Source organism: Methanobrevibacter sp., assembly GCF_017468685.1.
Taxonomy (GTDB): Archaea; Methanobacteriota; Methanobacteria; order Methanobacteriales; family Methanobacteriaceae; genus Methanocatella.
Genome location: NZ_JAFUHT010000036.1, coordinates 1 through 52132 on the forward strand (window position 1 = coordinate 1; position 52132 = coordinate 52132).

85 protein-coding genes and 1 tRNA gene are annotated in these 52132 nt (G+C 32.6%); 85 read left to right on the top strand and 1 reads right to left on the bottom strand.

The genetic code is table 11. The annotated features are described in order from the left end of the window. The first annotated feature begins 263 nt into the window (after positions 1 to 263). The 21 genes from IJ258_RS05095 to IJ258_RS05195 all read left to right on the top strand — a co-directional run bounded on the left by IJ258_RS05095 (position 264) and on the right by IJ258_RS05195 (position 10228). Positions 264 to 339 (top strand) — tRNA-Thr (locus IJ258_RS05095). A gap of 48 nt (positions 340 to 387) precedes the next feature. Continuing rightward, complete coding sequence (locus IJ258_RS05100; RefSeq protein ID WP_292803904.1) at positions 388 to 624, top strand: hypothetical protein; 237 nt, start codon at positions 388 to 390, stop codon at positions 622 to 624. Positions 625 to 638: 14 nt separating this feature from the next. Further along, positions 639 to 794, top strand: coding sequence for a hypothetical protein (locus tag IJ258_RS05105; RefSeq protein ID WP_292803907.1), 156 nt, complete (start codon positions 639 to 641; stop codon positions 792 to 794). Then, entirely contained in the window at positions 787 to 1665 is an 879-nt protein-coding gene (locus IJ258_RS05110; protein ID WP_292803910.1) for a hypothetical protein, read from the top strand. The genes IJ258_RS05105 and IJ258_RS05110 overlap by 8 nt, the downstream gene beginning before the upstream one ends. 282 nt (positions 1666 to 1947) lie before the next feature. Further along, complete coding sequence (locus tag IJ258_RS05115) at positions 1948 to 2433, top strand: hypothetical protein (RefSeq protein WP_292803913.1); 486 nt, start codon at positions 1948 to 1950, stop codon at positions 2431 to 2433. A 253-nt stretch (positions 2434 to 2686) separates the two neighbouring features. Continuing rightward, the gene (locus IJ258_RS05120; protein WP_292803916.1) at positions 2687 to 2875 is read left to right on the top strand and encodes a hypothetical protein; all 189 of its coding nucleotides are present in this window, start codon (positions 2687 to 2689) and stop codon (positions 2873 to 2875) included. Positions 2876 to 2913: 38 nt separating this feature from the next. Next, positions 2914 to 3270 (top strand): hypothetical protein, encoded by a 357-nt coding sequence (locus IJ258_RS05125; protein WP_292803919.1) that lies wholly within the window; start codon positions 2914 to 2916, stop codon positions 3268 to 3270. A 2-nt stretch (positions 3271 to 3272) separates the two neighbouring features. Then, positions 3273 to 3668 carry a hypothetical protein gene (locus IJ258_RS05130; protein WP_292803922.1) on the top strand — a complete coding sequence of 132 codons (396 nt, stop codon included), beginning with the start codon at positions 3273 to 3275 and terminating at the stop codon, positions 3666 to 3668. Between the two features lie 16 nt (positions 3669 to 3684). Next, positions 3685 to 3969 carry a hypothetical protein gene (locus tag IJ258_RS05135; protein ID WP_292803925.1) on the top strand — a complete coding sequence of 95 codons (285 nt, stop codon included), beginning with the start codon at positions 3685 to 3687 and terminating at the stop codon, positions 3967 to 3969. Next, the gene (locus tag IJ258_RS05140; protein ID WP_292803928.1) at positions 3970 to 4458 is read left to right on the top strand and encodes a hypothetical protein; all 489 of its coding nucleotides are present in this window, start codon (positions 3970 to 3972) and stop codon (positions 4456 to 4458) included. Then, positions 4448 to 4801: a hypothetical protein gene (locus tag IJ258_RS05145; protein ID WP_292803931.1), complete on the top strand. Its 354-nt coding sequence runs from the start codon at positions 4448 to 4450 to the stop codon at positions 4799 to 4801. Before IJ258_RS05140 ends, IJ258_RS05145 begins: the two co-directional genes overlap by 11 nt. A 5-nt stretch (positions 4802 to 4806) precedes the next feature. Continuing rightward, a complete protein-coding gene (locus IJ258_RS05150; protein ID WP_292803933.1) occupies positions 4807 to 5370 on the top strand; it encodes a hypothetical protein in 564 nt (187 codons plus the stop codon). After that, positions 5363 to 5998, top strand: coding sequence for a hypothetical protein (locus IJ258_RS05155; protein ID WP_292803936.1), 636 nt, complete (start codon positions 5363 to 5365; stop codon positions 5996 to 5998). Before IJ258_RS05150 ends, IJ258_RS05155 begins: the two co-directional genes overlap by 8 nt. Next, positions 5995 to 6303 carry a hypothetical protein gene (locus IJ258_RS05160; RefSeq protein ID WP_292803939.1) on the top strand — a complete coding sequence of 103 codons (309 nt, stop codon included), beginning with the start codon at positions 5995 to 5997 and terminating at the stop codon, positions 6301 to 6303. The genes IJ258_RS05155 and IJ258_RS05160 overlap by 4 nt, the downstream gene beginning before the upstream one ends. Beyond that, a complete protein-coding gene (locus IJ258_RS05165) occupies positions 6300 to 6452 on the top strand; it encodes a hypothetical protein (protein ID WP_292803942.1) in 153 nt (50 codons plus the stop codon). Before IJ258_RS05160 ends, IJ258_RS05165 begins: the two co-directional genes overlap by 4 nt. Then, the gene (locus IJ258_RS05170; RefSeq protein ID WP_292803945.1) at positions 6453 to 6782 is read left to right on the top strand and encodes a hypothetical protein; all 330 of its coding nucleotides are present in this window, start codon (positions 6453 to 6455) and stop codon (positions 6780 to 6782) included. Further along, positions 6779 to 7159 carry a hypothetical protein gene (locus IJ258_RS05175; RefSeq protein ID WP_292803948.1) on the top strand — a complete coding sequence of 127 codons (381 nt, stop codon included), beginning with the start codon at positions 6779 to 6781 and terminating at the stop codon, positions 7157 to 7159. The genes IJ258_RS05170 and IJ258_RS05175 overlap by 4 nt, the downstream gene beginning before the upstream one ends. Continuing rightward, positions 7156 to 7734 carry a hypothetical protein gene (locus IJ258_RS05180; protein ID WP_292803951.1) on the top strand — a complete coding sequence of 193 codons (579 nt, stop codon included), beginning with the start codon at positions 7156 to 7158 and terminating at the stop codon, positions 7732 to 7734. The genes IJ258_RS05175 and IJ258_RS05180 overlap by 4 nt, the downstream gene beginning before the upstream one ends. Positions 7735 to 7740: 6 nt before the next feature. After that, positions 7741 to 8034 carry a hypothetical protein gene (locus IJ258_RS05185; protein ID WP_292803954.1) on the top strand — a complete coding sequence of 98 codons (294 nt, stop codon included), beginning with the start codon at positions 7741 to 7743 and terminating at the stop codon, positions 8032 to 8034. Beyond that, complete coding sequence (locus IJ258_RS05190; protein WP_292803957.1) at positions 8031 to 8453, top strand: ribbon-helix-helix domain-containing protein; 423 nt, start codon at positions 8031 to 8033, stop codon at positions 8451 to 8453. The genes IJ258_RS05185 and IJ258_RS05190 overlap by 4 nt, the downstream gene beginning before the upstream one ends. A 638-nt stretch (positions 8454 to 9091) precedes the next feature. Further along, positions 9092 to 10228, top strand: a complete 1137-nt coding sequence (locus IJ258_RS05195) for a tyrosine-type recombinase/integrase (RefSeq protein WP_292803960.1) — start codon at positions 9092 to 9094, stop codon at positions 10226 to 10228. A gap of 373 nt (positions 10229 to 10601) precedes the next feature. Here the strand turns inward: IJ258_RS05195 and IJ258_RS05200 are convergent, their stop codons facing one another. Then, the gene (locus IJ258_RS05200) at positions 10602 to 10748 is read right to left on the bottom strand and encodes a ribbon-helix-helix domain-containing protein (RefSeq protein ID WP_292803963.1); all 147 of its coding nucleotides are present in this window, start codon (positions 10746 to 10748) and stop codon (positions 10602 to 10604) included. Between the two features lie 216 nt (positions 10749 to 10964). Here IJ258_RS05200 and IJ258_RS05205 point away from each other — a divergent pair, with 216 nt between their 5' ends. The 64 genes from IJ258_RS05205 to IJ258_RS05520 all read left to right on the top strand — a co-directional run. Continuing rightward, positions 10965 to 11261 (top strand): hypothetical protein, encoded by a 297-nt coding sequence (locus IJ258_RS05205; protein WP_292803966.1) that lies wholly within the window; start codon positions 10965 to 10967, stop codon positions 11259 to 11261. Beyond that, positions 11227 to 11652 carry a hypothetical protein gene (locus IJ258_RS05210; RefSeq protein WP_292803969.1) on the top strand — a complete coding sequence of 142 codons (426 nt, stop codon included), beginning with the start codon at positions 11227 to 11229 and terminating at the stop codon, positions 11650 to 11652. Before IJ258_RS05205 ends, IJ258_RS05210 begins: the two co-directional genes overlap by 35 nt. 55 nt (positions 11653 to 11707) lie before the next feature. After that, complete coding sequence (locus IJ258_RS05215) at positions 11708 to 11938, top strand: hypothetical protein (RefSeq protein WP_292803972.1); 231 nt, start codon at positions 11708 to 11710, stop codon at positions 11936 to 11938. Further along, positions 11928 to 12101 (top strand): hypothetical protein, encoded by a 174-nt coding sequence (locus tag IJ258_RS05220; protein ID WP_292803975.1) that lies wholly within the window; start codon positions 11928 to 11930, stop codon positions 12099 to 12101. The genes IJ258_RS05215 and IJ258_RS05220 overlap by 11 nt, the downstream gene beginning before the upstream one ends. 4 nt (positions 12102 to 12105) lie before the next feature. Next, entirely contained in the window at positions 12106 to 12780 is a 675-nt protein-coding gene (locus IJ258_RS05225) for a hypothetical protein (protein WP_292803978.1), read from the top strand. Between the two features lie 80 nt (positions 12781 to 12860). Beyond that, positions 12861 to 13328 carry a hypothetical protein gene (locus IJ258_RS05230; RefSeq protein WP_292803980.1) on the top strand — a complete coding sequence of 156 codons (468 nt, stop codon included), beginning with the start codon at positions 12861 to 12863 and terminating at the stop codon, positions 13326 to 13328. Then, entirely contained in the window at positions 13325 to 13858 is a 534-nt protein-coding gene (locus tag IJ258_RS05235; RefSeq protein ID WP_292803982.1) for a hypothetical protein, read from the top strand. Before IJ258_RS05230 ends, IJ258_RS05235 begins: the two co-directional genes overlap by 4 nt. Positions 13859 to 13887: 29 nt before the next feature. Further along, positions 13888 to 15876 carry a minichromosome maintenance protein MCM gene (locus IJ258_RS05240; protein WP_292803984.1) on the top strand — a complete coding sequence of 663 codons (1989 nt, stop codon included), beginning with the start codon at positions 13888 to 13890 and terminating at the stop codon, positions 15874 to 15876. A 1-nt stretch (position 15877) separates the two neighbouring features. After that, a complete protein-coding gene (locus IJ258_RS05245; protein ID WP_292803986.1) occupies positions 15878 to 16336 on the top strand; it encodes a hypothetical protein in 459 nt (152 codons plus the stop codon). Between the two features lie 17 nt (positions 16337 to 16353). Further along, complete coding sequence (locus IJ258_RS05250) at positions 16354 to 17361, top strand: hypothetical protein (RefSeq protein WP_292803989.1); 1008 nt, start codon at positions 16354 to 16356, stop codon at positions 17359 to 17361. A gap of 1 nt (position 17362) precedes the next feature. Beyond that, positions 17363 to 17908: a hypothetical protein gene (locus IJ258_RS05255; RefSeq protein ID WP_292803992.1), complete on the top strand. Its 546-nt coding sequence runs from the start codon at positions 17363 to 17365 to the stop codon at positions 17906 to 17908. A gap of 136 nt (positions 17909 to 18044) precedes the next feature. Further along, the gene (locus IJ258_RS05260; RefSeq protein WP_292803995.1) at positions 18045 to 18179 is read left to right on the top strand and encodes a hypothetical protein; all 135 of its coding nucleotides are present in this window, start codon (positions 18045 to 18047) and stop codon (positions 18177 to 18179) included. Positions 18180 to 18666: 487 nt separating this feature from the next. Next, on the top strand, positions 18667 to 19041 hold the full coding sequence (locus tag IJ258_RS05265; protein ID WP_292803998.1) for a hypothetical protein: 375 nt from the start codon (positions 18667 to 18669) through the stop codon (positions 19039 to 19041). Continuing rightward, positions 19031 to 19270: a hypothetical protein gene (locus IJ258_RS05270; RefSeq protein ID WP_292804001.1), complete on the top strand. Its 240-nt coding sequence runs from the start codon at positions 19031 to 19033 to the stop codon at positions 19268 to 19270. The genes IJ258_RS05265 and IJ258_RS05270 overlap by 11 nt, the downstream gene beginning before the upstream one ends. Further along, entirely contained in the window at positions 19267 to 19476 is a 210-nt protein-coding gene (locus IJ258_RS05275; RefSeq protein ID WP_292804004.1) for a hypothetical protein, read from the top strand. Before IJ258_RS05270 ends, IJ258_RS05275 begins: the two co-directional genes overlap by 4 nt. Before the next feature lie 7 nt (positions 19477 to 19483). Next, on the top strand, positions 19484 to 19618 hold the full coding sequence (locus tag IJ258_RS05280; protein WP_292804007.1) for a hypothetical protein: 135 nt from the start codon (positions 19484 to 19486) through the stop codon (positions 19616 to 19618). Then, positions 19615 to 19881 (top strand): hypothetical protein, encoded by a 267-nt coding sequence (locus IJ258_RS05285; RefSeq protein ID WP_292804010.1) that lies wholly within the window; start codon positions 19615 to 19617, stop codon positions 19879 to 19881. Before IJ258_RS05280 ends, IJ258_RS05285 begins: the two co-directional genes overlap by 4 nt. 48 nt (positions 19882 to 19929) lie before the next feature. Further along, positions 19930 to 20259 carry a DUF4406 domain-containing protein gene (locus tag IJ258_RS05290; protein WP_292804013.1) on the top strand — a complete coding sequence of 110 codons (330 nt, stop codon included), beginning with the start codon at positions 19930 to 19932 and terminating at the stop codon, positions 20257 to 20259. Between the two features lie 3 nt (positions 20260 to 20262). Then, positions 20263 to 20442, top strand: coding sequence for a hypothetical protein (locus IJ258_RS05295; RefSeq protein WP_292804016.1), 180 nt, complete (start codon positions 20263 to 20265; stop codon positions 20440 to 20442). Continuing rightward, the gene (locus IJ258_RS05300) at positions 20439 to 20684 is read left to right on the top strand and encodes a hypothetical protein (protein ID WP_292804019.1); all 246 of its coding nucleotides are present in this window, start codon (positions 20439 to 20441) and stop codon (positions 20682 to 20684) included. Before IJ258_RS05295 ends, IJ258_RS05300 begins: the two co-directional genes overlap by 4 nt. A gap of 209 nt (positions 20685 to 20893) precedes the next feature. Then, positions 20894 to 21187 carry a hypothetical protein gene (locus tag IJ258_RS05305; RefSeq protein ID WP_292804022.1) on the top strand — a complete coding sequence of 98 codons (294 nt, stop codon included), beginning with the start codon at positions 20894 to 20896 and terminating at the stop codon, positions 21185 to 21187. Then, positions 21184 to 21522, top strand: coding sequence for a hypothetical protein (locus IJ258_RS05310; RefSeq protein ID WP_292804025.1), 339 nt, complete (start codon positions 21184 to 21186; stop codon positions 21520 to 21522). The genes IJ258_RS05305 and IJ258_RS05310 overlap by 4 nt, the downstream gene beginning before the upstream one ends. A gap of 22 nt (positions 21523 to 21544) precedes the next feature. After that, a complete protein-coding gene (locus IJ258_RS05315; protein ID WP_292804028.1) occupies positions 21545 to 21766 on the top strand; it encodes a hypothetical protein in 222 nt (73 codons plus the stop codon). Positions 21767 to 21785: 19 nt separating this feature from the next. Further along, on the top strand, positions 21786 to 21959 hold the full coding sequence (locus tag IJ258_RS05320) for a hypothetical protein (RefSeq protein WP_292804031.1): 174 nt from the start codon (positions 21786 to 21788) through the stop codon (positions 21957 to 21959). Then, positions 21956 to 22642 (top strand): helix-hairpin-helix domain-containing protein, encoded by a 687-nt coding sequence (locus tag IJ258_RS05325; RefSeq protein ID WP_292804034.1) that lies wholly within the window; start codon positions 21956 to 21958, stop codon positions 22640 to 22642. Before IJ258_RS05320 ends, IJ258_RS05325 begins: the two co-directional genes overlap by 4 nt. 230 nt (positions 22643 to 22872) lie before the next feature. Continuing rightward, positions 22873 to 23172 (top strand): hypothetical protein, encoded by a 300-nt coding sequence (locus IJ258_RS05330; protein ID WP_292804037.1) that lies wholly within the window; start codon positions 22873 to 22875, stop codon positions 23170 to 23172. Between the two features lie 30 nt (positions 23173 to 23202). Then, positions 23203 to 23430, top strand: a complete 228-nt coding sequence (locus IJ258_RS05335; protein WP_292804040.1) for a hypothetical protein — start codon at positions 23203 to 23205, stop codon at positions 23428 to 23430. 31 nt (positions 23431 to 23461) lie between these two features. Next, a complete protein-coding gene (locus IJ258_RS05340) occupies positions 23462 to 23674 on the top strand; it encodes a hypothetical protein (protein ID WP_292804043.1) in 213 nt (70 codons plus the stop codon). A gap of 343 nt (positions 23675 to 24017) precedes the next feature. Next, entirely contained in the window at positions 24018 to 24572 is a 555-nt protein-coding gene (dcd, locus tag IJ258_RS05345; RefSeq protein WP_292804046.1) for a dCTP deaminase, read from the top strand. 6 nt (positions 24573 to 24578) lie between these two features. Next, positions 24579 to 24791 carry a 4Fe-4S binding protein gene (locus IJ258_RS05350; protein WP_292804049.1) on the top strand — a complete coding sequence of 71 codons (213 nt, stop codon included), beginning with the start codon at positions 24579 to 24581 and terminating at the stop codon, positions 24789 to 24791. Between the two features lie 6 nt (positions 24792 to 24797). Next, on the top strand, positions 24798 to 25169 hold the full coding sequence (locus IJ258_RS05355) for a hypothetical protein (protein WP_292804052.1): 372 nt from the start codon (positions 24798 to 24800) through the stop codon (positions 25167 to 25169). After that, the gene (locus tag IJ258_RS05360; protein WP_292804055.1) at positions 25166 to 25975 is read left to right on the top strand and encodes a hypothetical protein; all 810 of its coding nucleotides are present in this window, start codon (positions 25166 to 25168) and stop codon (positions 25973 to 25975) included. The genes IJ258_RS05355 and IJ258_RS05360 overlap by 4 nt, the downstream gene beginning before the upstream one ends. Before the next feature lie 63 nt (positions 25976 to 26038). Continuing rightward, positions 26039 to 26287 (top strand): hypothetical protein, encoded by a 249-nt coding sequence (locus IJ258_RS05365; protein WP_292804058.1) that lies wholly within the window; start codon positions 26039 to 26041, stop codon positions 26285 to 26287. Further along, positions 26271 to 26645 (top strand): hypothetical protein, encoded by a 375-nt coding sequence (locus IJ258_RS05370; RefSeq protein ID WP_292804061.1) that lies wholly within the window; start codon positions 26271 to 26273, stop codon positions 26643 to 26645. Before IJ258_RS05365 ends, IJ258_RS05370 begins: the two co-directional genes overlap by 17 nt. Beyond that, positions 26617 to 26976, top strand: coding sequence for a hypothetical protein (locus IJ258_RS05375; protein WP_292804064.1), 360 nt, complete (start codon positions 26617 to 26619; stop codon positions 26974 to 26976). The genes IJ258_RS05370 and IJ258_RS05375 overlap by 29 nt, the downstream gene beginning before the upstream one ends. Positions 26977 to 27003: 27 nt before the next feature. Beyond that, entirely contained in the window at positions 27004 to 27273 is a 270-nt protein-coding gene (locus IJ258_RS05380) for a hypothetical protein (RefSeq protein ID WP_292804067.1), read from the top strand. Continuing rightward, entirely contained in the window at positions 27270 to 27536 is a 267-nt protein-coding gene (locus tag IJ258_RS05385; RefSeq protein ID WP_292804070.1) for a hypothetical protein, read from the top strand. The genes IJ258_RS05380 and IJ258_RS05385 overlap by 4 nt, the downstream gene beginning before the upstream one ends. A gap of 17 nt (positions 27537 to 27553) precedes the next feature. Continuing rightward, positions 27554 to 28024: a ParB N-terminal domain-containing protein gene (locus tag IJ258_RS05390; RefSeq protein ID WP_292804073.1), complete on the top strand. Its 471-nt coding sequence runs from the start codon at positions 27554 to 27556 to the stop codon at positions 28022 to 28024. Between the two features lie 89 nt (positions 28025 to 28113). After that, complete coding sequence (locus IJ258_RS05395) at positions 28114 to 29079, top strand: DNA cytosine methyltransferase (protein ID WP_292804076.1); 966 nt, start codon at positions 28114 to 28116, stop codon at positions 29077 to 29079. A 14-nt stretch (positions 29080 to 29093) separates the two neighbouring features. Beyond that, positions 29094 to 29723, top strand: a complete 630-nt coding sequence (locus tag IJ258_RS05400) for a hypothetical protein (protein ID WP_292804079.1) — start codon at positions 29094 to 29096, stop codon at positions 29721 to 29723. Continuing rightward, the gene (locus IJ258_RS05405) at positions 29659 to 31080 is read left to right on the top strand and encodes a phage terminase large subunit (RefSeq protein WP_292804081.1); all 1422 of its coding nucleotides are present in this window, start codon (positions 29659 to 29661) and stop codon (positions 31078 to 31080) included. The genes IJ258_RS05400 and IJ258_RS05405 overlap by 65 nt, the downstream gene beginning before the upstream one ends. A gap of 763 nt (positions 31081 to 31843) precedes the next feature. Further along, positions 31844 to 33235 (top strand): hypothetical protein, encoded by a 1392-nt coding sequence (locus IJ258_RS05410; protein ID WP_292804082.1) that lies wholly within the window; start codon positions 31844 to 31846, stop codon positions 33233 to 33235. Further along, a complete protein-coding gene (locus IJ258_RS05415) occupies positions 33186 to 34028 on the top strand; it encodes a hypothetical protein (protein ID WP_292804083.1) in 843 nt (280 codons plus the stop codon). Before IJ258_RS05410 ends, IJ258_RS05415 begins: the two co-directional genes overlap by 50 nt. A 264-nt stretch (positions 34029 to 34292) precedes the next feature. Beyond that, the gene (locus IJ258_RS05420; protein ID WP_292804085.1) at positions 34293 to 35294 is read left to right on the top strand and encodes an XkdF-like putative serine protease domain-containing protein; all 1002 of its coding nucleotides are present in this window, start codon (positions 34293 to 34295) and stop codon (positions 35292 to 35294) included. 40 nt (positions 35295 to 35334) lie between these two features. Further along, the gene (locus IJ258_RS05425) at positions 35335 to 36420 is read left to right on the top strand and encodes a hypothetical protein (RefSeq protein ID WP_292804087.1); all 1086 of its coding nucleotides are present in this window, start codon (positions 35335 to 35337) and stop codon (positions 36418 to 36420) included. Continuing rightward, complete coding sequence (locus tag IJ258_RS05430; RefSeq protein WP_292804090.1) at positions 36392 to 36700, top strand: hypothetical protein; 309 nt, start codon at positions 36392 to 36394, stop codon at positions 36698 to 36700. The genes IJ258_RS05425 and IJ258_RS05430 overlap by 29 nt, the downstream gene beginning before the upstream one ends. Positions 36701 to 36746: 46 nt before the next feature. Beyond that, a complete protein-coding gene (locus tag IJ258_RS05435) occupies positions 36747 to 37112 on the top strand; it encodes a hypothetical protein (protein ID WP_292804092.1) in 366 nt (121 codons plus the stop codon). A 57-nt stretch (positions 37113 to 37169) separates the two neighbouring features. Continuing rightward, the gene (locus IJ258_RS05440; RefSeq protein WP_292804094.1) at positions 37170 to 37703 is read left to right on the top strand and encodes a hypothetical protein; all 534 of its coding nucleotides are present in this window, start codon (positions 37170 to 37172) and stop codon (positions 37701 to 37703) included. A 6-nt stretch (positions 37704 to 37709) separates the two neighbouring features. Continuing rightward, positions 37710 to 38183 carry a hypothetical protein gene (locus IJ258_RS05445; protein WP_292804096.1) on the top strand — a complete coding sequence of 158 codons (474 nt, stop codon included), beginning with the start codon at positions 37710 to 37712 and terminating at the stop codon, positions 38181 to 38183. 6 nt (positions 38184 to 38189) lie between these two features. Further along, on the top strand, positions 38190 to 38366 hold the full coding sequence (locus IJ258_RS05450) for a hypothetical protein (protein WP_292804098.1): 177 nt from the start codon (positions 38190 to 38192) through the stop codon (positions 38364 to 38366). Between the two features lie 9 nt (positions 38367 to 38375). Then, positions 38376 to 39422: a phage tail sheath subtilisin-like domain-containing protein gene (locus IJ258_RS05455; RefSeq protein ID WP_292804100.1), complete on the top strand. Its 1047-nt coding sequence runs from the start codon at positions 38376 to 38378 to the stop codon at positions 39420 to 39422. Between the two features lie 2 nt (positions 39423 to 39424). Next, positions 39425 to 39820: a hypothetical protein gene (locus IJ258_RS05460; RefSeq protein WP_292804102.1), complete on the top strand. Its 396-nt coding sequence runs from the start codon at positions 39425 to 39427 to the stop codon at positions 39818 to 39820. Between the two features lie 187 nt (positions 39821 to 40007). Next, positions 40008 to 40418, top strand: a complete 411-nt coding sequence (locus tag IJ258_RS05465) for a hypothetical protein (RefSeq protein WP_292804104.1) — start codon at positions 40008 to 40010, stop codon at positions 40416 to 40418. Between the two features lie 26 nt (positions 40419 to 40444). Further along, positions 40445 to 40591, top strand: a complete 147-nt coding sequence (locus IJ258_RS05470) for a hypothetical protein (protein ID WP_292804106.1) — start codon at positions 40445 to 40447, stop codon at positions 40589 to 40591. Between the two features lie 5 nt (positions 40592 to 40596). Then, positions 40597 to 42711, top strand: coding sequence for a phage tail tape measure protein (locus IJ258_RS05475; RefSeq protein WP_292804108.1), 2115 nt, complete (start codon positions 40597 to 40599; stop codon positions 42709 to 42711). Between the two features lie 3 nt (positions 42712 to 42714). Beyond that, positions 42715 to 43494 carry a peptidoglycan-binding domain-containing protein gene (locus tag IJ258_RS05480; RefSeq protein ID WP_292804110.1) on the top strand — a complete coding sequence of 260 codons (780 nt, stop codon included), beginning with the start codon at positions 42715 to 42717 and terminating at the stop codon, positions 43492 to 43494. Positions 43495 to 43511: 17 nt separating this feature from the next. Beyond that, positions 43512 to 45926: a hypothetical protein gene (locus IJ258_RS05485; protein WP_292804112.1), complete on the top strand. Its 2415-nt coding sequence runs from the start codon at positions 43512 to 43514 to the stop codon at positions 45924 to 45926. 23 nt (positions 45927 to 45949) lie between these two features. Beyond that, a complete protein-coding gene (locus IJ258_RS05490; RefSeq protein WP_292804114.1) occupies positions 45950 to 46174 on the top strand; it encodes a hypothetical protein in 225 nt (74 codons plus the stop codon). After that, the gene (locus IJ258_RS05495) at positions 46137 to 46562 is read left to right on the top strand and encodes a hypothetical protein (RefSeq protein ID WP_292804116.1); all 426 of its coding nucleotides are present in this window, start codon (positions 46137 to 46139) and stop codon (positions 46560 to 46562) included. Before IJ258_RS05490 ends, IJ258_RS05495 begins: the two co-directional genes overlap by 38 nt. Beyond that, positions 46549 to 47733, top strand: coding sequence for a baseplate J/gp47 family protein (locus IJ258_RS05500; RefSeq protein ID WP_292804117.1), 1185 nt, complete (start codon positions 46549 to 46551; stop codon positions 47731 to 47733). The genes IJ258_RS05495 and IJ258_RS05500 overlap by 14 nt, the downstream gene beginning before the upstream one ends. Positions 47734 to 47740: 7 nt before the next feature. After that, positions 47741 to 48205, top strand: coding sequence for a hypothetical protein (locus tag IJ258_RS05505; protein WP_292804119.1), 465 nt, complete (start codon positions 47741 to 47743; stop codon positions 48203 to 48205). Continuing rightward, complete coding sequence (locus tag IJ258_RS05510; RefSeq protein WP_292804122.1) at positions 48196 to 48396, top strand: hypothetical protein; 201 nt, start codon at positions 48196 to 48198, stop codon at positions 48394 to 48396. Before IJ258_RS05505 ends, IJ258_RS05510 begins: the two co-directional genes overlap by 10 nt. Before the next feature lie 3 nt (positions 48397 to 48399). Beyond that, complete coding sequence (locus IJ258_RS05515) at positions 48400 to 50124, top strand: hypothetical protein (RefSeq protein WP_292804124.1); 1725 nt, start codon at positions 48400 to 48402, stop codon at positions 50122 to 50124. A 1-nt stretch (position 50125) separates the two neighbouring features. Further along, on the top strand, positions 50126 to 52132 hold a 2007-nt coding region (locus IJ258_RS05520), incomplete at its 3' end, for an Ig-like domain-containing protein (RefSeq protein ID WP_292804126.1).

The window sequence follows — 52132 nt, forward strand, 5'->3', positions numbered from 1 at the left end:
AGGAACTGCAGGGAATAATAGATCTGTTCCAAGATTTGTGATATATGAATAATTGCTGTCACTGCCTGTGGAGTAGGTTCCAGTTAATTTTGTTCCGTCACTTGAGTACCAATATATATCTGAAATGTATATTTCGGAAAATAAGATACATAAGGAAATTAAGCATGAGGAGTTTACGATTAATATTAACTTGAATTTTTATGGTCGAGATTATAATGTAACTCTTTAATGACTTTTTTTCTTTATTATACTTTTTTTTTAATGGTTGGTTAGGCTAGCTCGGTCCACACCGCCTGTCTTGTAAACAGGAAATCATGGGTTCAAATCCCATACCAACCTCTTATTTTTTTTTATTAAATTTTTATTTTAGAAAAGGTGATTTTTTCCATGCCAAACGAATTAATTGATGAGATCATAAAAGTTGTCAGGGACAATTCAAATGATAACCCTGCACCGAAAAAAGGCAAAATCAATAAAATTTATGATAATAGTTTTATTGATGTCCGTTTAGATGATGGAACTGTTTTTAAGTATGTTGAATGCATCGGAACACCAATAACTGGCAATACTTGTATTATTGTTTTTATTGATGGTGATTCCAGTAATATTATAGCAATAGGATAAAAATATTATGTCAGATGAGAATATTTGTGAAGGTTGCTGTTACAGGCGAGCTTGTAAGAAAAATTATAATCATTGTCCTTATCTGTCTAATGGCAGATGTACTCAGAATGAGTATCGGGATAATTATCTATTCAAATAAAATTAAATGGGAGGAACTGGATTATGGATAAGAAAATTATAAAGATTGCAGAAAAAACCCAAGAGTATATAACCGAAAATAAGAATGTACCGGCAAGTGTAAAGGTTGATAATGTAAAATACAATTATGGTAAATTAATCAGCATCTTTGCAGATGCCATTGTGAATAATAAAGCAAAAGTTACAAATAAAACAATCAGCAATGCACCAGCACCAACCGGTGACAAAATCAACACCGACATTAAAAAGGAAAATTACATTACCATATGTAAAACCACAAATTCATTCATAAACAAGGAATCAAGAGCACCGAATTATGCATTATTCAAAAATACAAAAATTCACCCATTAGTATTAGTTGATGCATTCAGTAGGATAATATTATTCAGTAATAAAAATAATCGTTTACCAAATACATGCAAATTTAATAGTGGAATCATCAAAAAGAATACTGCAAGTCCAATACAATCAAATGACAGTGTATTTAACTATTTCTGCAAAGTATTTGGTGTAGTAAAAACCATCGATGAGGCATTAGGCAAAGTCAAAGACCGAGGATATGGTAAATACTTTGATGATTATCTCAGCAACAAACAAACAATCGACCATCTGAAAAATGGTAGTCAAAAACCAAACTGTACTGATGCATGTCATGTGTTTTGGCATATTGCAAAAGCATTGGGTTATGATGTCATTGTTGAGCATGTCAGATGCCAGTCAAGTGGTGAGGGTCATGTCAGATTGAAATTAAGACATGCTAAACATACTGGTGGTAAGTGGATTCGTCGTGACCCTGCGTGTGTTGTGTCTGCGAATGGTAAGGCATTGACTGAAATCTGGTGCAGCAATGGTAAGTTACTTGCGACTAATCCATCATGGTTTATGGTTAATGTAAATAGGTAGTTTGATTATGAATTTGATTGGTGTTATTAAAGTTTTAGAGGTTAGTCTTAGTGATAATCGTCATGTCCGGAATATTAAATCTGCATTGTATGAGCAGGAGTCTATAACTTATTCCTGTGATGATGTTACGGTTACTGTGAATACTGATGAGATTAGTAATGTGTTTCAGATTTGTTTAGTCTTGCAAAATAACTTGTTCTATCTATATTTGCAGTATCATGTTAGTGATGGTTTTGAAAGACATAGTAAATATTTAATAGATGATATAACAGATTTAGTTTTATGAATAACAAGTCTGTTATTTTAATCATTCTTTTTATTTTCTGTGTTGGTATGATTGTTGGTGCTGGTGATGTAGCTGCATCAAAGACATTCAAGTACGGAAAATATAAGGGTAAAATTTCCAACAAACAATATAAAAAATTAAAAACTGCTAAAAAACAACATAAAACCAAATCAGTTACTGTTAAAACTGGTAAGTATAAAACTGTGTCTTATTATAAGAATAAGAAAGTTACCATGTATGACATTGTGCCATCATGGGAATATTGGGATAATCAATATTATGATGGTTGGGATATTGTTGATGAGTTTGATTCAGACAATTACAGGATTAAAAAAGTTGTTAATAAAAAGGTCAAGGTCGTTAAGAAGTATCCGGTTAAAATGAAAATTTTGACAAGTCATTCATTACAGTATGGCTGTGGTGATTTTGTTGAGTTGTGGTTTGGTGGTGAGTGTTGGAAGTCTAAGCGTATTGTTTTGTAGATCATGAAAAAAATTTATGTTTTTTTCCTGGTCTTATTTTTTTTCTTTATAGTGTATGGTGTATTATTGTAAATATGTATTTACAGTATTTACATATTTATTGTATTACGAGGGGGTGTGTTACCGTTTATTTTATTTTTTTTAATATTTATAGTATACTTTAACATATACTTTTATATATAATTAAAACATAAATATACTTATCATATTATTTCTTTAAAAATAATATGAATAAAATTATGGAGACCAAACAATGAAATTTATAGCAACAAACGATGATGGACAAACCATTTTTGAAATGAAAAACGGTGAAATAACTGGCGATTTACCATACGGTATTAATAAAGATAGAATTATTGCAACTTACAATATGCATCTTATACTTGGTGAAAATACTGATGAGTTTATGGTCGGTGAATGTTTAATCACCGTGGTCGAATAAAAAAAGACTAACTTATCTTTTTTTAAAAGGTGATAATCATGAGTCGTGTTACTGTTTCCAGTAAAACAATGCCTGATGGAACAAAAGCAAAAATCAAAACTGAAACCTACGGAGACTATGACATAATATACCAAACCATCAAAAGAATATTTAACACAAGCGTTACCGTAATCAGTGGAACTGGAAAACTCTATAATGTCAGATTATCTGACCGTGTAATCTACGAGGAGGACATTGAAGTTGGTGATACAGCAGAAATCAAAACATTTGATAATGGTTGGCTTGTAACTAACATCATTAAACAAGAAAAAGAACCCGAATTAACACCAGAAGAAGAGCAAGCAGAACTGGAAAGGCAACTACAAGAATTTGAGGATATATATGGAGGTTATTAAAAATGGTTAGAATTAAAGACCTGAAAAAATGGTGCGAAACCAAAGATGATGACGATGTAGTATTCTTATGTGAATACTCACATAATTCCGAAACATATGACCGACCGACATCAGGTTGGTTATGGGTAAGACCACCACAAAAAATAGATTTTAAACATGAAGAGTGCAAACACTATGAATTAGTTGATGTTAAAGGTGAATTAAGAAAATTTTGTAACCGTAAAAATGAATTTTTTAACGAGTATTATTCATATAATGCTTGCAGAAAATTTGAATCAGACAAAGAAATCAATTATTGCAGAGAATGTGCTGAGTGTAAAAAAACATATCGCAGTTGTCCTTATGTTAAAGATTATGAGCAAATTCGTGTTGATAATGGATATGTTAGAAGGTATTAAAAGGAGTGAATATTTTATGAGATTAATCAACGATGGCATAAGACCAGGAATAGCACAACAAAACTATGATAAAATAGCTGCGGTAATAAGACATGGTCGTAATTTCAGATACCGTATAACAACAAGTAAAAAAGAGTACCGTTTTGATGATAAACCAATTTTAACATTCAGGGACAACACCTTAAAAATTGAGTATGAAGGTTCAGCAATTCCTCCGGTTATTATTGATTTTGATTTAGAAGAGTTGTTATATGTTGAAGCTATTGACTATGAAATTCTTAAAAAAATGTTGGTGGATTAAATGAAAATTGAAATGAAAAAAATAGATGATCAACCTGTGGGAATGTTAATCTGTCGAAACTTTGATGATGAAATTACGGGTTATGTTAATTTACCTTTCATGGAATATGTTATCATTAATCGTAAGTTACATTATCTTACTTTCAGGCATAATGCTGAGGATTTAACTTTTGATGATGTCGCATATGTTGAGGTTAATGTTGATGATTGGTTCAGCAGGTATTTTGAGTTATCTATTGAGGTTATTGGTTCTGAGGAAATCATGATTAAGTGTAACTGTCTTGAATGTTTGGATAATATTTTAAAAGAAATATCCAATAAACCTTTTTTAAAAATCATTGATGATTATTTTATCAAGTATGGTGATGAGGGTGAGTTATTTAGTATGCATAAACCATCTGACATTAGAAGTTTGATGCATATTCTTAATCGTGAAAGAGGTTATGATGAATTAACTTGTGAGTATAATGGTGAGTTAAATGTACGATAATAAACAAGTTGTGAAAGAGTTAAAACAAAGCATTAGTTACAGGAGCAAACATTTAGAGTTCATTAGGAATTTTAAATGTGCTGTAATCAATTATTTTTTAGATAAATATGATTTTAGAGTTAATTTTTTAACTGGTGTTACTTGGTTTGCAGTAGAAAAAAATCTCCATTATTATTATGGTGGAAATGAAATTATTCACACTGATTTTGAATGGACATCAAAAGTGATTTATGAATTTTGTCAGGAATTTGAGTGTGAATTTGAACATACTTCCTGTGATGGTGACAGGTATATTTTCACATTTAAAGATGTTGATGTAAGTAACGCTTTTATTATAGGGTGATTGTAATGGTTGAGGATTATTTTAAAATTCGTCCTGACATATATGGTGATTATGCAATATTCAATAAATATGGCTTATTATTCATTGCAGGATTACCGGATAAGGAATTAGCTGAAACATTATGCGAAAAGCTAAATGGAATGCAGAATCAACATGAGTATAAATTATCAATGGCCTTGTCCTTGATGGATACTAATGAAAAATTAGTGAAAATGATTAATAATATTCAACATGGTATTGATAATTATATTAAACAATTTGAGGAGTACGATGACTGTAATCGTAATGACCCAAGACCTGAAAATCGTAATGTTAAACATTTAAGTTATAATGATATGCAGAAACAAGTTCATAGTTATGTTTTAGGTGTTTTAAGTCATCTGAAAGAATATTATTCATGTCCTAAATGTTTAAATGATGAGAATTTTATCATTGAAGTTTGTTATCATGAGGATAAGGTTTATGAAAAAATGCATTGTCATGAATGCGGTTATCATGAAATTAAAGAAAGACCTGTTTACAGGTATGACCCTAAAAAGTATGAAAGAAAGAGGTTAAATTATGAGTAATTATAATATTATTAATTTAACTAAATTCCGAGAATTAATCCAATTATTACCGGAAACTCATGACTTTAAAGGTGAATATGGGACATTCACTTTTAATCAAGACAAGGCAATACTTAGAACAATAAACCGAAGTCATACAGTATACATCAAAATAACAATAGACCCTGCATATTTTCAACAGTATGAAATCAGCAAACCCAACACTATCATAGTGGATCAGAAACAATTATCTGAAAACAATATCCATGTTGATTTTAACAAACCTGATTGGAAAGAGTACAGTCAAAGTTATTACTGGTGTGGTATGCATAACTTGGATAATGAATTAGATAAGGCAAGGTATCTGACCATACCTTTAAAAGTTTTTGCTGATTGTTTCAAAGACGATTATCATTTTGAGCATGTACTGGTTAAGTGTTTTGCTTATGAGTCTGTTTTTACTTGTGGTTTACTGGAATCATGTTTATGTAATATGCCTTTGAAAACTATTGACCTTGGTTTAATTGGTCATGATAATCATTTATGTTTCCGTTATGGGTATGGTTTCATGATGGTTGAGGGTTTGGTAGCTTCCAAGTTAGTTGGTCATGATGATGTTGAGAGATTATTAGATGTGAATGTAGAATGACTGAAAATAGGAAAAATTGGTTGTATCCTGATGCATCAGGTTTGTATTTCCCTCATGATGGTTTTGTTATGAGGGCATTAGATGGTAAGCAGTATGATATTGATGAGGAATGTGAGTTATTAAATGCATATCATAAAGGATATAATGAATGCCGAGATGATGTTTTAAGGTTGGAAAAAGAAAATGAGCAATTAAGGCAAGAAAACAAGGAACTCAAATCATTGTGCAAAGTTCTTATAACTCATATAGATGAGAAGAGTATTGCTTTTGTGATTGATGAGGACATAAGGAGGTTATTAGAATGACTGAAAATGTTCGAGTTTGTGTTTTAAATGCAAGAAAAAGTAAAAAAAGATTTTGTTCGTATTTGAATGATGATTTTGATTGTACTGCTCCAACATATGAATATGATTACTGCATTGGATTTCTTAAAAGATTAAGTGGAGGATTTTGAATGAGTGAAAAAAGATTTAAGAGCAGATGTTATGAAAAACAAAAAAATGTTGTTATTTACGATAAGAGCGATAAATTATTTGATGTTTCATATAGGGATTTTGAAGATGCTTATTATCTTAAAATGAAATTGAGTCCAGTTATTGACAAATTAAATGAATTATCAAATCAAAACAATGAACTTGAAACAGTATTACAAGAACTAATAAATCAATTATACAATGCACAAAGCAGTTTAATTCATGAATACAGTACAGACATTGTCAATGATGAAAAAGAACTAAAAAAATACTTCCAAGACCAATATGGAAAATATGGGTGGAAAAAATGAACGAAAGATGGAAATTTATTGAAACATTAAACCGAGACTATTTCATGGACAGAGAAACATTAATACAATATCATATTTCATGTCCTGAGGATTTATACAGATTATCTGAAAAATTAAATGATTACGAAAAAGCGTTAAACAGCAGGTCTCGTGTTGATGTGAATGAAATTGAATCATTAGTATGTGAAAACCAACAACTTAAATTATGGCAGGATAATGTATTTAAATTAATCAAAGCTAAAATAAAAGTATACCAACATAAACCTGTATCTGCTCCGGTAAGTAATCCAGTCAGTAATACTTATGATGCTGAGCATGACAGGTTATCCAGATTATCTGAACTTGAATCATTATTACAGGAGGTATTGTTATTATGAAATTTAATGAAATTCCAAAAATAAGCTATATGCCAAAACCAGCATATCCTAATGTTACAATGGATAATATAACTTATGTATTTGACAAATTAGGAGTAGACCATTCAGATTTACTTGAAATTAGAAAACAACAAGTCTTAAAACATAGTCGCAATGTTGAAATCATGGATTATTTAGATAAACTTAGTAATTTTATTGGTTTAAGAGATACAGAGCATAATCGTACAATGATGCAGCAATTATTTGATTACTTGACTAAAATTCATGCACCGTTTTATTTTCATATACCTATACCAGTTGAAAATGCAAAATATGTTGGTCCTGAATACTGGAAGTCCTGGGATTTCAATGATATTTACATAAATTATTTTGAATTAGTTATAAACTGTGGTTGGGACGATTGTTATTCTTTTGAAAATAAAAATGAAATAAAAAATTATATGGTTTTGGATATGTTAAACGATTTATTGGTGCATAAAAGAATTTTACAATATGTTTGGCCTGATGTTGATTTGTTAGCTGATTGGGATATTACAAACAGTATTGATGTTAAACCTAATCCTGAAAAATGGTGATTAATTATGACTGATGAGAATATTATAGTGGGCAGTCCACTACGAAGCGGTAAAACACTAATAATGGAAATTGCAAAAGAAACTGGAATTAGTCCAGAGGAAATAATAAAAATAATATTAAAAAATGCATCATACAAATATAATTATTCAATGACAGACATCACGAAGGAGGCAATGGAAATGGAACGCAGACACAGATTAAATTGCAGCGACAGACCAATCGACAGCAGTCCTGAGGCAGAAAATCAAAGAATATTAAACAACATAAAAAGATTGAAAAAACAGAGAGGATACATATGAGTGAAATAACAACAATCAAAGTAACTCGTGAAGTAAAAGACAAACTTGACAAACTAAAAAACGATAGGCATAAAAGTTACAATGATGTCATACGGGAATTACTGCCGGAAGGCACAGAAATATCAGATGTCATCACAACACATCGTGACAGTACAGCAATCAGTCTGAAATATTTTGAATTTGAAAACTCCAAAAAAGTTGAGTCATATGACATTACATTTCAGGAACTGAAAATTGAACCAGTTGGATCATGTTTTGCTGCAAGGGATAAGGTTGATGTGAATGTTAATCATGTGAATACGACTGCTGAAATCATAGCTAAAAAAGGTGATGATGTTTTGTTATTAGTGTCTGAGGTTGCTTGTATTGATGGTGAAAGGTCTAAGATTACTGGTGTGCATCATTTCAATGTGTTTTAAGTGGTTCATTAATTTGAACTTTAATAATAAATGGGTGCATATATTATAATTGTAAGTAACATAAAAAAAAGGACATATAGGAAAAAAAAATTGATTTTTTCATCGCAGCTAAGAATTTGAAGTCTCCTTGTTTTTTTGCTATCTTTTTAAACAGGGAAACTTCATTTTTTTCTCTCTCTTTTATATTTTCTGTTGTTTTTTTATAAAAAGTGCTTGATGGAAAAAGGGGACAACAATATTTTTTTCCGGAGTGTTCATTGTTGTTAAGGTCCCAAAAGAGAATAACAATTTTTTTAGTTACTTACAAAAAAAAGTCAATAAGTTTAGGTTCAAGTTCTCGTGTTTGTATTAATATATTGCTATTTCTACACTCCGAAATAAAAACACGAATTATTGTTCGTTCCATACGGAGCGAACAATTTTTTTTATACTATTTTTTAAATAATACATATGATAAATATATCCATCATAAGTAGCATGAAAAATTTACTGGAAAATACACGAAAATCACATCATTTCTCAATGACAAATACTTTGAAAATCATGTATTTTCCAAAAATATTATTAGTTTTCAAATGCTCTCTTGCAAAATTTTTGATAATTAAAAAAAAAGATAATAATATTAAGGGGACCAAACTATGACATCAAATGAATATTACTTGCAAGAATATATAACAACAAGAGGACTTGGAAAAAAAACAGAAAAAAGCATGAGGTACATGTTAAATCATTACAGTACATTTCAAGGATTAAGTTTACATGAATTAATACTTGAAGCAGATACTGAGGAAGATAACGGCATCAGATGGAAACGCAGAAAACTAAAACATCGACTCATTAATTACATGATCTACTGCAAAGACAACATGAAACTATCCAGTGCAAAATCATATGTGAAAGCAGTCAAAGGTTTTTACAGTCATCATGAAATTGAAATCGGTAAACTTCCAGCATGGAATCTTAAAAATGCAAATGTTAGTGAACCCATTACTGCTGATGATTTACCAACAAGACAGATTATCCGTGATGCTGTTGAATTATCCGAACCAAAAATGCGAGCTTTAATATTATTCCTGGTCAGCACCGGCATGAGTCGTGTGGATTGTTTAAGTTTATCAATTCAAGATTTCATTACTGCGACTTATCCGTATCATCAATCAGATGATATGAATACTGCATTGGATATACTCAGTGAATGTAAAGATGATATTATACCGGCATTCAAGTTACGCCGGAGTAAGACTAATAAATATTTCATTACATTTTGCAGTCCTGAGGCAGTGAATGAAATCATTAATTATCTGCGGATAAGGGATAAGCGAAATAAAAGATACCATCGACCATTGCTGAAACCATCAGACAAACTGTTTCAGATTAGTAACAGTCATTTTGATGTGAAGTTCAATGATTTAAATAATGCACTTGGACTTGGTAAAGCAGGAACTTTTAATCGGTTCCGTGGTCATATGCTCAGGAAGTTTCATGCATCGCAGTTGGAAAAATATGGTATGTCAAGGTATCTTGTTAATGTTTTGCAAGGTAAGTCAAATGGGAGTGTTGATGATGTATATTTCTTTGAAGATGAGGATACTTTAAGGAATGAGTATGTTAAAGCATTAGAAGGTGTGCTTATTCTAACTGATGTCCGTGAGATTGATGTTTATTCAGATGAGTATTTGCTTATTAAGCAAGAGAATATTGAGTTGAAAGAACGCTTTGATAAGATGCAGAAAGACATTGATGCGATTAAAGAGTGGTATATTTTTGATGATTAATACTTTCCAAATGCTCTCTCGCATTCAGGTTTTATATTCCTGGTGTTGAATATTATATTATATGGTGGGTGATAAATTTTATAAAAAAAAGGGTATGTAAAAAAGAAAAAAAACTATTATAAAAAAATAGTTATATGTTTCTTTTTTAGAGCTGACAAAACATGTAATATCTTTTATAGTTGTTTTTTTCAAATTACATAATCCTTTCCAGATTATTAAATGTGAATATAGGTAGAATAATTTAAAAAAAGAGTAATTATATTACAGTGCGACCAAACAATGAAAATACAAATAAACCTTTTGCAAATATATTTTAACCCAATTCATAATAATAACCTTGTTAGTATTTTTAGGTTATTGTTTGTTATATAGTTTACTGTTTATTGTATTGTTTAACATAATCTGTTAGTAACTCTTTGATTATTTCAGACATGTTGGTGTCATTTTGTATTGCAATTATTTGCAGCTCTTTTTTTAGTTCCGTTGGAACTCTTATTGTTATTTTATCTATGTCACTCATAAGTAATCACTTCCATATATTAATATTTGTATATTAGTATATTTAAATGGTATTACTATGTGAATATTCCAATATTCGAATAGTTAAATATATATACAGTAAATACAAAAATAATAATTAGATTAATATAACTCAAACGAGAAATATTAATCATAACAACCTAAAATTTTTAGGGAGTGCGACCAATTATGAAAAAGATAAACTACAAAGGTCAAAGTGGTTACTTTATCACACAAGACCAGAAAAAACAACTGGATAGGATACTCAAACCTAAAATCCAGAAAAAAGATTGAGGAGACCCGTATCATGAGTGATGACTGGTATTATAGTGCTCCTCCGGAACCTCCTATTGTATATACTCCTGATGAATTCATTGAGGGAACAATAGAAGCACATTTAGATGAATTAGACTACGAAAAAACCTCAATATCTACACTTATGGATATTGAGGATTTAGAATTTAAAGAGCTGATAAAACATGACACAAGTTGCAAAAAACAGCAACTCATTTAAAGAAAACTATCATGGCATACTTGATCATGATGGCTGCATAAGAGTTGCAAAAGGAAATACTAAACACCGTATTATTCATGTTAATCCTGATAATGATACTGTGTTAGTATATAGTAATCGTAAAAGAAAAGGATTTGTTGCACATGTGCATAAAGATTTGAAACCTTTGATGTATATGTGTGAAGAGTCTGATACTGGTTTTATTAAATGGAGAAAAGGTAAAGCATGGTTAGTTGGATTTCAGAAATTGAAAGACAGATTTATAAGTGAACTCATGCGTACTGAGGATAATGATTTTACTGATGGAGTTGATTATGATTTTGTCAGTTACTTTCAGAGGCACAAAGAATTATCCGATTTATTTCCGGATTATGAAATGGTGAGTCCATGAGTTTTATTGTTGATGGTAAAATGTTGTGGGTGTTATTTTATTTGGAGATGGAATTATGATTTTTAAATTGATTTATCTGTTACTGATTAATTTATTCTCACCAAGGAAAATTGAACCGGTAAACTCATTGCATAAACCAAAAGAACCAATCAACCTTGAAGGACTTAACTGGACTTTTATTTTATTATTAGCATTAGTAATTGGTTTCTTTATAGTTATATGGGTTTTCCAGTTAGGAAATAGTTATCCGAATGATTTAATGAGTGGTGATTTAAGTGGATATTGAAAGATTAGAATCTGTTAAAAAAGAAGTGAAAAAAGAGTTAAAAGAAACTCAATTAAAATTAAAAAGCATTAATAAACTACAAGAGGATACTGCAAGACAAGTAAATACTTTAAGAAGTTTATTACACTGTATTGATGACATTTTAGAATTACAAGGAGATTAAGCATATGAGTTTTAATGATGATGAGGCAGTATTTGTAACTGCCGATAAAATCGAAAAAGATGAGAAAGTTGATGTTGAAATCGTATCTGATGAGGAGTTAATTCCAAAAGATGAGGTTCCTGATGAAAATGTAACTGAAACTGCAATTGCACCAGTAACTGAAAAGAATAGTGCATTAGCAGATTATGAAATCTTAAACCCAGAAATACCAATTAGTGAAAAAATTAGCATTACGGTAAAAGTAGCTGATACCTTGAAAACTATTGTGAAACACCAAGGTTTAGTTAAAAAGGGTTTAAACAAGAAAGAACCTGAGAAAGAATATGTCCTTAAAGGTGGTTGGGAAATGCTTAATACTTTCATGGGTATAACCCCTATAACAAAAGTTATTGATGAAATACGAAATAATAAAGGTCGTATCATAGGTTATAAAGCACAATGTACTTTATTAAAAGACCCTGAATATATTAATGGTGAAATTGTTGGTGGTAAAGTAATGAGTTATGCCGAAGCATCAGCAACCCGTGAAGGTTTCCAAAAAGACACAAGCAGTATGATGAGCATGGCACAGACCAGAGCATACAATAAAGCAACTCGAAACTGTATGGGTTGGATTATGGAGATGGCAGGTTTCCAAGGAACACCTGCTGAGGAGATGCCTTCCTTCAAAAATGACTAAATTTTTAAGTTTATTTTTAGACCATTCTTTTGGTCTATTAATAATATTTTTTTAATATAAAAAAATGGAGCTGACAAGATATGACAGAAAAAAAAGACCTGCAACAAGAGCCAATTGTTGTAGAAGTGGATCAGAAAAAAATGATTGTAATTCCTGAGTATGAAATCTCAGAAAGTGCAAGAGAAATGGGAATTAGTAAAAGTATTTTTAACTTATCCCTTGATGATTTAGTGTATGAAAAAATGTTCCTGATGTTTGAAAAAATCAGTCCATTGGAAAAGACTTTATTCAATACTAAACAGGACTTGAAAAATAAAAAAGATGAGTTATTAAGAACCATTGATTTTAAAAAAGAGTTAAACATTACAACTAAACCAACCATTGCAGATAAAGATGCTGTAATGAAACCACATTTACAGGAGTTTGAGGATAAAATCAATACTGCGAATGAGGATATTAAAAAATACAAAGACAAATTAGTTATCATTAATGATTTAATTGACAATAAAAGAGTACAGTTAAAAGTTGAAGGAGGATTATTAGAATGAGCTTTGAAAATGAGAGCATGTTTACATTAGACATGGATTATGAGGAAATGATTGAAATACCAGATGGATACGCAGGATACAGATTAAAAGACTTATCCAATAAAGAGGTTTTTACTGGAAAACCACAAGTTAGCGGTATTTTAACCTCAACCTTTACAGATGAAAACGAATTTGATGACCAAGGCAAACCTGTTGAAAAAACAGTCCACAAAATCAGATTAGTCCTTGTTAATGACGATGACGAAAGTTATCTTGACATTAACATCAACCTGAAAAAACCAGATTACCATGTGGACCGTATTGTTAAAGGTAGTGTACTATTCGACTTTGTACAATCTATCCTTGAATTAGAAAATGAAGGCAGCACCAAAGGTAAAAATGTATTCAGGAATGTGAATCTGAAACAATTTACTGATTTCATTGGTGGTTTAAAAGTCATGGCCATTCAAAACATTGAAAGAAACGGTACATTTAGTTTTAACAGTTTCTATGTAGTCCGTGTTAATAACAAACAAGTAAAAATAGAATAAAAAAGGGATTATGTGAGGTGTATATATTCATGAAAAAACCAAATGAAGTATTTCTTGAATATATAGAAAAATATCATAAAAATGACTTAATGGAATTGAAAGGACCAGCAAGGTTAGATGTGGATTATACTTTGCTAAATGATTACTTTGTTAATTCCATTAATCTTAATTTTTTTGACATTGACAATTACAATAACATTATCCTTGATGTAGAAAAAGAAATCAACATTAAAAACAATCCTAAAACATGGATAACAATTAAAATTAAAGATGTACCACCAAATTGCATGTTGCATGAGCTTGATGCAAGTTATGCCGGAGATACTATTTCTGCAAAAGCAATGATTAAAAACATTACTGACTCCACACCTGGTCTGAAAACTGCTACTTTTGAATGTCGTGGTTGCATGAGATTGATTCAACTTGATATTGATGACAATATTCTCGTGGAACCTTCATTGTGTCCTGAGTGTGGTGGTCGGTCATTCCGTTTGAATCAGGAGTTAAGTGAGTTCCGTAATTACAGGTATGTTAAATTAGAGGAACCATTAGAACTAAGGTCTGGCGGAAATAGTCGTGAATTTAAAGGATACATGCAAGATTACTTGGCAAGTCCTCAGCATAAACTCAAAGCGGGTGATGTTGTGGATATACTTGGTGAATTTCAAGTGAAAAGGACTGATAAAACTAATAAGAAAAATGACTTTGAATTTTTGATTAATCTGCATAATATTAATCCTGTGAATAATGCATTTGAGGATTATCGTTTAACTGAGGAGGATAAACAAGAGATTATTAAACTCAGTCAAGAACCGAATATTTATGACAGATTAGTTAAAAGCATTGCACCTGAAATCGTGGGTTATGAGAATGTTAAGGAAGGTTTATTATTGCAGTTATTTGAGGGTTACAGACCAGAGCATGATGTTTTTAAACATGAGACAATGGACAGATGGACCACCCATATATTACTGATTGGTGACCCTGGTATTGGTAAATCTCAAATCATTACTGCATTAAAAAAAAGAGTTCCGAAGTTCATTGACATTGATGGTGCGGACACCAGTAAAGCAGGATTAACCACCAGTGCAGTCAAGGACGAACTGACTGGTGCTTGGACACTTCAAGCAGGAAGTGTAGTCTTAGCAGATACGGGTCTGTTATGTATTGATGAGTTTGACAAACTCAGTAAAGGTGCTCAAAAGAGTTTGAATAAACCGATGGAGCAGCTAAGTGTAAGTCCGGCAAAAGCAGGATTAGTGAAAACTATGACTGCAAGAACCAGTATACTTGCAATTGCAAATCCAAAATATAGCAGGTTTAATAAGTTCAAAGACACCAAAGAACAAATTAACATTCCGGAATCAACATTGTCAAGGTTCGACTTAGTATTTGCTTTGAATGATAAGATTGAGGTTGAACACGATACGGAACTTGCAACAAGTTTACTGAATAAACATGATCTACTTGATGATGTTGATATTATTGAACCAGAATTGTTTAAGAAATATGTAACTTATGCAAAACTGGAAATATTCCCACGGCTTGATGAGTCAGCTAAAAAATTATTAGTTGATTTTTATGTAAATACAAGGCAAGCGGCATTACAATCTGATGCTGCAAAACCTATTACTGCCCGTGACCTTGGAGCATTAGAACGCTTGACAATTGAAAGAGCAAAATGTGAACTTCGAGATGTTGCGGTGAAAACTGATGCTGAATGTGCAATCCGTATTTACTGCAATGCATTAGAAACTATTGGTCTGACTCCGGAAACTGCCGGTACTTTGGAAAGTGTCATGTCTGATGCAGAGATGCAAGTTTTGAATGATGCTGAGAATATGATTATTGCTAAAATGAAACAGTATGATTTAACCAGTGTTGATGATTTGTTATTATCTGACATTAAACATGAAATCGGTGTCATCTGTTATGGTTTAGGTTTAAAGAATAGTAAAGAGATTTTAAATACTGCATTGAGTAATGTTAAAAAAAATATTGAAAACAAGGTGATTTAGGTTGAAAAAAACAACTACAATAAAGATTGAGGAAGAGTTATTGAATAGAGCGAAAGCAGAAATCCCGAATTTATCTGCTTTTGTTAGTATATGTCTTGAAAAATATCTTGGTGTTGGTGATGCTGAGTTTCCAATATCTGACATTCAGGACGAGTTAAATAATATGAAAGAATCTAATTTGAATATTCATTTACTAACTGAAAAAGATTACAGTAAAGATGTAACTGATGAGATGATTATCAGTAAGAATAATAAGGCATGGTTGAATGTTTGGTCTCATTATCGTAACAGTAAAACTGTTTATGAACCTGCATTAGTGAAGTCTGCTAATGTCCTTGGTTGTGAACCGGAGGAGTTGCGGGAAATGATGGAAACCATATTATATTATGCTGGTAAGGATAAGATTATGTTATGTGATGAGTATTCTTATGCAAGGGAGTTATATGAGCAATACAAATAAAAGGGAGCTGACAAAATATGTTATTGACATCTGAGGACATTGATGAGTTTGAAAAGTTTATGAAAATATTTCAAACTGCCAATAATGGTGGTATTAGTGATGCTGAATTTGATAATTTCAGTAATGGTCTTGCGATTTTAAATGATAATGTAAAACATTTAGAAAATGAATTTACACAATTAATGAAAGACTTTGAAAGAAAAGGCAAAGGATTACACTTAGCACATAAATATATCATGGAACTGCAAGAGGACATGAAAAAAGTATTATCCAATACTCAGGAATTAACCATTATGTGTGAAAAAAACCATGATGACTTATTACTCTTGAAAGACCCTCAACACAATGAGAAAGTACAGGCAAGATTTGATAAAATCCATGCCTCCAAAACGGATAATGAGGTTAAACCGAATAATGTTAAGAATAATCCTGATGACTTATTCACAGTTAATCCAAAACAACAGATTTTATTCAATAATGTCAAGATTAATGAAACCGGACATATTACTCATACCACAAAACAAGGTTACAGTCTGGACTTTAAAATTTCATTACCTTGCTTATTATATTTGAATGAGATTAAGAATGATTTAACATTTAAACAATTCAATAAGTTATATTCCGCAATCGGCAGTAACTACAATTACTTATCCAAAGTCATTTACAATCTGCGTGTCGGTACTTTTGATGATATTATGAGCAAGTTCTGTGAAAATAGTAAGAATATTGATGTCCGTATCAAGAAGGATAATACATTGATCATTAATGATAACTTGACTGGTTTGAAAGCTAATGATGCATATATGTTATTGTTAAGTATTCAAAGTAACGGTAATCGTAAGTTATTCAGTCAAATTAGACAAGCATATAAAGGTTTTAAGCATTTGAATATTGATGAGTTCTTGTTTTACAGTTTATGTATTAACTATAATAATTCCCGTATCTCGAATGTTTTAAAACCCGAAGAAAAAGAAACACCTGTTGTTAATAGCCCAAGTAAAAGAAAAAGTTTAGGATTGATGTAGTATGACTGTTTATGAGGATTTTGTAAGTGATTATAATAATTTGAATCTGACAGCTCATGATGTCCGCCGCATACATGGTCTGAATGGTAGAGAATATAGTCATATGTGTAATCAAGCAAGGAATAATGGTGATATTCCTGATGTCAGACATATGAATTCGACTAATGCTAAATTTTACCGCCAAACTCGTGATGGTAAGTTTACTGTGCAGAAACAGACTGCTGGTATTTATCAGCATGTGGGTAAGTTTGAATCTGAGGAAGATGCTAAGTATATTGCTGCTTTGTGTTTGTCTAATGATTGGGTTATTAGTCCTGAGATTAGGTTTGAGATTAACAGGTTGAAGGTTAAACCTAAGAATTATAGTTTTGTGAATGGGCATTATATTATTCAGAAATTTATTGATGGTCGGAATAAGGTTTTTGCAAGTATTCCTGCGGATAAGGTTTCTGAGGATACGGTGCGTGAGATTGTTGATAGGTTCAGGTGTATGGGTTGGAATGAAGAGTGCAAGACTCGTATTTTGGAGGAGTTTGATATAACTTAACTGGTACTTTTTTAACTGTTTATTGTATTTTATCTCCTTTTTTGATATAAATGGTTGATTATTTTAATAGTTGCACTTGCAACCATTATTTTAATCAGCCATTAACTATTAATTTTAACAGAGGTGCGACCAGACAATGAATGAAAAATATTATATTAATGTACATGAAATAATGCAGAAAAAAAACATTGACTTACCACGACCAAAAAGGAAAATAAAAATCATAACTGTTACAGTTCCAATATGGAGTGATTTAAATGTCAATGTTTAACCTGCAAATGATAATGGGAATACTGTTTATAGGAATATTAATCTACCTGATAACCGGAATGAGTGATGATTAAACATGAAATATTTAACTCATTATCATGTAATTGAAACCGAAAACATAGATCCGAAATTACGGAGATGCAAATGTGGTTACACTTTCAAGTTCAGTAAACTCGGATTACTATTAATGTTTATCCGTAAGAGTTTTGTTTTCAGATGTCCAGTATGTAAAACTGTGATACGGTTTCACATAGTGTATCATGTGGTGAATAAAATGGAAAAAGATGAGAATAAATTATTATCTGATGCTGAGAGGGTATTATGGAAACATTGTTGAAAATTAGTTTTAGTATTGTATTGTTTCAAGCTATTTTAGCAGTATGTCATTGTTGGTTTCAAGTATTTGATACTGTAACATATAGTTTAATGCAAATAGTGTGTTGTATAATGGTCACGGTGTTTAATGTTGCTAATTTAATGATAAGGGAATGAGATTTATGTGTAAATGTATTGGGAAATTGAAAAGGGAAAAACCAGTAGTCTGCATTGACTTTGATGGTGTCCTGAATAATTACAAATTTTATGACCCTGATAATCTTTTTGATATGCGACCAGGAGCAGATGACTTCATAATGAAATTGTCAGTAATATATCGTGTAGTTATTTTAACTGCAAGAGATATTGGGAAAGTCAAGGAATGGTTGCAAGAGAATGAGATTACTGTTGATGAGGTTACTAATGTTAAACCTCCGGCAGTGTGTTATGTTGATGACCGTGCTGTTCGTTTTGATGGTGATTTCAATAGGGCATTGTATGATGTAAGACATTTTTATACTTTTTGGGAGTTGAACTATGATGAATGATTTATTGTTAGTTAATCTGATTAGCTTACTGAAAAAATCAAGATTTGTAACATTTGAATTGAATGGACTTGAAAATGCAGGTGAGGAGCTTCAAAATTTAAGTGATAATTTTGAAGAGTATGGTCTGACTGATATTCAGCATAACTATGAATATGGTGATGTTACTGTTAAAGTTGGTATTCTACCTGAACCAAGACCAGAATATCGATATGTGGAGGATTATTTATGAAGTTTGATGTGAAAGAGTTTAAGGAAAATGCTAAAAAAGTAATGGAAGAGCAAATCAAGAATAATAACTTGTCTTTTAGTGAATTAGTGGCTAAATCTGATGCATTAGTTGAGGAACTAACTGATGTTGAGAAACGCAGAGGTGAACTAACTCATGAATTGATTGAGATTCAAGGTATGATTATTTGTATGATCTATCGGGAATAGTGGTTCTATGATTAATGACATTAGTTATTTGTTCAGGGGTTTGACAGTTATCTGTGATGATAGGTGTCAAGCACCTATTCTTATTTTGAATAAAAAGGATTATGAAAAGTTTTATGATGATTTTAAGGAGTGGAGCGAATGAGTGAAGGCGTTGATTGTTTTAAGTGTAAGCATTTTTGGTATGATTATTATCCTGATGTGCCAATGATAAGACAATCCGGCTGCGGTAAAGGTCATGAAAAAACTTGCAGAAACACACCGTTTGATGAGGTTTTTACTTGCAGTGATTATAATCATAGTTATTTCACCAGTGCATATTATGGATATTATTTTTATGGTTTCATTGGTTTGATTGTGGTTATTGCTTGTATTGTTTCATTCTTGAAAACACATGGAGGATTGTAAATATGGATAAGTTGGAACACATTTTTTAATCATAGGAGGGAATAATTTATGAGTAAAATTAAAATCATGTTAAGCAGTCCAATGAAGGACAAAACAGATAAAGAAATCTCAGATGAAAGAAACGAAATGGCAAACTTATTATTCGATTATTATGATGATAATTGTGAGATAATGAGTACAGTAATTGAAAACCATAATGAAAAATCAGCATTAGAATGTTTTAGTGAATCAATCCTGTTTATGAGCATGGTCGATGTACTGGCTATGGGTTATGGTTGGGAAAATGCCAGAGGTTGTAAACTGGAACATGATATTGCATTAGCATATGATGTGCCTGTTGTTTATTTGGATAAGATTAAAAAAGAAATGGAGTTATAAAGAGTGAGTGATGGTCCTAAGATTATATGGATTCCTAAATGCCTTAAATGTGGCAGTGAGGATATTGAAATTGAAAAGTATTATGACCCGTATGACCTTGAAAAATGTTATGTTAAATATATTTGCAAAGATTGTGGTCGAGAATGGGGTTACAATGGATTAATGGAGTTTTGGGAAAAATGAGTGAGTTTAAAGACTGTGAATACAGATACTGTGAAGATGACATATTATACTGTGAGAATAAATTAGACAAGGACAATAGGTGTGATAACTGTAAACAGAATATCCATCTTAACTGTGATAACTACAATCCTAAAAAGGATTTATGTTTGAAATTCTTTCAGGACAATATCAGCAGTATGAAAGAATGTCAGGAAAAAACAGTATTCAACGATAAAGACTTGTCAAGAAAATGGAGTAACTAAATATGATGATTAAAACACACATTGCAGGAGTATTCTTAAAATTATTTTTCAAAATAATGAAAGGATACCCTTTATTTTTATTACAGATACCACCGTACACTACATTGAGGCAATGGAAATAACCATTGATGAGGATTGTCATGAGATAATCATTGAACCAAGGAAAGTGTATGTGGATATAGATGATGTTGTTAAGGAGATGAGTATTAATGAGCTTTAAAACCCAAGTTCAAGAGGACATTATGTATACAGACATAAACATCATACAATACCATAATAACAAACCAATCAGTCATGTAAACATAACCAGTGATAAAAACTGTCTTGAAACCAACATGACAAATATTGAAAAAATCACATCATTGTTAAACAGGTATGAGGAAACCGAAGAGGAACTAAACAATATCCGTGAAACAATCGTGAATGCATATTTATCTGAAAGAACTGACATCGGAAAAAGTGTAATCCGACAAGTAGCAGCACAAATAGGAGTACAATTATGAAAGCATCAGATATAACAATCAAATTACCAAACATAGACAAAATCTATTGGAAAGCATTAAAAGAATTGGAAAACTACGCACGATACATGTTAAGATGTCTGCATCGTGTAGGCATACACCCAACACCGGCAGATATTGTACATGTTACATTTGAAAGAAATAACGGTCAAATTGCTGAGGCAGTTACTTATCCAAGGTCATCAGTTATTGATGGTCAAGGTGTTGTGAATCCAATGTTTTTTTACGGTTTCAAGATGGATTATGATTTCAAGGATTTGGATCATATCGGGATTAATGTTAGTTTCTGTGATAATTTTGAGGATTTGAAAAAATAATATAGAATGAGGATTTGATAATATGAGTTTGAATACTAAAAATGATTTATATGCGAAAGTGAGAAATGAGATAAACGACCATTACCGTGATTTGCATTCCGGTGAACTGGATATTTATATTAAAACTGATACTGATTTATATCGTTTATCTGATGTTCATGTTGTGTATAATAAGAATAAGGTAACTAAAAAAACTGATAAAGTTATTACTCTTATTTCCGGTAACTTAGAATGTAAAAAATAATAGGGAGCTGACAAGACATATGAATTTATTAGAGGCAAAGTTAAAAGCAGTGCAGGATTCCAAAAGAGAATTGAAAAAACAAATGAAGTCTGAAAATGACCGTGCAAAGTTAATGAGCATTGCAGAGGACATCAGAGAATTGACCAAAGAGGAAACAGAAATCTTAACTGAACTGGGAGTGTTCAAGAGATGATGACTGTTTTTATTGATGACCGTGAGCAATCCCGTGTTGCTCCGGCTTATCAGTATTATAAAGAGGATATGGGTTTGCAGACCTATGTCCTTGAATTACCTTATGGTGATTATGTATTTGTTGATAAAGATTCGAATATAAAAGTTGCTTTTGAGTATAAGACTGTTGATGATTATATTAGTAGTTTGAAAGATTATCGTGTATTTAACCAAGCATTGAATCAATCTAATAAGTTTGATTATCATTTTGTCATTGTTGTTGGTACTGATGAGGATAAGAAACGAGTTACTGATAAGCAATATTGGGTTACTGGTCGTGATTTAAGTGACACTGAATTTTACGGTGGTTTTGCAAGTCTTGTGAATTTCACCAGTATTATTCAGGTTCCAAACAGTAAAACTGCATTTGGAGTTATGGAGCAGGTGGCCCGTAAATGCACAAGCACACGACCTGTTGTGAAAAGATTTCCTAAATCAAGGGGCAGTCCGGCGTATCGTTTGTTGAATAATAATGTGCATCGTGTAGGTCATGTTACTGCTCAGAATATTTGTGATACTTTGGGTTTAGGGTCTGTTGATGATGTTTTGGGTTTGCAAAAGGCGGATTTGTTGAAAGTGAATGGTGTTGGTGAAAAAACGGCTGATACGATTTTGTTGCAGTTGCATGATGAGTTTTATGAGTAATTTATTTATATTGTGTAATTGCATATTATTTAATTGTATTTGTATTCTATTTGTTTTGATTTATCTATTATTTCACCTTTGAATCTGTGGAAAAATAATGGGTGCTGAATGCTCCTGGGAGTGTTTGGTGTCCTTTATTTTTTTTAACTATTATGGTATACTTTAACAGATACCTTTATATACTATGAAAACATAAGTATAATTATCAAATTACAACGGAGACCAAACATATGAAAACAACAAAAATTTGTGAAAACACAATTGAAAACTTGACCTTTGAAATCTATACCAACAACAACAAAAGAGCATACCAAACACTCACAATCACAGATGCTAAATGCGGCACCAAAAGAACCACAAACATGATTGCACCAGTTGATTTTTACGACATCATTTCCGCAATATTATGCACCGACCAATTATGCGACTTCATAGATGCAGTAAGTGGAACTTGGAGTGCAAACCTGTTAGAAGACATGATTAATGAAATCATTGCCCTCAGGTATGGTGAGGTGGAATACACCTCATAAATTTATATTTTTTTTGGGAGTTGATCAGACATGAAAGCACAAGAACTTATCAGTATACTTGAAAAATGCAACCCGACTGATGAAATCACATTCATCTTTGATGATGCTGAAATGTATTCCAGGAACCTCGGTCAAGGACTACATGAAGTTTCACAAGTTAATGTAACCGGACTCAAAATCGATGGTAAAATTGCATTGACTAATGGATTCTCTGCAAAGCTCTTGAAAGGTGATGAGGAATCAATATTCCTTAAATAAAAACTCTTTTTTTTTAATGGTGGATTACTTTATGTATGTTTATTTTAACCCAAATGTCACACATGTTGAAATTGAAAGATGTGATGAGATTGATTATACTAAAATCAGATTTTATGTGCATGATGAGGTTGTGTGTATGGAGTCTTATGTTATGACTCGTGACTGGTTCCTGAAATTGTTACCTGCAATAAAATCTACTTATGACAAGGTTACTGTTATTCCTGTCAAACCAATTGATGAATGATTAAATCATTCATTATTTTGAACTTTATAACCATTCACCAACATATATTATTTTACAGAATGTTAAAATTATATGAAAGATACTGATTATTTTTCTTAGACTTGATGTAAACCCTTAGTTTTAACCCAAAAACTAATAACCTAAAATTTTAACTTAACGCTGAAACTTTTAATAATCAGTCCCCCTTTCAAATCTAATTTTAGCATTCTATACTACCCCTTAATAATCATTTTATTATTATCTCCAAAAAAAAATAAACTGCGAAAATCAATGTTTTTTTTCCTCATATGTATCCACTTTTTTTTATCTACTTACAAACATCAAAAATAATGAGAATAAAAACATGATACTATCAGACAAAACCATAAAACAAAAACTAAAATCTGAGGAAATAATCATAAAACCATATCCTGAGGAAATACAACCATCAAGTGTGGACCTCAGACTAGGTAATGAATTTTGGAGTCCAGTAAAAACCGAAGAGGTACTGGACATCAAAAATAACGAACCCAAGTATAATATAATCAATGCCAATGCAATTGTACTACCACCAAATGAATTTATACTTGCAACAACCAAGGAATGGGTGGAACTACCAAATAACTTATCTGCAAAAGTCGAAGGAAGGTCAAGCATCGGCAGACTTGGTGTTGCAATACATGTAACTGCCGGTTTCATAGACCCTGGTTTCAAAGGAAACATTACACTTGAAATCAAAAACCTTGCACACCAACCAATCATGCTGCACAGCGGTATGCGTATCTGTCAGTTATGTTTTGAGCATCTGGACACTATCCCTGACCGTGTGTATGGTGAATGTGGTAATAAATATCAGGAGCAAAAGGGTGTTGTTGGATCATTAGCTTACTGGGATTATGATAATCAACCTGTGAGGTGAATTGAATTGACTGGTGCTGAGGGAGTTAATTTTTGTACTGTCCGTATTGATGACAGTAAATGTACTTATTGCATGGAATGTGTTAATACTTGTCCGAATGGTGCTTTAACCTATGAAAGCAGTGTTAAGTGTTTTATGCATAATGCTTATGAATGTGCATATTGTGAAGTCTGCATTGATGTATGTAGTGAGGAATGTATTGAGATTTTAGATATGTGAATTTTTATGATTAGTGTTTATGATAAGTTCCAGAGAGACATACGAGATGGTGCAACAATAAGTGAAAGTTTATCTAAATATAACTTAACTTTGAAAGATGCTTTTGATTATTTGAACCACCCTCCAAAAAAGGATAAAAGACCTCGTAGAATTTATAATAAAGTTGCTCCATTCATATATGAAGTCAATGGTAAATATCATATTCGCCGCAGAAACAAAAAAGGCTTGGCAATGTTTTATGGAAGTTTCAACAGTTTAAGTGATGCTGAAAAAATAATCCAATGGTATAATGAAAATGCTTGGGATAAACGCAGACTTGATTATGCTTGTGAACAATTAGGAATTGAAAGGAATAAGAGAGGAGGAAACCATAAATGACATTACATATTGCCCTGGAAGGTGTTGATGGTGTTGGCAAATCAACTATGTGTAAAAAGTTAATGAAATTCCTGTCTAAAAAATCCTATAAATGCAGGTTAGCAGTGCAACCGGTTAATGCTGAAATTATTAAGATATTAAAGAATTATGAATTATTATCTCATGAGATTGCATTACTTATGGCATTTGACCGCAGTTTTAGTTTTTATGGTGAGGATTGGAGTAAATATGATATTGTAATATGGGATAGGAGCATATTATCCAGTTATGTTTATAATACTGATAAAAACACACCAAGGACATTTATTAAACAGATTAACAAATATTTTCCGGAAATGGATTTATACATCGTCATAAGAACCGACTCATATATGGCAGAGCAGGATTATACACATCAGAAACATTATGACCTGATAAAAAAATACGACCAGTTAATAAATGAAATGGACAATGTAAAAACAGTCGATTATGTACATGATAAACCTGAGGAAGTGTTTGAAAACATAGTCAAAGTCATATTTGACAATCTGCCTAAATGTAACTGGTGCGGACGCTTATTCAAACCAAGTAAAACACATAAGAAATACTGTAAAAACAAATGCAAAGAATACAGTCTTGCAGAACAATACCGTATCAATAACCGTAACTATTATCACAGATACAAAAATGTCATGACTGAAAGACAAAAAGGAGGACTGGGAAGTAAAGGCGCAAACCTCCATGGTAAAGCAGACCCGAATCCATTAGCTGAATTGGAAAAAGTCCGAAATGCCAAAAGAGCATTGGGTTTGAAACCCATTCAATAATTATAATTAATTTTTTTTAAAGTATTTTTATTAGAGTATAATAATGAAAGAGAGGTTAATGTCTTGTACAGTAAAATGCACCAGCAAAAGTATGCTTACAAACTTGAAATAGACATCACAGAAACAAGATGTCCCATTTGTAAACGATACCATTTAAAAATGAGTCAATCCGGATTAATCACATGCCGATGTGGTTTCATATGTGATAATACTCATAATTATGTTGCAGGTGTAAGATTAGATAACGACCTTGATTTCAAAATAATCAAAACTAAGAAAGAGGAAGAGGATAAAAATGACAAAACAGAATAATTTTTTAAATATTGGTAATATAACCACCATACTAAACAGTATATTCTTAATAATCCTTGGTTACATCGTACCATACCTTGTAAGTCTCGGATTCAATATTCCATGGGACATATCAGTAATGGCAAGTTTCTTAACCGCAATAGTATTAGGAATATTCAGCTACTTTAATGCAAGCAGACATAATAATTTCTTTGATGAGGACAATGACACAGTACACATACCAGTACCATTAACACAAGCTCAAATCGATGCAATACAAAATTTCATTAACATTCAAACTGGTGCCGAAGTTGAAATAATTGGTGATGATCAACCTGAAAACGATGTTGATGATGATGACAGAGAAGTTAATCAATAAAATACCATATAAGCGAACACTCTGGATATTCGGTTTCGTGAAAACATCATTGTCAGGTGCTTTATTTTCAACCGGTGTAGTCCTTATTTTTAATGGTATTACAAACCACCCTTGGTTTCAAGGTTTTAATGAAATTGCAATTGTATCAGGTTTAATCGCATTGACTTGTGCCATTATCGTTATAGCGAGTATTGATAAGTGGAGGGAGCATCAGAAAAAAAATGAACTGGAAACCATTGATAATCATATTGATGAGCGAGCAGAGGAAATAGCTGAAAAGCTATTGTTGCAGAAACTGGAAGAGTTAGGTCAATTGCAAGATGACGAATAAAAAATAAAAATGGAGGCATAATATTTTATGAATGACAAGGAATTTGAAAAAATAAAAAAAGACCGTTTAATGCAATGGATACTTGGGATATTATCATCAAGCAGACATTATAATGAAAATATACCAATTGAGGAAATGATAAAAGAATGTGAAGACATTGGAATGAGTAAAGTAAAAACATCATTAGAAATGTACGGCATACACTATGATTTCCAGATGGTTTTAACCCGCAATGATGATAAAAAATATGGAAATTGGAAACCGGAAGAGGCAATTAATCCGGAGTATACAGCATGATTAATCTTAAAGAATCAAGGAATTTCATTAAAATATGGGATAATGATGTTACTGATGATACTGTCAGTAAAATTAATAAGATTAGGTCCCGTAGTGAATTAATTGATTTCTGCATTTACAGTGATGGCAAGTTACTGTATCGCAGCACATCAGATGATACTTTTGATACTTTGAAAATCCAGGTTAAAAAGTGTTTAAATAACAAGTTAATTATTAGTTTGGATTGCTTATTCCGTAAATATCCGAACTTGAAAATATACTAAATGTGAGCTGATAAAACATGAAATTAGAAAAAGTGAAAATCGATGATTTAATTAGTCCTGAGTATAACCCGAGACAGATTAGTCCTGTGGAATTGGAAAAATTAAAAACCAGTCTTAATGAGTTTGGATATATAAGTCCAATCATAGTTAATGAGTATAATAATCATATCGTTGGTGGAAATCAAAGATGCCTTGCATTAAAACAATTAGGTTACACTATGATTGATGTTATTTACATCAACGAACCGGATATTAACAAAGAAAAAGCATTAAACATCAGACTCAACAACCTGTCCGGTGAATGGGATAAAAACAAACTCCAAAACATACTCGACGACTTAAAATTACAAGAATTTGATGTAAGTCTAACAGGTTTCGACATCGAAGTACAAAAATTCGAATTTAATGATGATCCACTCATTTACGATACACCCACCTCAGACATTGTAGATATGAGGGGGGGGGGACCAAGAGGAAACAGTAGATGAAAGTTACTTTGAAATTCCAGATGACGAACCTGAATATGATGAGTCAATAGCTGACACTGTTGAATCAATCACATGTCCAAGGTGTGGATATGAACTCCCAAAAAACTAAACCACGGGTCATATCCACTTTCAGTGGTTGTGGAGGCAGTAGTTGCGGATATAAACAAGCAGGATATGATGTGAAATTAGCTGTGGAAATGGATAATCACGCAGTTGAAACATATCATGCTAATTTCCCTGATACTCCTATTTATCATGGTGACATTCATAACTTATCTGTGGATAAGGTATTTGAAATTACAGGCATTGATGTTGGTGAGTTGGAATTGTTTGATGGCAGTCCACCATGCCAAGGTTTCAGCATTAGTGGCAATCGTGAATTTTGCGACCCTAAAAACCAATTATACAATGAATATATCAGATTACTGCGAGGTTTAAAACCAAAAACATTTGTAATGGAAAATGTATCCGGAATGGTGAAAGGTGATATGAAACTAATCTTTAAAGACATACTAACACAACTAAAAGACTCAGGTTATGATGTTCGTGCCAAATTAATGAATGCAATGTATTATGATTGTGCAACATCAAGGCAAAGAATGATATTCATAGGTGTGAGAAAAGATTTAGGCATACCGGCAAGTCACCCAAAACCACAAACAAGACCAAAAACAGTAAAAGAATGTCTAAAAGGATTCAAAAGCAAATACCCATATCTGAAACCAACAACAAAATGGGTTCTGAACAATCTTGATAAAGTAAAACCAGGTGAAAATTTTGGAAAAATACACCCAAAAGGCAGCTACTTTAACAACATAAAAATCAATGAAAACAAACCATGCCCAACAATAACATTCCAAGGATATGGGAAAATGATAATGGGAAACCGCATCATGAACTCAGATGAGGCAGCATTACTGCAATCATTCCCACCAAATTATAAATGGATTGGTAAACCATCTGCACAATGGAAACGGATTGGAAATAGTGTGCCGCCAAACCTCATGAAAGCTATTGCATTACACATCAAAGAAAACATACTAAACAAAATATAATTTAGATGATTAAAATGGCAAAAGGAAAACTATCATGCTACGAACCTTTACCCAACGAAAGACAAGACAGTTTCAATAAATTTGTCCTGTACCGTGATTTAAAACCTCATGAGAGAAGTTTAGGCAAAGTTGCAGATATGTTAAATGTGAATGGAAATGCACAAAACCGGAAAAAACTATTAACTTCATTAGGGAATTTATGCACTAATTGGTGTTGGGTTGAAAGAGTCAGAATATACGATGCAGACCAACAATTAAAACTGGCAAAGAAACGAGAGGACACATTTGATGGAATGAGCGATGTACTGCTCGGAAACATTGAAGGATTAATTAAATATGCTAATAATTTATTAGGTGAGGTTATTGAAAGACCTTACAAAGACAATGGTGAGAAGTACAGTCTTGTTACACGGATTAAGATGACCAAAGATGTCAGTAACCTATTAAAGGAAGCTCATGAACTATTATGTAACTTATGTGGCAGACCTTCCACTTATAGCAGTTTTGAATTTGATGGATTAATTGATGTGAACGCTGAAATTGTTGAGGATATACCTTTTGAAGAGGAAATGGAAAAATATGTTGATTTCTTTAAACAGATTGAGCAACCAACAGAAAGCATTGATAATAAAGACAGTCTGTAAAAACCCATACATACCACACACTCCATTCAGACAGCAAGTATATTTCCTTGCCAATAATAGTGAGGAGTTATTATATGGTGGTCAAGCAGGTGGTGGAAAAAGTGATGCATTACTGATGGCAGCATTACAATATGTCACTAAGGATTTTATGGTTGAAGATGATAAAGGTAATCTCAGGAATAATTACAATGCATTAATCATAAGGCGTACACTTGAAGATTTGGATATGCCAAATGCGATAATGGACAGAGCAAAACAATGGCTATTACCCTTAGAGGATAAAGGACTTGTCAAATGGAAAGACCAAAAGAAACGATTTATCTTCGATTCCGGTGCAACATTAACATTCAGATACCTTAATCATAATAAACACTTAAATTCATATCAAGGTGCTGAGCTGCAATTTGTAGGATTCGATGAATTAACACAATTTCCTGAGAATCAATATAATTATCTGCATTCAAGGTTAAGAAAACTTGAATATAGTCCGATACCAATCCGTATGAGAGCAGGAAGCAACCCCGGAGGACGAGGTCATGAATGGGTAAAAGCAAGGTTCATCAGTCCAAAATCAGAACTACCCTTTATTTCATCTGCTTATACCGATAACAAATACTTGAATCAAGAAGAGTACAGTAAGCAGTTAGACAAGTTAGATGAATTAACCAAACAACAATTAAAATATGGTAACTGGGACGCAGTCATCACATCAGGATTACTCATGAACAGATCACAATTCATGAAAAGTCTCATCAGTCAAGATGACTTCAAAGACTGGACACCTGTTTACTGCACCATTGGTGTGGACCCTGCAAGTACAGGTACTGATAAGTTTGCCATGTCATGTCTTGTTTATTTTGATAATGGTAAATTGGTTTTGGTTGATATGGACAGTACACCTTCCAGTAATCCGGAGTATAGACTGCGTGATTTTATTATTCGTAATCAACAGTATAAACCAAGAGTTATAAACTTTGAAAGGGAGCAAGGGAGTGCACCTCATTATGCTTTGAATTATTGGCAAAACTTATTTACAGACCTTGGTGCAAAAATGGGTTTCTATGTTATGGATACCACAGCATCAAGCACCGGCAGTAAGTATAACAGGGCTTATCCTCATGCTTATCATGTCCGCAATGGCAATATGCTGATTAATCGTGATATTCCATTGTTGTATGATGTTAGTGTTGATGGTTCGGCGTATAGTCCGGTTCGTGCTTTGCAGGACCAGTATATTTATGTGCACCCTGATAAGTCTGTGATGGAAAATTATTCATCTCCTGATGAGTTGGATAGTGTGAGTTATGCTTTTGAGGAGATGCAGAAAACTGTTACTGGTTTGAGTTTAACGATTTAATGTGTTTGTCAAGTCCATCATTGGTATTGTTTTTTTACGAATGTCATTCAATTATTTTATTATCCATTTTTGAGAGTGTGCTTTTGCTTTCACTTGTATTTGTATATTGTATTGGTGGTGGGCTTGACTGACATTTATGTCGTGTTTGGTGTAGATGTTGGTTTTTATTTTTTTTTGTTTTTCGTGTTATTACTTTTTTATGTTTTTTTATTATTCTTTTTTTCTGGAAATTGTCATTAGTGATTATGCGGTAATATTGTAAATAGGTATTTATTGTATTTACTCTTGTTGTGGTATTTTTTTTGTTTATAGGATATGATGTATATTATCGTAAATATGTAAATATTGTAAATACTTTTTGTATATATTGTATTTACATATGTATTGTATTATGGAGGGGGGATATACCCTTTATTATGATATAAGTAATAATAGTATATACTGTAAATACTATATAGTAATAAAAATAATAATAATAAGTAATAATCTTAATAGTAATACTAAAATAATAAAAAGTAATACAAATATTCATATAAAAACACCACACACAAAAAAACACAAACATATAAGAGTATAAGATGAGAAAGGACAAAAAAAATAAATCGTCAAACAATGCACACTGTGATAACGAATTTTAAACCTCAAACTTTTTTATAATCTTCATAATTTTAATCTTTTTTTGTCCTTAACTTCAATCTAATTTTAATAATCACAAAATAATTTAATTTTTAACGATAATCAAAAAAAAGGGCAAATGATAAACATGGAAATAAACACACCCTCAAAAATAAACCCACAATACGAAATAAACAAAACACAAATCCAAACACTACTCGAACCCACCACCACAAAACCCGATGACAAAAACGGAACCAGAATATACCCATACCTTAGCGTAGACCTCTGCGACAATCTCATATACCAAAATGTACTACTCAAAACATGCATTGAAGTATTAGCAGAGGACACAGTATTCAACGACATATCCGTAACCAACAATAACAACACAAATGAGAACACATCAGAAAAAATCAAACAGTTCTGGGAAAACAACCAAGACGAACTAGGAAACCAAGTCATCGATTGGTTTAGTTACGGGTTCGGTGCAAGTGAAATAGTCTACGATAAAAACAAAGAACCTGCAAGATTATACCAAATACCTGCTGACACATTATACATCAGCAAAGAAACCAAACAGAAAACAAAGGACAATCCAACAGGTATAAGTTACTATGCAGTTCAAACCGTAGCAGGTCAAAATGACATTAAAATGAAATTATCACATCTGGAATATGGACCCGAAGATGATGATCTACCAACTTGTTTATGGTTGGGTGGTGGTCGCAAGTCAAGTTTCTTTGATTATCCAATGTGGATTTCATGTTTCAATCATGTCAGCGCATCAGTCAGTTTGGATATGTTAGATGCAAAGAAAATCAGTGATGGAAATCTCATCAGTGGTATACTGACAATTATCAGACCTCCTGGTCTTGATGGTGCAGATGAGGTTGATAGTTTAGAGGAACGCATGGAGGAAAAAGGCAATGGTTTATTCACATTAGAATTAACCACACTTAACCCGAACATTCCTTTAACTGTTGATTACATTCAAATCAGTGAGTCTAATTATGATTACTTGATTCAATTAGCTGACAAATCAGATGGTAAAATCCTTGCAACATTCAAGATACCAAAAGCAAGATTACTCATTGATGATACAACCGAATCAATGAACTCCAATAAAACTAATACCTTATATGAAATATATACAAGGGAGTTAAGCAATCGTCAAAGACCATTGGAAAATAAAATGAATCAATTCAACAGTAAATACTTTGAATATGATGGGAAAGTTGATATTGAAACTCCTGTATTCATTGACCGTAAAGAAATCGAGGCAGACATTACCATGAGATTATTTGATGCTGGTCTCATCACATTTGGTCAAGCTATCAATAAAATAAGCAAGACATTTCCAGAGTTTAACGATGTGGAAATTGATGAGAATAACCCAATCTATAATGAAAGATATTTCCATGGCCAACCTTTCGGTATGATAGAGGATACACCTGAGGAAAGTAAGTTTTATAACATTGGTGATTTTATTGAGACTGCAAAAATCAATGAAGTATTTTCAAGAGAAAGTCAGGATTGATAAGGCAAGGACTAAAAGTGTAGCTTATAAAATTCAATTCTTTAACAATGGTCAAATTGATGATTATGTCAAGAGTTTCAATGAGGGCAATCCTGAAAAACCAACTGATGCCATGTTGTGGGCGGAATTGGCTATTTTGAATAAACCTGAGGTTTATAAAAATTATAACCGCATCATTAATAGTAAATATACAAGTAATGATAACCTAAATAAAATGCTCATACGGAATAAGGCCAATAAGGAATTAAACCGTATTGTTGAGGCAGAGCTTGAAAGGATTGTTAAAAACTTAAATTATGTTGAGCAGGTATTAAGTAAATATGAGATACCTCAAAAAGAATACGAAAAACTAATCAGGCAACAGAAAGAATCAAGTCTTGCCAACCGCAGAAAAATATTAGAAGAGGTGGCAATACAAGCAAACAATCTGTTAGTGTCTGAGGGTTTGAATATTCCATCAAATGTTTTTAGTTATCGTGACTTGGAAGGTACAGCACGGAGCATGATAAGGTCAAGTCAGATGCAATCCAAATTGGAAGAGATAAAATCCATTAATGATAATTACAGGAATGAAGGTAAATCAGATGTTTACACTAAAAAAGTATGGATTCATACACATGGTGGTAAGACTACAAGGCATATGAGTAATCATATGCAGACTGTGAATATTGATGAACCTTTTATTGTTGTTAATGATGCTACTTTGGAAATTGATGAAATGATGTATCCGATGGACCCTGCGGGTTCACCTGGTAATGCTTTTTGTTGTTGGTGTGATATGGATTTCAAATAAGTCTCACCAAAATAATTTATTGGTGGGTGTCATTCATATGACCTCCATTTTTTTTAAAAGACTGAGGACTTAAAATTATTTTTTGGGTTCCTTAGTCTAATCTATATTTTATTTTATGTCATTCACATGGTTTAAAGCAGAAAATTAAAAAAAAAATAAATCAATTTTTTTACATTTTATTATTTCTTAATTTTTTTTAATGTTTCTGAGATTAAAGTATTCGATTACTAAAACCATGATCCACTTTTTTGAGTTGAAATTTTTATGAACGAATTATATGTAACTGGTGTTGTAATCCCGAACGGGATACCAGACCATGAAAACGATGTCCTGAACAAACAGGACATTAAGAAAATCTTCACTAAATACATCAACCGTGATACCGATACCATGCACACCCGTATAAGAAACGAGGGTGTCGATGTATTGGCAAATTGGATTAGTGAAGCAGACACTATTATTGCAGGTAAAATCGCACCTGCTGGTTCATGGTTAGCAACTTTTAAGATAACTAATGAGGAGATTATACAATCCATTCTTGATGGAAACATTACCGGTTTAAGTCTTGGTAGTGTTTCAGATATTGCTTTAACTCAAAAATTTTGGTTTATTAATAAATCAATAAATTACCGTGATTTAGATGACGCAGAAGAAGTAATACCCTTGTTTATTTCTTTTGTTGATAAACCAAGCAATATGTACGGTTTGGAAGTAATGGATTATAATGTCTACATTAATAAGAATGCGAAAGAGGTTGAGAATATGTCAGAGCAAAATAAAACTGAAAATGTTGGTGACGAAACCTTATCCGTTTCTGCATGGGAAAGGATAATGGATAAATTCGGCATTAATAAAAGAGCTACTGAAACCGAACCAGTTAAAACAGAAACTGAAAATACTGTTGAAACTGAACCGGTTGAAGTGAATAAAAATGAAACTGCTGATATTAGTAATGCAGAATTGTTACAAAAAATCCCAGAGGCAGTAGCTACTGGTATTACATCTGCATTTGAGAAAATGGGTGCTCCTAAAACTGAGGAGGTTGAAGTTAATAAAAATGAAACTCCCGAAGAAACTGAGGAAGTAGAGACTGAAACTGAACCAGTTGAAGAGCAATCAGAGGAAACCGAAGAAACCACTGAGACTGATGTTGAAATCAACAAAAGACAAACCGTTAAAAACGAGAATGTTGAGACACCGGAAGTTTCAAGTAATTTCTATAAAAAATCTGGTAGAAACGAATTCGGTTGTAAAATTAAAAATTAAATCTTTTATAAAAAAAATAATTAAATTGAGCTGATAAAACATGTCTACTGTTATTACAAGAGAAAACATTGTGAATGGTGACCCATTCATATTAAAATGGGCAAATGACCCAAACAAACAAAATGGTGTATATAACCCTGGTTGGAAACAACAGACCGAAGCAGATAATTTCCTCGTTCATGTTGATAATCAAACCAGTATTATTAATGAATGCAGATTTATTGTAATGGACGCAAAAGAGTATGATATTTCATACCTCAGAGTAAAAGCAAGATTACAATACATGGGCAGATTAACTGCATCTACCGGTAAACCAAAAGATGCACAATTAACTGATGATTATACTACTGCCCTTGATGAGGTTGTACCTGAGTTCAGCAGAAACTCATTAATCGCTGTTCCTTTCAGTGCTTTTACATGGACTGCAAAAACATTCTTACTTGAAAACATTGAAAAAGCATCATTCTTACCAAGAATGGAAGCAATACTTGCAGAAAGAGCAGGTGTATCTGCCGAAGCAATTGGTATGTATGGAATTAAAAAAGCATCAGGTGCAACACAAGATGGTATGGACCACCTTGATGGTATTTTCCAACAATTAACTGCTGTTAAAACTGCATATGATGCGGCTGAACAAGCAGACCCAACCTCAGTCAAACAAGAACCTATGGGTTACTTTACTGACATTGATTCCACTAAACCTTTCATTCCACAATTAAAGAAAATGCTTACTCAGTATTCCATACAAAAAGGAAACAGGTCTAATGCTAAATTCTATGTTTCCAATTTAGTTTACGGTTTACTTGTTGAAGAGGCAGATGCAAGGGAAACTGGTGAGGGTGACAGATTATACTTCCACGGTGGTGAATTATCCATTTGGAACACTCCTGTTGTTGTTGCTGATTTCCTTGACACTCCGGAAAATGATTGGGGCGAACAAATATTATTAGCAGACCCTGAATCCATTGTGTTTGGTTTCCTTGATGAAATCACTTCCGAGAACAGTTATGAGCATGACCATAAAGCATACTTGTCATCTGTTGATGTGTACTTTGACACTTTAATCTTATGGAATAAAGATGTTTTAGCTGCAAAAGTTGTTACTCCCAGCGGGAGCGGAGACTAATCAATCCTCCGCTAATACAGAAGAAACTACTGAAACCGTAGATATTAATGTTACTGTAACTGATGGTACTAGTCCAGTTCAAGGTGCTGTTGTCACTATTGGTGGTAAATCATGTGCTAATGGTACTGGTTCAAGTGGCGGTTGTACAGTAAGTGGTGTAGCTGTTGGTACTGGTGTAGCTGTTAGTGTAACTTGTGAGGGTTATGAGGATTACACTGCTACTGAGGACATTACCACCGAAACAACTACTATGTCAATTACATTAACTGCAACTGGATAAAAAAACATCTTTTTTTTCTTTTTTTAAAGAAATAGGTGATTTGAAAATGGAAGAGTCTGAAATCATTTCACAAACCTTATTAAAATTAGATGGGTGGGTATTAGATGATACAGAATTAGCAGCTACAAAGTATAATAAGAAAATAGCTGCTGATGAGATCATTCATTTTTACGGTACTGCCAAAGATTATGCATGTGCATATACTCAGTTAAATGAAACTCAACTTATGCAGTTAATGAGTGTAGATACAGCATTAATCTTATGGACTGCCGGTTTGCTTTGGCGGAAATATAATATACGCAGTAATGATAATATTGATGAGTCTGTAACTATTGGTTATGGAGATTCACTTATTATTCAAGCTAAGGAAATGTTAAAACCCTCTAAGTCTTATGGTTTCTATGCATACTGAATTTTAAAAAAAAATCTTACTTTATTTTTTTTATGGTGTGAAAGGAGAATCTTTTTTATGGGTGCATGGGACGAACTTGACACAGAAATTAGTGTCGAGGTCGATACAACAGAATTAGAGGATTTAAAATTCCTACTTGAAACAGAGGACATTGATGGAATCTTTGATGATGCAGTTGATTATGTTGATAAATTAATCACAGGCATTCATGAAGGAAGTCAAGAAGGTGTTCAGGACATTGCAGAGCGAAACCGTAGTTTTCAAGACCAAATCATAAGTGAAGCATGCGACAATCCAAGTGGTATGTTAGCATCAAGCATTTATGCTGAGGAGGTTGATGAGTACACTTATCTTGTCGGTACAACCATCAATCACATTTACCCAATGGCCTTAGAATTCGGCAGAGGACCAGTTTATCCAATCCGTGCAAAAGCATTAGCATTTTATGCACCATCTGGTGAATTGGTTTTCCGTAAAAGTGCGGGTCCTGCTCGACCTCGTCCATTTGTTGCTCCTGCATTTGACCGTACAAGTCAGATTGCCGAGGAGATAATGTTAAGGAAAGTGAATATTGCTATTAATAGAAACTGATTTTTTATGTTGTCTACTGATAATATTATTTTTGATTTATTACTTGATGAGCAAACCAATAATCCTGATAGTTTGTTATCTGATTTCCTTATTCAGTATCCCAATAAAAGAGTTGCGGAAGAGTCTAACAGTATTTTTATTGCTTGTGTATCAAGTGAAAATAATCAGACTGGTTATGAGTTTTCACAGTTCCGTGACCTTGTTGAAATATTAATTGTTACAAAGCAAGGGGATTATGAGGAAGCTATAACCTTGATTAAAACTGTTAGCAAGGAAATTTGCCGTGTTATCATGAATAACATTGATAAATTCCCAAACAAACCAGTCATCAGGAATATTAATCCTGAGTTCAACCGTGATTATGTTTTAACAAGAGGTCATATCATGGTTCAATGCACAACCGAACCTGTTGATTTTACTGTTTCTGATGAGGATTATAAAGTTTGCAGAGTGATTTTGGATAAAATGAAACTGGAATGATTTTATATGTCAAAAAAAGAGAATGATTTTGATTATATAACTGAAATTGAAAATTTAGAAGTTCCGGACATGTTAAAAGTTGGATTCAAATTTTACATTGAAAGGAATGATCTAAAAATTCAAGATAAAAAGGAATTTGATAAAGTTCTTGATAAGTTCAAAAAAATTAAAATGGGAGATTAAAGGATTATTATGACTGCTAAGGTTCCAAGTGTTAATATTTTTTTAAAGAAAACACAATTGATTAACAGACCGGGAATGAGTGGTAAAATTGCAGTGATTGGTGCTTTTGATTCCACTGAAACTGACCCGCAATTGTTTGCTACTGTTGGTGATGCTCAGGAAGCATTTGGTACTGACACATCTTATAATGGTTGTGCGGTAGTTCCTTATTTGTTTAAAGGTGCATCTAGTCTTTTATGTGTTAATGTAACTACAAAAGAAGGTCAAACTGTACATAAAGACATTACTGTTGATAATTTAACCAGTTCTTTGGCTAAAATTAAAGGTGAGGACTGGGATATATTATTTATTGCCGCTCCTTTATCTGATACTTTTATTCCAATGATTGACCAGTATTTACAAAAATGTTTCCAGATGAAATTCCCTGCTGGTTATATCGGTGCTTTAACTGGTGTAAGTGATGATGCGAATGTTGCAAGTGCAGCGTTAGCAGGTGATTTCTGTTATGGTTTATTAACTCAACAATTCATTATTGGTGACTCTACTTTATCTGCATTGGAAAGTGCAGCATATTATTGTGGATTAGTCGCAGGTATGAATGTTGGTAATAGTTTCACCATGAAAACTGTTGAAGGGATTACCGGTGTAACTCCTGAGTTAAGTTTTGAAACTGGTGGAAGCGGTAAAAAGTTATTGGAAGCAGGTATTACTACTGTTAAATGTCAAGACCGTGCTAATGACCGTTATGTTGTTATGAATAGTGAGCAACCAAACGGTTATGACTTGTATATTAATCGTGTAAGGGATTATGTGGTGAAACAATTTGCATTACATGAGTTCCTTGGTGATAAAAACAAACCTAAGACTTTGAATGAAATTAAGCAAGAAGTGGACCGTGTTAAAGACTTATGCGTTAATACATTAGATTTATTAGAGGACATTAATTATAGTGTTGCTAAAACTGATGTTGATTGCGTGGAAGTTTATATTGACAGTCTCTTGTTTGCTGGTGTCATTACAACTATTAATGTGTATGTTAGAATCGAGGTTGAATAAGTATGGCTGATAAGGAAGTTATTATTAAAGGTAAAAAGATGATGTACGGTACAGGGATTAAAGCATCTCCTGAAACTAACTCATCAAGTACATCAACTTTTGATGGTGTCATTACTCAGGGTTCTGATAAAATACCATGGTCTATTGAGATTTCAAAGGTTAGGTATGAGGATATGGCAACTCATAAGGAATTGTCTGAAACTGTTGAGGGTATGTTAGCTAAACCTGAGATGGTTACTGTCCGTGAGACTATTCAAGCGGGTGACGAGGTTTATACTGTTGTGGATAATTTCTATGATTGTTTAACTGATGGTAATGACTATGAGATTAATCCTGATGAGCAGACTGTTGAGAATTTGAAGTTCCGTGCTGCTCGTAGGGAAAGGAAGTATGAATAAGAAACACTTTTTTTGGTGTTTCTTAAAATATTTTTTTTAAACTTTTTTTCTTATATGTTTAGTATACATATTTTTTTTATTTTTATATGATTATTTAGAGTATATCAACGATAATGGAATTGTCTTTTAATTAAAACAAGACATCACGATTAACAATTAACTTTAATCAAATGGAGGATTAATATTTATGGCAAAGAAAACTAAACAAGAAAAAGAATTAGAATACCTTTCACAAGAAGAGGAAATATACGATTTAGATGTATTAATACTTGAAGGCAAAGACACCAAAATCGACATCACAGTCGATTTCCCAACCAAAAATGGAATAAAAAAAGTCGGAGCACAAATAAGACCAGTTACAATAGAGGAATGGAATAAATCAGTCTTAACATTCAAAAGAAAAAAAACTGATTTAACAAATCTCATACTCAGCAAATGCTTATTCAAAAGAGATGGATCAGAATTCCCAAAAGACCTCATCTCATCAATGCCTGGTGGTGTGGCAGATAATATTTTCAAACTAATCTGTGAAGTATCTGGAATCAAACAAGATGAGGCAGAGCAAAAAGAACTGGTTAAAGAATTGGTGGGGTTTTAGATATTGAAAACGGACAGTATGGTTACTTGTCAGAATTATACTTGTCCGGTTACAAGCTAAACAATGGTGAAATGCGTGGTTTAACACCATTACAAGTTTCAAGTATTCATGCAATGAGAACAGTTGTTTGGAAATTTAAATCCAAACAAGATGCAATATTAACGGTAGGTTAAAAGTTATGGCTACAAATGAGTTAAATATTCGGATTAATACGGAAGCGGATAAAACACCGATTACTGATTTGTCAAGTGCAGTTCAAGAGTTGCAAGCTAATGCTGACAGTGCAAGTGCCAGTATGTCCGAATTATCATCTGGTGTTGATGAGATAGGTACTGCATCTGATAGTGCAAGCACATCTTTGGAAGATGCGGCTACAAGTGCAGATGAGTTAAGTAGCAGTACAAGTTCAATTGACAGTTCAGGATTAGATGATGCCGGTACAAGTGCAGATGCATTAGGTGATAGTCTTGATAATGCACAAACTGAGTCTGATGAGTTAAATCAAAGTCTTGGTGTAATTGAAGGTGCAAGTCTGCTTGGTGCTGCTGAGCAGATTAGTGGTATTGCTGCGGAGGCAGAGGGTTTAAGTCAAGAGATGAATACTGCATCAATTACCGTTGGTCAATTGGCTACTCAGACAGGTATTGCAGAACCACAACTCCGGAGTATGATTTCATATATCAGTAATGCTACATTCCCACAGGAAGAGGCAATGATGTATGTCAAGTCATTGGACCAGATTGGAGTTTCAAGTGGTAACCTTGCACAATCTGCTACTGACTTGGATAAGATTAATGATGCTTTTGGAATGGGTGCCGGTCGTGTAAATAGTCTCGGTCAAGAGTTAAGTGTTCTTGGTGTAGATATGAATAATGTTTCATCAAGTTTTAATGCACTGGCTTATGCTAATTCAAACACTGTTGGTGGAATGGACAACTATTATAATTTCCTCCGTAAATATGATGCACAATTTAAAGAATTAGGGTTCAATGTAGACCAAGCATCAGTAATCATTGCCGGTGCAACACAAAAATTCGGTGGTGGAAAAGCAGCACTGTCAGGATTAAATGAGGCATTGAAAGAATCCAACGGTGATACCAGGGCATTAGAACAAGCATTAGGATTACAAGCAGGAAGTATTGAAAATGCAACACAACTAACCGGACAATATGAAGGACAATTACAAGAACTAGCAAATGAGGAAGCAGAACACAAAACCCTTGTGGACCAATTAGGCGCAGCATGGGAAGATATGAGCTTAACATTTGCACCAATCATTTCACCCTTAACAAGTGTAATAGGATTATTAGGTCAAGTCGGTAGTTTCGCAGTTGGAATAAATGGTATTATCACATTACTGCAAACTTTCGGATTAACAAGTAAAATCGCAGCGGCAGGACAATGGTTATTAAATGCTGCAATGTCAGCGAATCCAGTTATGATTGTTGCATTAGCAATCGCATTTCTGATAGGATTACTTGTTTACTTATACTTTAATAATGAGCAAGTACGGAATGCTGTAAATAATCTTGGTGCAACATTTGTTATGGTTGGGCAAATCATATACACCACAGTTGCTAATTTTGTCAATTGGATCATATCTGGTTTGCAACAAGTATGGACTTATATCACAACACTTGGTGGTTTACTACCTGCAAATGTAGAATTAACCGGAAATCAAGTAATGGATACAATTATCCGTGTATTAGCATTTATCGCAACATTACCTGCACAATTAGGAATAATATTTATTAATGTCCTTGCACGAGCATTAGGTTTCGGTAATAATTTCAGTCAAAGAATGATAAACGGAGCAGTTAATGCAGTCAATGGATTCATGTCATGGATAAGTTCATTACCTGGAAGATTATTAGGTGAGTTAAATAAGATGTTGCAAATGGCATCAGATTTCGCAATGAGAATTGCAAACATCTTAACTGCTGGTGGTGCTGGAATGGTTATCGGTTGGATTACTGGTTCAGGTGAGCATTCACCGGGTCTTATGTATGATGCATTTGAAGGCGAATTAAAAGCAATGGAAGATGCACCAAGACGATTTAATTTTGATATGGGTTCTGTTGCAAGGAATATGGTTAATAGTTTTGGAACTCCAACATTTGATTTCAATACAACTGCTAATGGTACTGGTTCTGATGATAACAGTCAAGGCACAACAGTGAATTTAACATTAAACATTGGTAGTGTTGATAAACAGGAAAGAGTTGATGAAATAATTGGTGTTATACGGGATTATTTCATGTGGAATAATACAACTGCCGGAAGGAGTGTGTAGATTATGAATTATTTTAAAATTTTAGCTAAAAACCTTGTTGTTAATAATGATGTGAGTAATGCAATTAACTTGCATGTTATTAGTGATAATGGTTTTAATGTTAAACCTGATTTGAATATTAATATCACTGATTTAAACCGTGATGTTAATACTGGTTTACTGTATAAGCATTTTTTTAATAACGGCAGTACAGGTATAACTTTTGAAATTGAAGTTATCATTGGTCGTGATGAGTTATGGAATAATGTTAAGGTTACTAAACAATTATCTGATTGGATTAATAATATGGAACCGATTTGGGTTGTTACTGATGCTATTGACATTCCCAATGATACTTACATTATTATTGGTAATGATTCAAGGAAACAGGTTTATGATACTCATACTGTTTGGAAATTAAAGTTTATAACTTACACTCCATTAGTGACTTATAAATATAAAAACACTAATACTAATGTTTTAAAAGCATTAAAGAAGTTTGAAACTGCAAAATTACATTCAACTCCATCATGGAAGTTAAGTCAATGTAAAACAAAAAAATTGAAATATAAATTGAAAAATAAATGTGTTGGTTATCTGAATACTGTCTTGTCAAGCAAAGGGTATTTGTCCAAAAAGAAATATAAGGCAATGATTAAAAACGGCAAGGACACCACATTCACCAAGGACACTAAAAATGCAGTTAAGAAGTTTCAAAAGGCATATAATAAGAAAAAACCTAAAAAGAAACTCAAAGTCACTGGTAAGGTTAATGCTGCAACTTTAAAAGCATTATGCAAATAAGGGTGGTGTAAAGGTTTATGGCTTTAACAAAAACAGTTGAAAAAACTTATTATAATGTTAATCTCGTGCAAAACCAGTCTTATATTCTCATTGGTAGAATGGTAAATGCAAATGCATTACACTTAACTAAAAATGCAATAAATGGTATGAATAATATTCATTGGAGCAAATATCAGATAAAAGAAACTGATATGCGACAAAAAACTGCAACATTCACCAGTCCACAATATCTTGACCTGACAACCGGTGTTTTCTGTGTAATGATTATTTCACCTTATCATGAAAACTTTGGAGGATTAATCCTGAAAGTCGATTATGATGAGGACACTGGTTTATATGAATATCAATGTCAAGACTGGTCCCGTAAATATCAAGGCAAGTTTGAATTAGTGAAAGGAAATGCCAAACAGACTTATTACCAAGTATTAATCTTTTTAATGACTGGTGGACGAGTAGGCATTAACAAAGCAAGCACTAAAACAAGGAAAAATCCTGCATGGAAAGAAACATTATCCGGTCTGAAACCATTGACAATGTATGATCAAGGGTTCTGGAATAATGGTATTAAAGGCAATGTAATGAAAAATACCAGTAGGTTAATTATCCGTAACACTACCTATATTGAAGCTATAAGGGATATTATCTTTGCAAGTGGCCATTACATTGATGTTTATTTTGACCAGTATGGAATATTACATATTGAACCATTCAGCAAGGCAGATTGGTTAAGTGGTGGATTATACTTAACAACCGCAGAGGTTGCTAATAGGAAATTCACATTTGACACAACAAACATCATAACTGGTGTGCAGGTAAACCGCAATGATGATTTGAAAGTTAATAAGTTCTATTCCAGTCAAACATTACTTAAATTAGATTTATCTGCATTCTTTGGTGACATATCAACCAGTATTAATAACCCAAATGAAACCACTAAGATTAAAAAAACGGTTACTTCAACAAAAACCGTGGGAAAAGAAGGGTCAGGCATTCATGTATACATGAATACTGATAATATTAATAGCAAAAGTGCTGATAAAAAACTCATGAATGACATTGCCAAACTCCTCAGGAAAAGAGGATATAAGGTAACTGTCGGTGGAATAGGACCAAGTACACATTACAATGACATTACCAAAGTTAAAAAGAACGGTATTTATTTCACATTATATGGCGGATTATGTGCCGGAACACTTAAAGAGCAATGTTACAGCAGTCATTATCATAACATCTTAAAGAAACGAAATGCCAGTATGGTTATCGGACATTTAGAAAGACCCGGTGGTGCTAAACTAAACGATAAATTAACATGGCTTGTCCGTGCTCATGATGACAATTTTTCACCTTCAAGTTTTAAAGGTTGGAGTAATCCTCGTAAAAAACTATTAAATGCAGGTATAGGTATTGCTAATGGTAAGAATGCAAAAGAAATTGCAGCTCATTTCCCTGGTTTCAAAAAGAATAATCCAACTGCAAAAACTAAAACAACTAAAACTGTTGTTTCCAGTAATGTTGCAAATAATGTTGCTTTGGAAAAAGCTAAGGCATCTGAGCAGATTCAAGATAGTGTCCGTGACTTGCTGAAATTAAGCATTACTGTTCCGTTGGGAAATCCGGTTTTAAAGAATGTGCATACCAACATGTTTTTATGGACTGAATTGCCACAAGAGTTTGATTTAAGTAATTTCACAACTATTGCAAGTGTTTTAAACAGTAGTTATTCTAGATTTAGCGGTTATCAATTAAACAGATGGTATATTGAAGGCACAACCATTAACAATGATGGTAATAAATTCACAATGGATTTAGAGTTAAACCCGTTCGGAAGTTCAATCAGTAAGTATAAGGATAATTACAGGGCATTTCTGAAAGCATATGATGATGCAGTGAATAAGAATAATAAATCTAATAAAACTACATCACAGAGTAAGAAAACTAAGGTTAAAAAAGATAATGGTCTAAGCAAAAGAAGTGATGGTAAAGGACATTGTCATGACAGTTATTATCTTGCGACAAAATCCGGTAGAATTAACATTAGTAAATTACTGAATAAATCAGAATCTAAACTTGCTCAGGGAACCATTGGTAAAACCGGAACCAATTATCATAAGTTTGTTAAGAAATGCAAAACTGCAAAGGAAGTTTATAAAAAATTATGCACTATTATTCCAACAACAGTTCCATCTTATAATGATTGCAAGTACAAATGTGCATCTGATGCTTTCAAACACCCAAAGAGTTTAAATTGTGCTGAAAGAGCAAGATTGTTCAAGGCATGTTGTGATGTGCAGAATATACCTTGTGTTATTTACCATGTTGAAGGTCATTATCTAAATGGTGTTAAAATAGGTGGTAAATGGAAAACTGCCGACTTGTGTTATAGATCAGGAATTCGTCATAAGGAATACAACGGTGCAAAATTTAATAAATAATGAAAAGTGAGGTTGCATAGTATATGTTTGATAAAGATGTTGTTAAAAGGGAACTTAGAGACAAAGTTATTGTTAAAGAAACTGGTTCTGTTGATTTAGATGAGGTTGTTGAAAACTATGAGGTTGTTGATGGTTTTTATGTATTCCGCATTGGTGAGGACGGACATATTTTCCAAAACAATAATTTTGTTGAGTCTTGCCCTGGTTTATATGCCAGTGAACGAGGTGAGAATAGTGGAGGACATTGATGATTTAGGTACTGATTTCAACAATAACTGGGAATTTAAAGATGGAGATTTAGTGTTGATTTCTGATGAGGATAATCTCGTTCAAAGTATTCTTAATCGTTTGAATAATAATCTGAATAGTCTTGGTTTATACTATATGGATTATGGGAGTGTTTTAACCGGTTTCATTGGTTGGAAACATGATAAAGATACTTTGGATTTCATGAAATTAGAAATTAGTAACTGTTTAGATGCAGAACCAAGGATTTTAAATTATGATATAGAGTTACAATATAATAGTGTTGGTGAAATCAACACCTATTTAACTTTATATTATGATGAGGACTCCGAATTTAATTTAAATCTTGTTATAAGTGAAGATGGTGGTGTGGACATTGCCAATAACTGATGAAAGTTTTTATAATATTGTCGGAAATGAAATAAGCAGAACTATTTTAGTTCAACAGATGATTGATTATTATAATGAAAAATTAGAAATCGGAGAAACTAAGGTAACTGATTTCAATGAGGGTTCTGAAATAAGAAATCTTTTAGAATCCATAGCTGTTGATTTATATACTTTAATGGAAGACCAATATGAGTTATCTAAGATTGCATTCATAACAACCAGTTATGGTGAATGGTTAGATTTACACGGTGCTAATCCATTAATTAACTTGCCTCGTGATGAGGGTCAAGAGGCAATAGGTTTAGTGACATTCAGCATACCGGAAGCGGTAACTGAGGATATTGTAATTCCTGAGGAAACTGTAATTGTTGATTCAGAACTCGGATTAGAATTTGAAACAGATACTGAATGCACAATTATCGCAGGTGACACATCAAGTGAAGTGTATTGTACTTGTTTAACTGTGGGAACCGAAGGGAATATCCCTGCTAATACTTTAACAGTTCTTGATGATGAGAATGTTGATGAAAGTGTAACATGTACTAATCTTGAAGATTTTACGGGTGGAACTGATTATGAAGAGGACGATGTTTATCGTGAGAGATTATTAGGTTTCATTCGTCAGGACACTTTCGGCAGTCTTGGATATTATGAGAACCTTGCTGAGTCTGTTGATGGTGTGCATGATGTAAAACTCATTGATGATACAGATAACCAGGAACCGAAGTATACTAAAATCGTATTGGTGAATGGTAATGTAAAAGAAACTCCTGAGGACATACTTATGCAGGTTCTTGTGCAGTTCACTATGGCTGAGAATATTGTACTTGATCATAAATTTAGTGTTGATAAACCAACATATACGATGGTGAATTTAACTGTTAATCTTGATGTTGAAAACTTAATTGATAATAATCTTATTAAGGAATTATTAGGTTGTTATTTTGATGGTGGAACCACAAGTGATGGACTTGAATATACTGGTTTGTATATTGATGAGAGTTTAACTCGTAATGGTTTGTATTCAGCATTGCAGGATTTGAATTTTGTTGAAGGTGTGCAATGTTTTGTTACTGGTGATACTGATGAGATTACAACAGTTAGTCCGGCAGCTAATGGTGTTTTAAGGTTAGGTACTGTTTTAATTAATCAAAATATTGTAGGAGCATAGGGATATTATGTCTGATTTTGGTGAGGGCATTATTAATCGTTTGGCTGATAATTGTAGTTTAAAGGATATGAATAATCCGGCAAGTAAGGTTATTGATAAAACGGTTGGTGCTTGGTTAGATGAATATTATAATAATGATTTTTTCAGTAATGTGTTTCTTAGTGAGGCAGAAGGTGCTTATCTTGATGTTATAGGTACTGATTATAGTGTTTATAGGCAGATTGATGAGTCTGATACTGATTATCGTGAGAGAATTGTTTATGAACGATTGGGTCATTTAACTACAAGGTATTTAATTGATGTTTATGGTTTAACATTATTTAAGAATGTTGCTAATTTTAATCCTCATAATAATACTTTAACTTCGGATAATGAGTATTTGCATGAGGGTTTTATGTGTATTGCTGATGAGCAGACAAAGAATATTTTAAGTAAAAAATTTGCCCTTGGGAGTGGTTTAACATGGTTGTGAGTCCTTTGTTTACTGATGAGGATTTAGTGACTCAACTCCGTTTACAATTTGATTATGAGGAGCAATTTGATATTGATTTCATTAGCATTCTTAGTCAAGTTGTGGAAAGGAGTAATGATTTTTATCTGGAATTGAAAGGTCGATGTTTCAGCATTGACAAGATTACTGGAATTGTTACAGAGGTGGAATAAAATATGACTGGTTTTTTAACTGTTGAAGATATTAATACAATAGATATTAATACTTTTGTTAATGAGTTTTTTGTTGTTGATACAAGTTTGATTGGTACTGATGAGTTTTCGGAAGTGCAGTATGATTTTGTGAAAGTTTCACATACTGTTAGTGGTGATAATCATTATTTTAGTTTTGATATTAGTAATAGTCTTTGGACTGGCAGGTTTTCATGGTTTAATGGAGATGTTGTGTACCCTGGTTCTGTTGAGATTGTCAATAATAAATTAATTATTACTACAACTTATGATAATATTCAGTTGTATTTGTATTTGTGCAGTTATCATGATAATTTTAGTATATTAAAATGCACTGGATTTTTTATTCCAATTGATAAATATATTTTAGTTACAAAAGATGAGTTGGGTACAAGAAAAAGTATTAAAAAGATAAATCCAATGGGACAAAGGGCAAGTAGTTATACTATAATGAATTTAGGTCTTTATAGAGGTGACAATAGTTTTTTAATGATTTTATTAAAGAAAACTGATTTAGTATTTAACTTTAATAATAATTGTCTTGCCGGTAAAATTAATCACATTCCGTTAGGAGTTGATCAGAAATATTTACCTGGTGGTAGTATGGTTGATGATACTCCTTTGAATATGGAAATAGTATATGGTGATGCTGTATTGCCGGTTACTTATGATGATGATATTGAGGATTATTGTTTTGATTTGGATTTAACTAATAAATTGGATACTAATAGTGTTAAAGTTAGTTTAAAAGTTACATCTAATACTTATGTGAATAATGGTGTGTTTGATATTATTATTCCTTGTGAGTATGTTACTATTGGTAATGAAGTTGATTTGATGACTCAATTGGCTTTGGGTATTAAGGTTTTGAAACTTGATGCAGACCTTGGTTTAACTTCAAATATTCAGATTAGTAGTGATGTAATAGTGTATGGTGAGGATAACAAATTAACTTTAAACAATCATTCAATCATTTTAAATGAAGGGGTTAAATTAATCCTTGAAAATGCAGAACTTAATATAGGTAGTCCTGCAATAATACAAAAAGAAAACTCAATATTAGAACTGACAAAAGTAAAATTCACAAACAACATTGCAGCAGACTATAACAATCTCGGTTCCTGCATCTTTTGTGATGTAGACTTGGAAAGTTTAAGCGTAGACTCAGATTTCACAACCAGAATAAACGATTGCACATTCATTAACAACCATAGTGCAATATTCCATGGTGGACAATTAACCGTGGATAACTGCAAATACTTGAATAATGATTTAACTTATGTTGATAAAGACAATCCAGCATTCCTTTATCAGACAGATGGTGATGCTGAAATCACAAACAGTATCTTTGACATAGATTATCAAGACAATACATTATGTGAAAATCAAATCAACATAGGATTTGCACAAGCATTAATCCGATGTGGATTAACAGCAACAATCAACACAGCAACACATGAAAGTCTGCAAGAGGATAATAAATTACCATTCTTTGAAAATTACAGAAATCAAAGTCATGTCTTTGCTAAATATTATTATCCGCAAATTGAAACTTGTGTCTTTACAAGTCCAGTTGAAGATAAAGAAAATGAAAGCATCTGTTATTGTGTAACCGGTACAGACTGGGTGTATAAGACAAATGCTGTTGTAACTCGTGCAGACTGGCAAAGCGAAAATACAATTAACAAGATTGATTGGGAGGGAATATAAAATGTATTTTACAGACATAACCAATCCTGAATTACAATACTTCCACGGATTAAATATAAAAAACATAAGTTTAAGTTTAACAGAAATACTATCCAGTGATTTATTCATAGTTGAAACAATCATTACAGACAGTATTTACAGGATATATCCATTATTCTATTGTAAAGAAATCACATCAAGCAACAATAATGATAAAATCCTTGAAAACAAATGCATAATCGCAAATAAAAATACTGAGGAAACTTATTATGATTTCGTTTCAGACGATGATGAGTTTAGCAGACTAATAAAATTAACTGGTTACAAACAAATCAATGATGCATTAAACATGCAAGAATTTAACGCATTAGTATACAGATTAAAACAAAATTACCCATTCCAAGAGGAAATCCAAATTAAAAATTCCACCGTGCATGGAAAATACGCAGATTACCTCTTTAACTTAGAAAGTACAACAATCGTTGATAACGGAATACTAATCACAAATGAAACATTAACCAACATCGGAACAATAACATTAATCAATCCACGGTTCAGAAACAGTACATACACCATAAAAATGAAAGTATACAGCATAAGTGATGTTAATGTCTGCACAGATGCCAGTACAGACAACATAACAGTAACACCATTAACAATTACATTACAATATGGAACACCTGTAAACATACCATTTGAAACATTGGATTTGGATCATGTTATTGGTTTTGATGCAACAGTCAATATAGTTCATGATCAACACATCATCAAAGTAAATGAAAGTCTGATATTATCCAGTAACATTTCAAGTTTAACAATTGGTGAAACTGCAATTTTAACAGCAACATATCTTGATGAGACTGGAATACCAATGAGTAATCAGGAAATTCGTTTCTATGATGGTGAAACATTACTTGGTTCCAGTAACACAAATGAGTACGGTGTTGCGACATTCAATTTCACTCCAAGTGTTTCAGGAACTCATAGTATTACTTGTAAGAATCCAAATGATTTAACTTCAAATACTGTTAATCTGATTGTTTCAAAGAAAATACCTGTATTAGCATTATCTGCAAGTCGCAGAGTTGCTGGTCTTGACATTATTGACATTGAAGCATCAATAAAATATGAAGGTGTGGGATTATCTGGTGTTACTTTACAAGTCCTTGATTCATCAGATAATGTTATCGTATCAACTTTAACAAATAGTGATGGTGAAATATCTGAGTTAGTGAGAAGTTATGCAGGTTACACACTTCGAGCTTATTATGCAGGTGATGCAACATATAACAGTGCTTATTCAAGTCCGGTTACTGTTAATGCCGCATACACAAAATGCAGTATTACTGAGGTTGATGGAAAAACAATTCTTTCACATAAAGATGCTGATACTGCAACTTTAAGAGTGCAATTACTTGATAGCAACGATAATCCTGTTGCAGCAAGTGATGAACCTGTGCAGTTTTGGACCAGTCAGGACTCACATTATCCGAGTGTAGTGGGTGATGCTTTTGCGATTTCTCGTGAGTCTGGGTCAGTTATGAGTGTTAAAGTAGGTGACAATGCAAGTTATCTTAAATTGAGTGATGCCGGTCTTACTGTTTATGATAATGGTACTTATGTTATTGATGGTGCTGGTGATTATGTTGATGTTAGGTTTCAGGATAATCTTTTGATGTATACTGATGTTTATGATAATACTCATTATGAGGATTTATCCTCATATGATTTTGATTTTTCAAGTGTTTTTTCTGCATCTGGAACTTATGTCTTTCATAATTTGATTGATATTGTTAATACTGATGGTACTGGTAAGGCGGATAAATTGTATAATTCCATGGGTGTTGGTGATATTGAGTTTAAGGCTGAGGTTGGTACTTTTTCATCAGAAATATACGCTATTGAAGATTGTTTCTTCTATGGGATTAATACTGATGCTTTCACTATTCCATCAAGCACTACATTCAGTAGCAATGGAGAGTATATTACCGTTACAACCACTACAAGTAGTGAAAAACTTGTTTATCTC

Excerpts from the sequence above, each read along its gene's own strand:
- IJ258_RS05215 (WP_292803972.1), top strand. The coding sequence starts at position 11,708 with ATGATTTTTAAATTGATTTATCTGTTACTGATTAATTTATTCTCACCA.
- IJ258_RS05370 (WP_292804061.1), top strand. The coding sequence starts at position 26,271 with ATGACAAAACAGAATAATTTTTTAAATATTGGTAATATAACCACCATA.
- IJ258_RS05200 (WP_292803963.1), bottom strand. The coding sequence starts at position 10,748 with ATGAGTGACATAGATAAAATAACAATAAGAGTTCCAACGGAACTAAAA.
- IJ258_RS05185 (WP_292803954.1), top strand. The coding sequence starts at position 7,741 with ATGACTGATGAGAATATTATAGTGGGCAGTCCACTACGAAGCGGTAAA.
- IJ258_RS05335 (WP_292804040.1), top strand. The coding sequence starts at position 23,203 with ATGAAAGCACAAGAACTTATCAGTATACTTGAAAAATGCAACCCGACT.
- IJ258_RS05175 (WP_292803948.1), top strand. The coding sequence starts at position 6,779 with ATGAACGAAAGATGGAAATTTATTGAAACATTAAACCGAGACTATTTC.
- IJ258_RS05435 (WP_292804092.1), top strand. The coding sequence starts at position 36,747 with ATGGAAGAGTCTGAAATCATTTCACAAACCTTATTAAAATTAGATGGG.
- IJ258_RS05110 (WP_292803910.1), top strand. The coding sequence starts at position 787 with ATGGATAAGAAAATTATAAAGATTGCAGAAAAAACCCAAGAGTATATA.
- IJ258_RS05155 (WP_292803936.1), top strand. The coding sequence starts at position 5,363 with ATGAGTAATTATAATATTATTAATTTAACTAAATTCCGAGAATTAATC.
- IJ258_RS05490 (WP_292804114.1), top strand. The coding sequence starts at position 45,950 with ATGTTTGATAAAGATGTTGTTAAAAGGGAACTTAGAGACAAAGTTATT.
- IJ258_RS05115 (WP_292803913.1), top strand. The coding sequence starts at position 1,948 with ATGAATAACAAGTCTGTTATTTTAATCATTCTTTTTATTTTCTGTGTT.
- IJ258_RS05445 (WP_292804096.1), top strand. The coding sequence starts at position 37,710 with ATGTTGTCTACTGATAATATTATTTTTGATTTATTACTTGATGAGCAA.
- IJ258_RS05270 (WP_292804001.1), top strand. The coding sequence starts at position 19,031 with ATGATGAATGATTTATTGTTAGTTAATCTGATTAGCTTACTGAAAAAA.
- IJ258_RS05420 (WP_292804085.1), top strand. The coding sequence starts at position 34,293 with ATGAACGAATTATATGTAACTGGTGTTGTAATCCCGAACGGGATACCA.
- IJ258_RS05450 (WP_292804098.1), top strand. The coding sequence starts at position 38,190 with ATGTCAAAAAAAGAGAATGATTTTGATTATATAACTGAAATTGAAAAT.
- IJ258_RS05170 (WP_292803945.1), top strand. The coding sequence starts at position 6,453 with ATGAGTGAAAAAAGATTTAAGAGCAGATGTTATGAAAAACAAAAAAAT.
- IJ258_RS05440 (WP_292804094.1), top strand. The coding sequence starts at position 37,170 with ATGGGTGCATGGGACGAACTTGACACAGAAATTAGTGTCGAGGTCGAT.
- IJ258_RS05465 (WP_292804104.1), top strand. The coding sequence starts at position 40,008 with ATGGCAAAGAAAACTAAACAAGAAAAAGAATTAGAATACCTTTCACAA.
- IJ258_RS05135 (WP_292803925.1), top strand. The coding sequence starts at position 3,685 with ATGAGATTAATCAACGATGGCATAAGACCAGGAATAGCACAACAAAAC.
- IJ258_RS05360 (WP_292804055.1), top strand. The coding sequence starts at position 25,166 with ATGACATTACATATTGCCCTGGAAGGTGTTGATGGTGTTGGCAAATCA.
- IJ258_RS05105 (WP_292803907.1), top strand. The coding sequence starts at position 639 with ATGAGAATATTTGTGAAGGTTGCTGTTACAGGCGAGCTTGTAAGAAAA.
- IJ258_RS05325 (WP_292804034.1), top strand. The coding sequence starts at position 21,956 with ATGATGACTGTTTTTATTGATGACCGTGAGCAATCCCGTGTTGCTCCG.
- IJ258_RS05400 (WP_292804079.1), top strand. The coding sequence starts at position 29,094 with ATGGCAAAAGGAAAACTATCATGCTACGAACCTTTACCCAACGAAAGA.
- IJ258_RS05385 (WP_292804070.1), top strand. The coding sequence starts at position 27,270 with ATGATTAATCTTAAAGAATCAAGGAATTTCATTAAAATATGGGATAAT.
- IJ258_RS05480 (WP_292804110.1), top strand. The coding sequence starts at position 42,715 with ATGAATTATTTTAAAATTTTAGCTAAAAACCTTGTTGTTAATAATGAT.
- IJ258_RS05315 (WP_292804028.1), top strand. The coding sequence starts at position 21,545 with ATGAGTTTGAATACTAAAAATGATTTATATGCGAAAGTGAGAAATGAG.
- IJ258_RS05475 (WP_292804108.1), top strand. The coding sequence starts at position 40,597 with ATGGCTACAAATGAGTTAAATATTCGGATTAATACGGAAGCGGATAAA.
- IJ258_RS05510 (WP_292804122.1), top strand. The coding sequence starts at position 48,196 with ATGGTTGTGAGTCCTTTGTTTACTGATGAGGATTTAGTGACTCAACTC.
- IJ258_RS05160 (WP_292803939.1), top strand. The coding sequence starts at position 5,995 with ATGACTGAAAATAGGAAAAATTGGTTGTATCCTGATGCATCAGGTTTG.
- IJ258_RS05505 (WP_292804119.1), top strand. The coding sequence starts at position 47,741 with ATGTCTGATTTTGGTGAGGGCATTATTAATCGTTTGGCTGATAATTGT.
- IJ258_RS05375 (WP_292804064.1), top strand. The coding sequence starts at position 26,617 with ATGATGATGACAGAGAAGTTAATCAATAAAATACCATATAAGCGAACA.
- IJ258_RS05405 (WP_292804081.1), top strand. The coding sequence starts at position 29,659 with ATGTTGATTTCTTTAAACAGATTGAGCAACCAACAGAAAGCATTGATA.
- IJ258_RS05300 (WP_292804019.1), top strand. The coding sequence starts at position 20,439 with ATGAGTGAGTTTAAAGACTGTGAATACAGATACTGTGAAGATGACATA.
- IJ258_RS05460 (WP_292804102.1), top strand. The coding sequence starts at position 39,425 with ATGGCTGATAAGGAAGTTATTATTAAAGGTAAAAAGATGATGTACGGT.
- IJ258_RS05320 (WP_292804031.1), top strand. The coding sequence starts at position 21,786 with ATGAATTTATTAGAGGCAAAGTTAAAAGCAGTGCAGGATTCCAAAAGA.
- IJ258_RS05275 (WP_292804004.1), top strand. The coding sequence starts at position 19,267 with ATGAAGTTTGATGTGAAAGAGTTTAAGGAAAATGCTAAAAAAGTAATG.
- IJ258_RS05250 (WP_292803989.1), top strand. The coding sequence starts at position 16,354 with ATGTTATTGACATCTGAGGACATTGATGAGTTTGAAAAGTTTATGAAA.
- IJ258_RS05130 (WP_292803922.1), top strand. The coding sequence starts at position 3,273 with ATGGTTAGAATTAAAGACCTGAAAAAATGGTGCGAAACCAAAGATGAT.
- IJ258_RS05515 (WP_292804124.1), top strand. The coding sequence starts at position 48,400 with ATGACTGGTTTTTTAACTGTTGAAGATATTAATACAATAGATATTAAT.
- IJ258_RS05355 (WP_292804052.1), top strand. The coding sequence starts at position 24,798 with ATGATTAGTGTTTATGATAAGTTCCAGAGAGACATACGAGATGGTGCA.
- IJ258_RS05120 (WP_292803916.1), top strand. The coding sequence starts at position 2,687 with ATGAAATTTATAGCAACAAACGATGATGGACAAACCATTTTTGAAATG.
- IJ258_RS05340 (WP_292804043.1), top strand. The coding sequence starts at position 23,462 with ATGTATGTTTATTTTAACCCAAATGTCACACATGTTGAAATTGAAAGA.
- IJ258_RS05150 (WP_292803933.1), top strand. The coding sequence starts at position 4,807 with ATGGTTGAGGATTATTTTAAAATTCGTCCTGACATATATGGTGATTAT.
- IJ258_RS05395 (WP_292804076.1), top strand. The coding sequence starts at position 28,114 with ATGAACTCCCAAAAAACTAAACCACGGGTCATATCCACTTTCAGTGGT.
- IJ258_RS05140 (WP_292803928.1), top strand. The coding sequence starts at position 3,970 with ATGAAAATTGAAATGAAAAAAATAGATGATCAACCTGTGGGAATGTTA.
- IJ258_RS05310 (WP_292804025.1), top strand. The coding sequence starts at position 21,184 with ATGAAAGCATCAGATATAACAATCAAATTACCAAACATAGACAAAATC.
- IJ258_RS05455 (WP_292804100.1), top strand. The coding sequence starts at position 38,376 with ATGACTGCTAAGGTTCCAAGTGTTAATATTTTTTTAAAGAAAACACAA.
- IJ258_RS05305 (WP_292804022.1), top strand. The coding sequence starts at position 20,894 with ATGAGCTTTAAAACCCAAGTTCAAGAGGACATTATGTATACAGACATA.
- IJ258_RS05190 (WP_292803957.1), top strand. The coding sequence starts at position 8,031 with ATGAGTGAAATAACAACAATCAAAGTAACTCGTGAAGTAAAAGACAAA.
- IJ258_RS05265 (WP_292803998.1), top strand. The coding sequence starts at position 18,667 with ATGAGATTTATGTGTAAATGTATTGGGAAATTGAAAAGGGAAAAACCA.
- IJ258_RS05180 (WP_292803951.1), top strand. The coding sequence starts at position 7,156 with ATGAAATTTAATGAAATTCCAAAAATAAGCTATATGCCAAAACCAGCA.
- IJ258_RS05410 (WP_292804082.1), top strand. The coding sequence starts at position 31,844 with ATGGAAATAAACACACCCTCAAAAATAAACCCACAATACGAAATAAAC.
- IJ258_RS05100 (WP_292803904.1), top strand. The coding sequence starts at position 388 with ATGCCAAACGAATTAATTGATGAGATCATAAAAGTTGTCAGGGACAAT.
- IJ258_RS05125 (WP_292803919.1), top strand. The coding sequence starts at position 2,914 with ATGAGTCGTGTTACTGTTTCCAGTAAAACAATGCCTGATGGAACAAAA.
- dcd (WP_292804046.1), top strand. The coding sequence starts at position 24,018 with ATGATACTATCAGACAAAACCATAAAACAAAAACTAAAATCTGAGGAA.
- IJ258_RS05260 (WP_292803995.1), top strand. The coding sequence starts at position 18,045 with ATGAATGAAAAATATTATATTAATGTACATGAAATAATGCAGAAAAAA.
- IJ258_RS05225 (WP_292803978.1), top strand. The coding sequence starts at position 12,106 with ATGAGTTTTAATGATGATGAGGCAGTATTTGTAACTGCCGATAAAATC.
- IJ258_RS05285 (WP_292804010.1), top strand. The coding sequence starts at position 19,615 with ATGAGTGAAGGCGTTGATTGTTTTAAGTGTAAGCATTTTTGGTATGAT.
- IJ258_RS05240 (WP_292803984.1), top strand. The coding sequence starts at position 13,888 with ATGAAAAAACCAAATGAAGTATTTCTTGAATATATAGAAAAATATCAT.
- IJ258_RS05380 (WP_292804067.1), top strand. The coding sequence starts at position 27,004 with ATGAATGACAAGGAATTTGAAAAAATAAAAAAAGACCGTTTAATGCAA.
- IJ258_RS05195 (WP_292803960.1), top strand. The coding sequence starts at position 9,092 with ATGACATCAAATGAATATTACTTGCAAGAATATATAACAACAAGAGGA.
- IJ258_RS05485 (WP_292804112.1), top strand. The coding sequence starts at position 43,512 with ATGGCTTTAACAAAAACAGTTGAAAAAACTTATTATAATGTTAATCTC.
- IJ258_RS05390 (WP_292804073.1), top strand. The coding sequence starts at position 27,554 with ATGAAATTAGAAAAAGTGAAAATCGATGATTTAATTAGTCCTGAGTAT.
- IJ258_RS05425 (WP_292804087.1), top strand. The coding sequence starts at position 35,335 with ATGTCTACTGTTATTACAAGAGAAAACATTGTGAATGGTGACCCATTC.
- IJ258_RS05210 (WP_292803969.1), top strand. The coding sequence starts at position 11,227 with ATGACACAAGTTGCAAAAAACAGCAACTCATTTAAAGAAAACTATCAT.
- IJ258_RS05235 (WP_292803982.1), top strand. The coding sequence starts at position 13,325 with ATGAGCTTTGAAAATGAGAGCATGTTTACATTAGACATGGATTATGAG.
- IJ258_RS05495 (WP_292804116.1), top strand. The coding sequence starts at position 46,137 with ATGCCAGTGAACGAGGTGAGAATAGTGGAGGACATTGATGATTTAGGT.
- IJ258_RS05165 (WP_292803942.1), top strand. The coding sequence starts at position 6,300 with ATGACTGAAAATGTTCGAGTTTGTGTTTTAAATGCAAGAAAAAGTAAA.
- IJ258_RS05145 (WP_292803931.1), top strand. The coding sequence starts at position 4,448 with ATGTACGATAATAAACAAGTTGTGAAAGAGTTAAAACAAAGCATTAGT.
- IJ258_RS05280 (WP_292804007.1), top strand. The coding sequence starts at position 19,484 with ATGATTAATGACATTAGTTATTTGTTCAGGGGTTTGACAGTTATCTGT.
- IJ258_RS05290 (WP_292804013.1), top strand. The coding sequence starts at position 19,930 with ATGAGTAAAATTAAAATCATGTTAAGCAGTCCAATGAAGGACAAAACA.
- IJ258_RS05230 (WP_292803980.1), top strand. The coding sequence starts at position 12,861 with ATGACAGAAAAAAAAGACCTGCAACAAGAGCCAATTGTTGTAGAAGTG.
- IJ258_RS05330 (WP_292804037.1), top strand. The coding sequence starts at position 22,873 with ATGAAAACAACAAAAATTTGTGAAAACACAATTGAAAACTTGACCTTT.
- IJ258_RS05255 (WP_292803992.1), top strand. The coding sequence starts at position 17,363 with ATGACTGTTTATGAGGATTTTGTAAGTGATTATAATAATTTGAATCTG.